At 72.6% G+C, this 57671-nt stretch carries 46 protein-coding genes and 1 tRNA gene (1 of these 47 running past the window's edge); 18 read left to right on the forward strand and 29 right to left on the reverse strand.

Translation table 11 applies throughout. From position 1 onward, the window contains the following. Positions 1 to 95: 95 nt before the first annotated feature. From ACFVYF_RS14940 to ACFVYF_RS14980, 9 genes are all read right to left on the reverse strand, one after another. On the reverse strand, positions 96 to 1196 hold the full coding sequence (locus ACFVYF_RS14940) for a GNAT family N-acetyltransferase (RefSeq protein ID WP_389455812.1): 1101 nt from the start codon (positions 1194 to 1196) through the stop codon (positions 96 to 98). 182 nt (positions 1197 to 1378) lie between these two features. Beyond that, a complete protein-coding gene (locus tag ACFVYF_RS14945; RefSeq protein ID WP_389455617.1) occupies positions 1379 to 2047 on the reverse strand; it encodes a lipopolysaccharide biosynthesis protein in 669 nt (222 codons plus the stop codon). After that, positions 2047 to 3177: a glycosyltransferase gene (locus ACFVYF_RS14950; protein ID WP_389455618.1), complete on the reverse strand. Its 1131-nt coding sequence runs from the start codon at positions 3175 to 3177 to the stop codon at positions 2047 to 2049. Before ACFVYF_RS14950 ends, ACFVYF_RS14945 begins: the two co-directional genes overlap by 1 nt. Then, positions 3177 to 3869 carry a polysaccharide deacetylase family protein gene (locus tag ACFVYF_RS14955; RefSeq protein ID WP_389455813.1) on the reverse strand — a complete coding sequence of 231 codons (693 nt, stop codon included), beginning with the start codon at positions 3867 to 3869 and terminating at the stop codon, positions 3177 to 3179. The genes ACFVYF_RS14950 and ACFVYF_RS14955 overlap by 1 nt, the downstream gene beginning before the upstream one ends. An 82-nt stretch (positions 3870 to 3951) precedes the next feature. After that, positions 3952 to 5931: a murein biosynthesis integral membrane protein MurJ gene (gene murJ / locus ACFVYF_RS14960; protein ID WP_389455619.1), complete on the reverse strand. Its 1980-nt coding sequence runs from the start codon at positions 5929 to 5931 to the stop codon at positions 3952 to 3954. A 110-nt stretch (positions 5932 to 6041) separates the two neighbouring features. Then, positions 6042 to 7607, reverse strand: a complete 1566-nt coding sequence (locus ACFVYF_RS14965) for an O-antigen ligase family protein (RefSeq protein WP_389455620.1) — start codon at positions 7605 to 7607, stop codon at positions 6042 to 6044. A 4-nt stretch (positions 7608 to 7611) separates the two neighbouring features. Next, positions 7612 to 9045: a sugar transferase gene (locus tag ACFVYF_RS14970; protein ID WP_389455621.1), complete on the reverse strand. Its 1434-nt coding sequence runs from the start codon at positions 9043 to 9045 to the stop codon at positions 7612 to 7614. After that, on the reverse strand, positions 9042 to 10253 hold the full coding sequence (locus tag ACFVYF_RS14975; protein ID WP_389455622.1) for a glycosyltransferase family 4 protein: 1212 nt from the start codon (positions 10251 to 10253) through the stop codon (positions 9042 to 9044). Before ACFVYF_RS14975 ends, ACFVYF_RS14970 begins: the two co-directional genes overlap by 4 nt. A gap of 40 nt (positions 10254 to 10293) precedes the next feature. Beyond that, a complete protein-coding gene (locus ACFVYF_RS14980; RefSeq protein WP_389455623.1) occupies positions 10294 to 11394 on the reverse strand; it encodes a DUF3344 domain-containing protein in 1101 nt (366 codons plus the stop codon). Between the two features lie 308 nt (positions 11395 to 11702). Between ACFVYF_RS14980 and chpG the strand changes: the two genes are divergently transcribed. The 9 genes from chpG (at position 11703) to ACFVYF_RS15025 (ending at position 17224) form a co-directional block, all read left to right on the forward strand. Then, entirely contained in the window at positions 11703 to 11942 is a 240-nt protein-coding gene (gene chpG / locus ACFVYF_RS14985; RefSeq protein ID WP_389455624.1) for a chaplin ChpG, read from the forward strand. 230 nt (positions 11943 to 12172) lie between these two features. Next, complete coding sequence (locus tag ACFVYF_RS14990) at positions 12173 to 12838, forward strand: hypothetical protein (RefSeq protein WP_389455625.1); 666 nt, start codon at positions 12173 to 12175, stop codon at positions 12836 to 12838. A 253-nt stretch (positions 12839 to 13091) separates the two neighbouring features. Further along, entirely contained in the window at positions 13092 to 13394 is a 303-nt protein-coding gene (locus ACFVYF_RS14995; protein WP_389455626.1) for a hypothetical protein, read from the forward strand. A gap of 94 nt (positions 13395 to 13488) precedes the next feature. After that, positions 13489 to 13728, forward strand: coding sequence for a chaplin (locus ACFVYF_RS15000; RefSeq protein WP_389455627.1), 240 nt, complete (start codon positions 13489 to 13491; stop codon positions 13726 to 13728). Positions 13729 to 13903: 175 nt separating this feature from the next. Beyond that, positions 13904 to 14401 carry a DUF5949 family protein gene (locus ACFVYF_RS15005; protein WP_389455628.1) on the forward strand — a complete coding sequence of 166 codons (498 nt, stop codon included), beginning with the start codon at positions 13904 to 13906 and terminating at the stop codon, positions 14399 to 14401. Continuing rightward, positions 14401 to 14997 carry a vitamin K epoxide reductase family protein gene (locus ACFVYF_RS15010; protein ID WP_389455629.1) on the forward strand — a complete coding sequence of 199 codons (597 nt, stop codon included), beginning with the start codon at positions 14401 to 14403 and terminating at the stop codon, positions 14995 to 14997. Before ACFVYF_RS15005 ends, ACFVYF_RS15010 begins: the two co-directional genes overlap by 1 nt. Positions 14998 to 15169: 172 nt before the next feature. Continuing rightward, the gene (locus ACFVYF_RS15015; RefSeq protein ID WP_389455630.1) at positions 15170 to 15673 is read left to right on the forward strand and encodes a hypothetical protein; all 504 of its coding nucleotides are present in this window, start codon (positions 15170 to 15172) and stop codon (positions 15671 to 15673) included. Positions 15674 to 15770: 97 nt separating this feature from the next. Then, positions 15771 to 16271, forward strand: a complete 501-nt coding sequence (locus ACFVYF_RS15020; protein WP_389455631.1) for a tyrosinase cofactor — start codon at positions 15771 to 15773, stop codon at positions 16269 to 16271. An 86-nt stretch (positions 16272 to 16357) separates the two neighbouring features. Then, complete coding sequence (locus ACFVYF_RS15025; RefSeq protein ID WP_389455632.1) at positions 16358 to 17224, forward strand: tyrosinase family protein; 867 nt, start codon at positions 16358 to 16360, stop codon at positions 17222 to 17224. A gap of 172 nt (positions 17225 to 17396) precedes the next feature. Here the strand turns inward: ACFVYF_RS15025 and ACFVYF_RS15030 are convergent, their stop codons facing one another. Both ACFVYF_RS15030 and ACFVYF_RS15035 read right to left on the reverse strand, forming a co-directional pair. Continuing rightward, positions 17397 to 17666: a chaplin gene (locus ACFVYF_RS15030; RefSeq protein WP_389455633.1), complete on the reverse strand. Its 270-nt coding sequence runs from the start codon at positions 17664 to 17666 to the stop codon at positions 17397 to 17399. Between the two features lie 523 nt (positions 17667 to 18189). Then, positions 18190 to 18265, reverse strand: a tRNA-Arg gene (locus tag ACFVYF_RS15035). Positions 18266 to 18575: 310 nt separating this feature from the next. Here ACFVYF_RS15035 and ACFVYF_RS15040 point away from each other — a divergent pair. From ACFVYF_RS15040 to ACFVYF_RS15075, 8 genes are all read left to right on the forward strand, one after another. After that, a complete protein-coding gene (locus ACFVYF_RS15040) occupies positions 18576 to 20183 on the forward strand; it encodes a dynamin family protein (protein ID WP_389455634.1) in 1608 nt (535 codons plus the stop codon). Positions 20184 to 20467: 284 nt separating this feature from the next. After that, positions 20468 to 22396 carry a GTPase gene (locus ACFVYF_RS15045; RefSeq protein WP_389455635.1) on the forward strand — a complete coding sequence of 643 codons (1929 nt, stop codon included), beginning with the start codon at positions 20468 to 20470 and terminating at the stop codon, positions 22394 to 22396. A 368-nt stretch (positions 22397 to 22764) separates the two neighbouring features. Beyond that, a complete protein-coding gene (locus tag ACFVYF_RS15050; protein WP_389455636.1) occupies positions 22765 to 23235 on the forward strand; it encodes a single-stranded DNA-binding protein in 471 nt (156 codons plus the stop codon). 330 nt (positions 23236 to 23565) lie between these two features. Further along, a complete protein-coding gene (locus ACFVYF_RS15055) occupies positions 23566 to 24906 on the forward strand; it encodes a Cys-Gln thioester bond-forming surface protein (RefSeq protein WP_389455637.1) in 1341 nt (446 codons plus the stop codon). 384 nt (positions 24907 to 25290) lie between these two features. After that, on the forward strand, positions 25291 to 25611 hold the full coding sequence (locus ACFVYF_RS15060; protein ID WP_389455638.1) for a hypothetical protein: 321 nt from the start codon (positions 25291 to 25293) through the stop codon (positions 25609 to 25611). A gap of 237 nt (positions 25612 to 25848) precedes the next feature. Next, positions 25849 to 27513, forward strand: a complete 1665-nt coding sequence (gene ettA, locus ACFVYF_RS15065; protein ID WP_389455639.1) for an energy-dependent translational throttle protein EttA — start codon at positions 25849 to 25851, stop codon at positions 27511 to 27513. 2 nt (positions 27514 to 27515) lie between these two features. Then, positions 27516 to 27926, forward strand: coding sequence for an acyl-CoA thioesterase (locus ACFVYF_RS15070; protein WP_389455640.1), 411 nt, complete (start codon positions 27516 to 27518; stop codon positions 27924 to 27926). After that, complete coding sequence (locus ACFVYF_RS15075) at positions 27923 to 28612, forward strand: hypothetical protein (protein WP_389455641.1); 690 nt, start codon at positions 27923 to 27925, stop codon at positions 28610 to 28612. Before ACFVYF_RS15070 ends, ACFVYF_RS15075 begins: the two co-directional genes overlap by 4 nt. Before the next feature lie 243 nt (positions 28613 to 28855). Here ACFVYF_RS15075 and ACFVYF_RS15080 read toward each other — a convergent pair whose 3' ends face one another. From ACFVYF_RS15080 to ACFVYF_RS15095, 4 genes are all read right to left on the reverse strand, one after another. Continuing rightward, positions 28856 to 29815, reverse strand: a complete 960-nt coding sequence (locus tag ACFVYF_RS15080) for an ABC transporter ATP-binding protein (RefSeq protein WP_389455642.1) — start codon at positions 29813 to 29815, stop codon at positions 28856 to 28858. Positions 29816 to 29858: 43 nt separating this feature from the next. After that, complete coding sequence (locus ACFVYF_RS15085; protein ID WP_389455643.1) at positions 29859 to 32651, reverse strand: FtsX-like permease family protein; 2793 nt, start codon at positions 32649 to 32651, stop codon at positions 29859 to 29861. Between the two features lies 1 nt (position 32652). After that, positions 32653 to 35982 (reverse strand): FtsX-like permease family protein, encoded by a 3330-nt coding sequence (locus tag ACFVYF_RS15090; protein WP_389455644.1) that lies wholly within the window; start codon positions 35980 to 35982, stop codon positions 32653 to 32655. 195 nt (positions 35983 to 36177) lie between these two features. After that, positions 36178 to 36591 (reverse strand): globin, encoded by a 414-nt coding sequence (locus tag ACFVYF_RS15095; RefSeq protein ID WP_389455645.1) that lies wholly within the window; start codon positions 36589 to 36591, stop codon positions 36178 to 36180. Positions 36592 to 36876: 285 nt separating this feature from the next. On the opposite strand from ACFVYF_RS15095, the gene ACFVYF_RS15100 reads away from it, so the two are divergent. Continuing rightward, positions 36877 to 37857, forward strand: a complete 981-nt coding sequence (locus ACFVYF_RS15100; RefSeq protein WP_389455646.1) for a methyltransferase domain-containing protein — start codon at positions 36877 to 36879, stop codon at positions 37855 to 37857. Between the two features lie 189 nt (positions 37858 to 38046). On the opposite strand, the gene ACFVYF_RS15105 is transcribed toward ACFVYF_RS15100, so the two are convergent. The 14 genes from ACFVYF_RS15105 to ACFVYF_RS15170 form a co-directional block, all read right to left on the reverse strand. Continuing rightward, positions 38047 to 39435: an FHA domain-containing protein gene (locus ACFVYF_RS15105; protein WP_389455647.1), complete on the reverse strand. Its 1389-nt coding sequence runs from the start codon at positions 39433 to 39435 to the stop codon at positions 38047 to 38049. Positions 39436 to 39508: 73 nt separating this feature from the next. Then, a complete protein-coding gene (locus ACFVYF_RS15110) occupies positions 39509 to 40852 on the reverse strand; it encodes a VWA domain-containing protein (protein WP_389455648.1) in 1344 nt (447 codons plus the stop codon). A 114-nt stretch (positions 40853 to 40966) separates the two neighbouring features. Next, positions 40967 to 42445: a PP2C family serine/threonine-protein phosphatase gene (locus tag ACFVYF_RS15115; protein ID WP_389455649.1), complete on the reverse strand. Its 1479-nt coding sequence runs from the start codon at positions 42443 to 42445 to the stop codon at positions 40967 to 40969. Then, complete coding sequence (locus ACFVYF_RS15120; RefSeq protein ID WP_389455814.1) at positions 42446 to 44929, reverse strand: tetratricopeptide repeat protein; 2484 nt, start codon at positions 44927 to 44929, stop codon at positions 42446 to 42448. 65 nt (positions 44930 to 44994) lie between these two features. Further along, positions 44995 to 46344: a hypothetical protein gene (locus ACFVYF_RS15125; protein ID WP_389455650.1), complete on the reverse strand. Its 1350-nt coding sequence runs from the start codon at positions 46342 to 46344 to the stop codon at positions 44995 to 44997. Positions 46345 to 46373: 29 nt separating this feature from the next. Further along, the gene (locus ACFVYF_RS15130) at positions 46374 to 47387 is read right to left on the reverse strand and encodes a glutamate ABC transporter substrate-binding protein (RefSeq protein ID WP_389455651.1); all 1014 of its coding nucleotides are present in this window, start codon (positions 47385 to 47387) and stop codon (positions 46374 to 46376) included. 14 nt (positions 47388 to 47401) lie between these two features. Next, the gene (locus tag ACFVYF_RS15135) at positions 47402 to 48865 is read right to left on the reverse strand and encodes a hypothetical protein (RefSeq protein ID WP_389455652.1); all 1464 of its coding nucleotides are present in this window, start codon (positions 48863 to 48865) and stop codon (positions 47402 to 47404) included. A gap of 528 nt (positions 48866 to 49393) precedes the next feature. Beyond that, positions 49394 to 50350 (reverse strand): N-acetylglucosamine kinase, encoded by a 957-nt coding sequence (locus ACFVYF_RS15140; RefSeq protein ID WP_389455653.1) that lies wholly within the window; start codon positions 50348 to 50350, stop codon positions 49394 to 49396. 227 nt (positions 50351 to 50577) lie between these two features. Then, positions 50578 to 51843, reverse strand: coding sequence for a 6-phospho-beta-glucosidase (locus ACFVYF_RS15145; RefSeq protein WP_389455654.1), 1266 nt, complete (start codon positions 51841 to 51843; stop codon positions 50578 to 50580). A gap of 2 nt (positions 51844 to 51845) precedes the next feature. Further along, positions 51846 to 52742 carry a carbohydrate ABC transporter permease gene (locus ACFVYF_RS15150; RefSeq protein ID WP_389455655.1) on the reverse strand — a complete coding sequence of 299 codons (897 nt, stop codon included), beginning with the start codon at positions 52740 to 52742 and terminating at the stop codon, positions 51846 to 51848. Positions 52743 to 52745: 3 nt separating this feature from the next. Then, complete coding sequence (locus ACFVYF_RS15155; protein ID WP_389455656.1) at positions 52746 to 53687, reverse strand: carbohydrate ABC transporter permease; 942 nt, start codon at positions 53685 to 53687, stop codon at positions 52746 to 52748. A gap of 10 nt (positions 53688 to 53697) precedes the next feature. Beyond that, positions 53698 to 55035, reverse strand: coding sequence for an ABC transporter substrate-binding protein (locus ACFVYF_RS15160; protein ID WP_389455657.1), 1338 nt, complete (start codon positions 55033 to 55035; stop codon positions 53698 to 53700). A 68-nt stretch (positions 55036 to 55103) separates the two neighbouring features. Beyond that, complete coding sequence (locus tag ACFVYF_RS15165; protein ID WP_389455658.1) at positions 55104 to 56315, reverse strand: ROK family protein; 1212 nt, start codon at positions 56313 to 56315, stop codon at positions 55104 to 55106. A 266-nt stretch (positions 56316 to 56581) separates the two neighbouring features. After that, positions 56582 to 57671, reverse strand: partial view of a mechanosensitive ion channel family protein gene (locus ACFVYF_RS15170; protein WP_389455659.1) — the 3' portion only. Its footprint extends 2 nt past the window's final position; the window shows 1090 of its 1092 coding nt (coding positions 3-1092); its start codon straddles the right edge of the window (only 1 of its three bases is visible, at position 57671); it ends in the stop codon at positions 56582 to 56584.

Genomic DNA, 57671 nt, shown 5'->3' on the forward strand with positions numbered 1-57671 from the left:
GGTCTTTGTGGGGGGGGGGGGGGGGCCCGCCGGGGGTTTTGAGGGGGGCCCCCCCCCCGGCCCCCCCGGGGGGGGCCCCGGGGGGGGGGGGGGTCTTACCCCCCCCCCCCCCCACCGCGCTCCCTCTCCCGCCACCGGAGCACCAGATCCTTGGCCCGGCCGCGGGCGGCGACACCGAGGGCGACCGCCGCCATCAGCGGGGCCGTCCGCCGCCGGGCGAGCAGCAGCCGCTGGTTGACGACCTCCTCCGGCCGCCAGCGGGACTTGTACGGTTCGTCGCCGCGCAGCAGGCTCAGTACCTGCCGTTCACCGCTGACCGCCTCCTCGGCGCAGGCACTCAGCAGCATCGTGGCGACATCCGCCTTCAGCTCCCGCAGCCGGGGGTCCGCGCCGTACAGATAGCCGCCCGTCAACCGTGGTGACATCAGCGTCAGATCGACCGCCATCACCGTGCCGTCGATACGGAACTCGGTCACCATGGCGTCGCCGGAGCGGACCATCCGGCTCACCGACCGCACCAGGTGCTCGGCGAACCGCGGCCGGACATGCTCGGTGGTCACCTTGCGGCCCCGCCACTGCAGTTGGTGCAGCTCCAGCAGCCTGCGCAGCGCGGTGTCCACCTCGTCGTGCGGGACCACGCGGTGCTCGATGCCGAGTGCGGTGAGCTTGCGCAGCTTGGCGCGCGCACGCTGGGCGCGGGACGGGGGCAGCCGCTCCAGCAGCTCGTCCATCGGGCGGGCGGGCAGCTCCAGACAGACCGAGTCCCGCACGCGCCGCCGCGGGCCGCTCCACCGCGCGTGGATCCGTTCGACCGCGGCGCCGGGCCGCACCTCCCGGAAGTCGATCAGGGCACCGCGCGCCGCGCGCGTCAGCGCCTCAGCCAGCGCGGACGCGGCCGGCTCGGCGTACTCGTCGTCCAGCAGCACGTCCCCGTAGTCGGAGATCGCCCCGCCCAGCGGCACCAGGGCGGGCAGCGGAGCGCGTACGCGCATCAGGGGCGCGGCGGCCCGCAGTTCACCGCCGTCCCTGACCACGACGAGGGCCAGCCTGCCGCGGGTGCCGTACGAGAGCCACCAGGAGTGCAGCCAGGCGTGGCTCTGGAACGGGGTGGCGGCGGAGCACCGGCGGTACAGCCGGCCCCAGGCGGGCGCCAGGTCCGCGAACTCGCGCTCGTCGGTGACGAGTTCGGTGACCAGTTCGCTGCCGCGAGCCACGCCGGCGGTGGCGTCGGAGGTGGTGTCGGAGGCCGGGCCGGGAGCCGGGATCGGCCGTGCTCCGGCGGCGGGCTCGGGGCCGGGATCCGCCGCCGCCCCCGCTACGGTCTCCGCGGCCGAGGCGCTGCCGGGCCCGGTGTTCACCCCCGCGGCCTGCCCGGCCTTCACAGCGTGCCGTGGGCGTCGGCGGCGACGGCCGGGCTCGGCACGGACGCGGCGCGCGTGGCGTCGTCCGTCGCCCGCCGGGGCCGTACGAGCAGGGCGAGGCCGCCGAGCAGCCCGCCCGCGCAGACACCCACCAGTCCGGTCACCGACGTGGACGCCGACGACGCCGCGGCCGGCTTCACGGCGCGCGAGAACTGCAGGAGCTCGACGTTGGTGCTGCTCTTGGTGTCGTTCGCGTGCTGGGTCAGTGAGCGCGAGACGGCGTTGGCCATGTCGGCGGCCAGATCGGGGCGCGAGGAGGTGGCCGAGACGGCGATCATCGGGGCATCCGGCGAGGTCGCGGTCTGCACGCTCTGCTGCAGCGTTGTCATCGGCACCCCCGCCCAGACCTGCGCGTCCCCGAGCACCGCGAGCTGCGTGGCCACCCGGCCGTACGCCTGCGCGAAACCGAGCGCCGACGCCGGGTCCGACTTCGCGGTCGGTACGGCGATGACGTAACTGGTGGCGGTGTACGTCGGAGGCGTCAGCACGCCGTACGCGCCGCCGGCCAGGCCGCCGAGCAGGGCGCCGGCCGCGAGCAGGGACCACGGCGGCAGGGTCCGCACGCGGGACAGGGCCCCGGCCGCCCGGCCGGTCGGGCGGTGGGGTCCGGTGTGGTTGTCGGTCATCAGGAACTCACTCCCAGAGGGGTGCAGGAGACGGCGGCCGCGTACACGTCCATGAGCTGGGCGGCGCTGCGGGTGATGCAGTAGTGGTGAGCGGCTTCGGGGGCGGTGCGGGGCCGGGGGCCCTCGGCGCGGACGCGCGCCAGGGCCCGGGCGAACGACTCCGCACCGCCCTGGACGCGCCGCGCGCCGAGCGCGGCGCCCGGGGGCAGGTCCTCGATCGCCGGGCAGGAGACGTAGAGCACGGGCAGCCCGGCGGCCAGGGCCTCGACGACGGCGAGGCCGAACGCCTCCTCCGCACAGGGCGAGGCCAGCGCGTCCATGGCCGCGGTCAGCGACGGCAGATCGGCCCCGGGGAAGCCGCCCGTCGGACGCTCGCCGGTGAACAGGACACGGTCCGCGACGCCCGCCTGCTGCGCGGTCCGCCGCAGGACGCTCTCCTCAGCGCCGCCGCCCACCAGCAACAGCCAGTAGTCGGCGGGGAGTTCGGCGAGCGCGCGGATCAGGACGTCGAACCGCTTGCCCGCGGTCAGCCGGCCGACGCCTCCGACGACGTACGCCCCGTCCGGCAGCCCGAGCCGCCGGCGGGTGCGCTCGCGCAGGACCGGGTCGAAGCGGAAGCGGTCCAGGTCGATGCCGTTCGGCACGACCTCGATGCGCGGCGCAGGGACGCCCCAGCGCCGCAGCCGGTCGGCGACGGTGGGGGAGACGGCGACCGTGGCGCTGCCGAGCCGTTCGCTGGCGAGATACAGCGCGCGGACGCCCGCGCTGAGCGCGCGCCCCTCCATCTGCGAGTCGCCGAGGGAGTGTTCGGTGGCGACGACCGCCTTCACACCGGCCAGCCGCGCGGCGATCCTGCCGTACACGCAGGCCCGGTAGAGATGGGTGTGGACGAGGTCGTAGCCGCCCGCGCGGATGATCTTCACCAGCCGGGGGAGGGCGGACAGATCGCGGTTGCCGGTCATGCCCAGGTGGATCACCTGGACGCCGTCGTCGGCGAGGCCGTCCGCGACACTGCCCGGGTTGGTGAGGGTCACCACGTCGCAGTCGACCGGCAAGTGCCGCAGCATCAACCGCAGTTGCTGCTCGGCACCGCCCACACCGAGGCCGGTGATGACGTGCAGGGCCTTCATCAGACCCCCTCGACGGGGCGTCGGCGCAGCCGGTGGAGCCGGTGCTTGAGCAGCAGGCGTACGGCGGTGTCGTTCTGGCCGATGTGCACGCGGGGGAGGGCGAAGGGGCCGGTCAGGGGGCCGGGGTCGATCGCGCAGGCGTAGCGGTAACCGGCCGCCCGTACGGCGTCGACGGCCCGCTGGTCGAGGGTGCCGTACGGATAGCAGAAGCCGTCGATGTGAGCACCGATCAACTCGGAGAGCAGTGCTCTGCTTTCGCTGACCTCGGCGTGCAGGACCGCGTCGTCGGCCCGGGTGAGGTCGACGTGGGTGAGTCCGTGCGAGCCGATCTCGATGCCTTCCGAGGCGGCGGCGACGCGGATGCCCTGCTTGTCGAGGAGGGGCTTGCGCGGGCCGAGCGGGTCCCACGCGTTCTCGCCGCCCAGCCGGCCCGGCAGCACGAAGAGGGTGGCGCCGCAGTCGTGCCGGAGCAGGACCGGGAGGGCGCCGGTGACGAAGTCGGCGTACCCGTCGTCGAAGGTGAGACCGACCAGGCCCTGTCCCTCGCCCCGGGCGCGGGCGGCCAGCAGCTCGGACATGCCGACGCCCCGCAGGCCCCAGCCGCGCAGTCGGCCCAGCTGCTCGTCGAGGCGCTCGGGCGAGACGGTGATGCGGTACGGGTCGTCCGAACAGTCGCCCACGGAGTGGTACATCGCCACCCACGGGGGTGCCTCGCGGCGTCCGGTGGCCGGTCTCGCGCGGTGCGTGACGGGTCTTGGGGCGTGGCTGGTGCGGTCAGCGGAAACGGACATGCGGAAGCCTTCGGGTCGCGGAACGGAGGGCGGGTGCGACGGCCTGTGCCTTCAGGGCCCAGGCCAGCAGGACGAAGACGACGGTGACGGTGGTGCCGCCGACGACGAGACCGAGGGCGGGGGAGTCCACGCGGCTCGCGCAGAACGTCCCCACGGCCGCGGCCGCCGCCGCGGCGCGCACCGGTTTGCCGATCTCGGCGACGACTTCCCGGGTGCGGATCGGCACCCCGTGCCGTCCCATGCCGGCCAGCAGGAGCAGCGCGGAGAGGGTGATGCCGAGGGCGTTCGCGGCGGCGATCCCGCACACGCCCCAGGGCCCCACGGCCCACGCGCCGATCCAGGAGGTCGTGACGATCCCCGCGGCCATCGCACCCAGCGGATACCAGGTGGGCCGCCCCGCCGAGAAGTACGAGCGGACGAGCGCGCCGACGAGGGTGTGACCGAGCAGACCGAGGGCGTACACGCGTATCACGGCGGCGGTGGCCGCGGTGTCCTGCGCGGTGAACGCCCCTCGCTGGAACAGCAGTTGGATCAACTGCGGCGCACAGGCGACGACCGCCGCGGCGCCGAGCAGCACCGTGCAGGACACCAGCGCCAGATCGCGCTCCACCCGGGCCCGGGCCCGCTCGGTGTCGCCCTCCGCGATCGCCTGCGCCACCACCGGGAAGGTGACGGTGCACAGCATCAGCGACAGCACCATCGGCATCTGGGCCACTTTCTGGGCGTAGTTCAGATGCGAGATGGCCCCGGCGGGCAGGGACGAGGCGAGAAAGCGCTCGATGAGGACCTGCGACTGCCGGCACAGCGCGAAGAGGAGAACGGTGGCGACGAGCGCGAGGTCCATGGGACGGGCGGCGGGGTCGGCGCCGGTTCCAGCGCGGGTTCCGGTGGTGGCTACGGGCTGGTCGTGGGTGGCGTGTTCGGGAGGCGGGAGTTGGTCGTGGGGGGCGTCCTGGGTGGTCGTCCGCTCGGCCCGCGGGTCGTCCGGCGTTGCGGTCGGCTCGACTCGAAGGCCGTCCGGCGTGCGGGGCTGCAGGGTTCGGGAGTCCTCCCGGGCGGCGGTCGGTTCGGCCCGGTGCGCGTCCGGGGTTCCAGCCCCCGGCGTCCTCCGCAGCTGCCGCCACAGCGCCGGCAACTGTGCCGCCACCATCAGCGCGCCGCCCACCGCGACACCGACGGCCGCCGACCGCACGCCCCAGCGCCCGCCGAGGACGAACATCGCCGCGATGATGCCGGTGTTGTAGGCGACGTAGATCGCCGCGGGCGCGACGAACCGGCGGTGTGCGCGCAGGGCCGCGCTGCAGTACCCGGCGAGCCCGAAGCTCAGTACGCAGGTCGCCGTCAGCCGCGTGCAGTCCACGGCGAGCCCCGGATCGGGCAGCCCCGGAGCCAGCGCCTTCACCAGATACGGCGCCCCGGCGATCATCAGCGCCGACACGGCCGCGAACGCCAGCGACAGCCGCGGCAGCGTGGTGGTGACCATCGCGCGGACGGGATCGCCGGCGGCCCCCCGCGCCCGGCGCGCCACGGCCCGGCTGAACATCGGTACGAGGACGAAGGCCAGCCCGTCCTCGATCAGCAGCGTCGCCGCGAACTCCGGCACCGTCCAGGCGACCAGGAAGGCGTCGGTGTCACTCCCGGCCCCGAACAACCGCGCGAGTGCCTGGTCCCGGCCGAGTCCGAGCAGGGCACCGGCGATCGACAGCCCCACGGTGACGAGTGCTGCCTTGGCGAGAAATCCGCGGGGGGCGGAGGTACCGGCCTCGGCGCGCTCCCCGGCGCCGGCGCCGGACCCACCCGGACTCCGGGGCGGACCGGCGGGCCCTTGCGCACCCGAACTCCCGGGCGGATCGGCCACACCATGCGTGCCCGTACTCCGGGGTGTGTCGACGGCGCCGGGCGTGCCCGTACTTCGGGGTGTATCGACGGCGCCGGGCGAACCCGCACTCCGAGGCGTATCCACGGCCCCGGGCGAATCCGCCCCCGCTCCCGCCCCCGCTCCCGCCCCCGCTCCCGCCCCGCTCCGCGTCCCAGGTACCGCGGCCGTGCCGTCGGCCTGGGGAGGTGTCGCCGTCATCGCGCCGCGGCCTCTCCCGAACAGTCCACGGCCGCACCGGAACGCGCGGCCTCCTCGCCCGGCCCGTCCGCGGCTCCGACCGGCGCCGCGGACGCGGGATCAGCCAGCGCCCACCAGGCCACGAGCCCGAAGCACACGGCGGTCAGCGCGGTCGAGGGCCCGCCGATGTCGCCGTACACGAAGTCCACCAACTGCCAGATGAGCAGCCCGCACGCGACGAGCGCACAGTCGAGACCGCGCGCCCCGCCGCTCCCCGGGCCGTTGGCGGCCGCCACGTCGAGACCGCCGCTCCCAGGGCGCGCGGCCGCCGCGTCTGACCCGCGGCTGAACCCCGGAATCCCGACGGCCCCCCGCTCAAGTCCGCGGAGCCCGCCGAGCCCGCCGAACGCACCGTCAGCACGGCCCGCTCCGCCAGGCGCCGACTCGGGCTCCGGCCCCGGTGCCGCCGCGTCGGACCGCCGTACCCGTACGAGCCCCCGCACCCCGCACAGCAGCAGCGCCAGCCAGCTGCCTCCCAGTGCCAGCAGCCCTGCCAGCCCCTGTTCGCTCAGTACGAGCAGATACATGTTGTGCGGGGAGAGCAGCGGCTGCTTGCGGAAGGCGGCGCCCGCGCCCTCGGTGTCGCTGCCCGACGACAGCGCCAACGAGGCGTGTCCGTCCCGGTGTTCGGGGAAACCCTTCAGCCCGACCCCGGCCACCGGGTGCTGCCGCCACATGCCGACGGCGGCCGCCCACATCGTGTAGCGGTCGGTCACCGACTGGTCGGGCGCGTCCGTGACCTGCGTGATGCTGCTGATCCGCTCCTGGAGCATGGCCGTACCGATGCCGAATCCGCCCACGAGGACGACGCACGCGGCGGCGACCACCGCGAGCACCCGCACGGCGCGCCGCATCCCGGCCAGCGCCAGCTGCGCCACCACCGCCACGGCCGTGGCGATCCACGCGCCCCGGCTGAACGACAGCGCGAGGGGTGCGAGGAGCAGCAGCGCGCATCCCACCGCGGCGGCCCGCTGCCGCGCGGGACCGGCACCGAGCGCCAGCCCGACCGCGCACACCAGCCCGAACGCCACCACGGTCGCCATCCCCATGACGTCCGCGGCCCCGAACGTGCCGACGGCGCGGATCTCCTCGCCCATGTACGAGGCACCGGTCCCGGTCGCGTACTGGTGCACGCCGATGGCCCCCTGCCACAGCGCCAGACCGACGAACGACCAGGCGAGCAGCCGGAAGTCGCGCCGGTCCCGGACCAGCAGCACCACCGCCGCCGGGACCAGCACGAAGATCTGCAGATAGCGGACGAGACCGGTGAGCCCGGCCCCCGGCGAGGCCGCCCCGACCGCCGCGACCGCGAAGCCGACGACAGGCAGGCCCAGCACCACGGCGGCGGCAGGGGACAGCGGGCGCCGCCGCAGCCGTACGAGACGCAGCGCGCACCACACCACGACGAGTCCGGAGACGGCGTCCGCGGGCGTCGCACCGCCCTCCCCGCCGGGCGCGACCGGCAGCGCGAGCGTCGCGATCACCGCCACCAGGGGCAGTACGGGCGTCCACCTGAGGGTCACCGGCTCAGCTCCCCGTCGGACGGACGAGCGCCGCGGCCGTGCGCAGCAGGATGCAGATGTCCTGCCACAGCGACCAGTTGTCGATGTACGCGTTGTCGAAGCGGCACCGGTCCTCGATCGAGGTGTCGCCGCGCAGCCCGTGGATCTGGGCGAGCCCGGTGATGCCGGTCCGCATCCGGTGCCGGGCCGCGTAACCCGGGTACGCCTGGCTGAACTTGCCGACGAAGTAAGGCCGTTCAGGTCGCGGCCCGACCAGGCTCATGTCGCCCCAGAAGACGTTCCACAGCTGGAGCAGCTCGTCCAGCGAGGTCCGGCGCAGGAAGCGGCAGAACGGGCTCATCTCATGCTCGTTCGCCACGCTCCACCGAGTCGCCGCCTCGTGTGCGTCGACCGGGCGGTGCGTACGGAACTTCAGCAGGGTGAAGGGCCGCCCGTCCTTGCCGATGCGCTCCTGCCGGAAGACCACTCCGGGCCCGTCCGTCAGCCGCAGCACCACCGCGCAGACCAGCAGTACGGGGCCGGCCGCCAGCAGCAGCGACCCGGAGACCAGCACATCGAGCAGCCGCTTGCCGACACTGCCCCGGGGCCCGGCCACGCTGAGGCGCCGGCAGGCGAACCCGGCGAGCCGCTCACCGCGCATGTCGTACGACGGCGAGTCCGCGTCGACGTCCCACAGCACGCAGCCCGACTCGCCCAACGCGCGCAGCAGCGGGGCGTGGTCGGCGCGGCGTCCGACGACGAGGACGGCCTGGACGCCGTTCTGGATGAGCGCCCGCTGCACCTCCTCGCCCGTGGTCAGCACCGGCAGCCCCTCGCCGCCGCCCGGCTGCCGGTCCACGATGCCGACCGGCCGTACCCCGGACCACGGATGCCGCAGGAAGGCCGCGGCCACCCGCTGAGCCGTACCGGCGGGACCGATCACCAGGGCCGCGACGGGACGGCGGACCAGCGCTCTGCGCCGCCGCCAGTGCACGGCACCGCGGCCCAGGCAGCTCGCCGCCGACTGCAGGACGCAGCCCAGCGCGAGGGTCCGCGCGGACAGCGCGTGACCCGGGGAGTGCGCCGCCACCAGGGCCGCCAGCAGGCACCAGGCGACCGCGATCCGCGCGCAGACGGCGGGCAGTTCGTCCAGGACGGCGGGCACGGCGGCGGTCCGGTACAGCGACGCGCGCGCGTTCAGCCCGAGTACGGCGGCCAGCAGCAGACCGGCGAGGAGCGGCCGTCCCTGCGTCTCGGCGAGCGCCAGACACGCCAGCAGCCCGGCGCCGGCGTCGACCAGGGGCAGCGGCAGCCGCGAGGCCCGCCGCACGGAGGTCCGCCGTCCGGCGGGAAATCTGAAGCCGTCGGCGGCCTCGCGCGGAGGGATGACCGAGACGGGCGAGAATCCGTGCTCCCGTGGCTGTCCGCCGGGGGAGGGAACGGTGCTTTCCGCAGTCACGAGTGGATGGACTCCCTGCACTCGGTGGGTTCCCCGCTCGGGGCGTGCTCCGCGCGCTCGGCGTGCCCGGCGGGCCGCGCGGCGAGCAGTTCGCGGTACACGTCCGCGACCGCTTCGGCCGTGTGCCGCACGTCGTGCGTGGTCAGTACGTGGCGTCGCCCCCGCCGGCCGAGCGACTCGCGCAGCGGGGGATCGGACAGCAGGCCGCAGAGTGCGTCGGCCAGCGGCCCCGCGGCTCCGGGGGGCACCAGACACCGGGCCTGGACGTCCGGCGGCAGGCTCTCCCGGGCGCCGTCCACATCCGTGACGACGACCGGCCGCCCGCATGCCATCGCCTCCAGCGGCGCCAGCGCCATGCCCTCCCAACGGGACGGCAGCACCACCAGATCGGCGGCCCGGTACCAGGGCACGGCATCGGGGGCGGCCCCGGCGAACAGCACCGAGTCCGGCGCGAGAGCCCGCAGCCCCTCGGCATCCGGCCCGTCGCCCACCAGCACCAGCCGGGCGCCGGGCACCCGCCGGGCCACCGAACCCCAGGCCTCCAGCAGGACGTCCTGCCCCTTCTGCCGGCACAGCCGCCCCACGCAGACCACCAGGGGCGCCGCCGGATCGACCGCCGCGAGCAGCGGAATCCCGGCCCGTACGGCCCCTGCCGCCGCGGGGCAGAAGCGTGCCGGGTCGACGCCGTTCGGGATCACCCGCCACGGGGCGGCCACTCCGGCCCGCTCCCCGGTCGTCCGCTCCGCCTCGCTGACGCACACCACCCGTGAGGCCCAACGCGCCCCCCGCCGCTCCCACTTCAGCGCGAGCGCGGCGGTGACCCCGCCGACCGCCTCGAACGACCAGGCGTGCGGCTGGAACACCGTCGGTACCCGGCCGCGTACGGCCAGCCGGGCGGCCAGCCCCGCCTTCGCGCTGTGCGCGTGCACCACGTCCGGCCGTGTCTCCCGGACGATCCGGCCGATCCGCCGCACCTCCCGCGCCAGCGACGGCCCCGGCGAACGCGTCGCCCGCCACGGCCGTACGTCGCCACCGAGCGCCCGGACCGCGTCGGCGAGCCCTCCGCCGTCCGGACACGCGACGGTGACGTGCAGTCCGCCGGCGAGCTGAGCCCGCGCCAGGTCCAGGACCACACGGGCCACCCCGCCGTCCTCCGGCTGGGTGACGTGCAGGATCCGCGTCGCAACGGCGGTCGATGACAGTGGCATACGCGGTTCCTCGCTCACGGACGGCGCCGGCGGGCGCGCGTCACTGCTTGGCGTCGACGGCGACGAAGAGTGCCCCGACCCAGGCCGCGTCCCGCTGCGCAACGAGCCGGAAGACCAACTGGTCACCACCGCGCCGCAGCGCTCTGCTCAGGTCGAGGACGTCGGAGTCGTAGCCGAGCGTGTTCGGGTACGCGGGAATCCGCCCCGCGGACGCCGTCCCCGGCTCACTGATCGTCGAATTCAGTACGTCGTCACGAGGGTTGGCCGCGTCGCTCAGCACGGTCGCCCCGCCGCGCCCGGTCGACACCGTCAGCGAGTCGCCCCTGCTCCCCGCGTCGCCGTTGTAGGCCACCAGCCCGGCGCTGCCGCGACCGCGCTCGGCGATCCGCAGCCCGCGCAGCCGCACCACCTGCTCCGCGCCCGGCGCGAGCGCGTCGAAGCCGTCCCACACCGCCAGCTGCCGCAGCGGCTCCGACTCGTGGTCGTACGCCACCACCAGCGTCCAGCCGCCCCAGGCGCCGGCGGCCGAGCGGCCCATCGCCACATTGACCTGGGCCACCGTGTACAGCCCCGAACCACTCGCCCGTACCAGCCCGGTGACGTCCGCCGAGGCCTGGAAGGCGTCCGCGCCACGGGCCACTCGGTGCCCGACGACGGTGTCCGCGAGCACCGGCTTGTAGTCCCCGCCGGGCTCGGCGACCAGCACCCGCCCGTTGTCCTTCGCCGGCTTCTGCTCACCCACCCGCAGATTGCCGCCCCAGTACAGCCGTGCGTACGAGACCCGCGCCCCCTCGGGCAGACGGACCTCCGCGCGGCTGGAGTTGTAGGTGTTCGGGTCCTTGTCGACATCGATGTAGAACATGTCGAAGTCGCCGTTCGCCGCCGCCCTGCCCTCGCGCGCCGTGGCACACGAGGGCGCCGGCGCACGCGTAAGGACTGCCGTACGGCAGGTGATGGAAGAGTTGGCCGCCCGGACGATTCCACCGTGCCGCAGCGCCTGATACCGCTGGGTGAACGTGAGGCTCTCCGCCTCCGCGGCGGACGGCGCTGCCCTCGCGGGACCGCCCGGCACCCAGAGCGCGGTCAGGGCCAAGCAACCCACCATCGCACGGCGCAGCAGACGTCCCGGGGAAATACGCATGACCGGCGTTGCCCTTTCGGGGTGAAAAGGATCTGGATCAGCAGACGGACAAAAATGTGCAGATCACATGGGTGCCGCCTCGACTCCCCCGACTGTTTCCCGTGGATCCCAGCGGCCTCAGGAGGAGCGCAACTCTAGCCCGCTATCCGTATTTATCGGTGAAACCTGACAAGTGTGTCGGAATGGTGAAGCAAGGGACTTTGCGACATCACCCCTTTGGAGGCACAACCCGCGCGTGCGCCGCGCGTTGACACAACGCCGGGCATCCCCGCCCGGATGTTGTGTCGACCTCCAAGGAGCACCTCTCCATGTCGCGTATCGCGAAGGGCCTGGCCCTGACCTCCGTTGCCGCCGCCGCTGTGGCGGGCACCGCCGGCATCGCCGCCGCCGACAGCGACGCGCACGGCGCCGCCGCCCACTCCCCGGGCGTGCTGTCGGGCAACGTCCTGCAGGTTCCGATCCACATCCCGGTCAACGTCTGCGGGAACACCGTCAACGTGATTGGTCTGCTGAACCCCGCGTTCGGCAACCAGTGCGTCAACGACTGACGCAAGCTCGGACCCTTCTGCCGGCCGTCCTCCCCAACGGGAGGGCGGCCGGTCCGCGTTTGCCCCGAATGGGCGGAGGGGGTATCCGCGCCCCCGCACGGCTTCTCACCAGGGACGACGTCCGCGGCAACGGCGCCAGGCGGCCCTTGGGCGCGCTCGCTCGGTTGCAGGTGGCGATCACCGCTTCCACGGTGATCACAAGCTTCACGCCACCATCGAAAGGAATCTCCATGCGTGCACTGTCCGCACGGCGCCTCGCGTCCTCCGCGCTCTGCGCCACGCTCCTCGTCGGGATCGCCGCTCCGGCCGCCATGGCGGCCGACAGCGACTCCGCGCGTGGCCGCACAGCTTCGGCGGCGCCCGTTCCCGGCGCCGACGGGCTCCTGTCGCAGGTCACGGCACTCGCGGGCGTCGGCAGTGTGCTGACCCCGGTCACCGACCTGCTCAGTGCCGTACTCAAGGCCGACAAGGGCCAGCTCTCGGCCGACGAGGTGACCAAGCTCGGCGACGCCGCGAAGGCCGCGATCGCCAAGGCAGCCACGGCTGCGCCGGCGACGCCGCCGGCCGCCCAGACGCCCGCCAAGCCCGCGACGCCCACCACCCCGACGCTGCCCGGTCTGCCGGCGCTGGGTGCCCAAGGCCCGCAGGGCAAGGCCGTGCTGGACAGCAAGGCCGACGCGGTCACCGACCTCCAGACCACGCTGGAGAACCTGCTCCAGGCCATCACCTCGGGCGACGTCAGCAAGGTCGTCCCGGCGGTCACCGGCGTACTGACCGGTCTCGTCAACGTCGTTGTCTCCACGGTGGTCGGCAGCGGGCTGCCCGCCCCGAGCCTGCCCGGTCTGCCGGCGCTGCCGAGCACGTCCGGTGTCCCGGCGACCGGTCTGCCGTCCTGATCACGGCGACCGCTGTCTGAGGCGAAGCAGTCGCCATCCAGCCGCCGGGCCGGCCTCTTCAAAAGGCCGGCCCGACGGCTGTTTTATATGAGAATGAGACGCGCCGTTCATTCGGGTGGGTTCCGGGAATTTTTCGCGGCCGTGGTTTCCGGTGCGTACAGGCATCGTTAACAGGACGCAGTGAGACCAGGCATGCGCAATGCCTGCGTGAAAATTCCCTCTGGCGACGTGAGTTGCCGAAGAAAGGAACACGATGAAGTCCCTGAAGGCCGCCGCTGTCGTCGCCGGGTCCCTGGTCGCCGCGGGCGCCGCCGCCCCCGCTTTCGCGTACGACTCCTCCGCGTTCACGCCCACCAGCCTGAACGGCGCACTGGAGACCATCACCAGCCAGCGCACGCTCAGCCTGGACAACCTGCAGCCCCTGCAGCACCAGTCGGACGCGCTCAACACCGAGAACAAGGACTCCGTGCTCAGCAGTGTGAACGGCGCGACGGACGCCCTGAACTCGGCCGGCGGTCCCACCGCCCTCCTCGGCGGACTTCCCCTTCAGGGTTAATTACTTCATTCATTTCATTTCACCGCGTGTCCTTACGGAACGACTTGAGGGTGCGTCCATAGTCTGGGGCAAATCCTCAAGGAAAGGACCGACGATGAACACTGCCAAGAAGGCCGCTCTGCTTTTCGCCGCTGCCGGAATGGCCGCGGGTGCTGCCGCGGGCAGCGCGCACGCGGACGCCGGTGCCCAGGGTGCCGCGGTCAAGTCCCCGGGTGTGCTCTCCGGAAATGTCGTTCAGATCCCCGTGCACGTTCCGGTCAACGTCTGCGGCAACACCGTCAACGTGATCGGTGCCCTGAACCCGGCGTTCGGCAACGCCTGCGTCAACAAGTGACGTCGTACCGACGTTGACAGGGCCGATTCCGCATCCCGCGGAATCGGCCCTTCGCGTTGTGGCCGTTCGCGTTGTTCGAAAAGGGTCCCTCGTTCGTGTGATCGCCCTGCCCGGCATCACCCGGACGGGTGAGAACGCGGGCGGGCCAATTCGGGCCCGTCGATAGGGTTCCGCGGTGACCTCAACCTCAAGCGAAACGCGTCCTTTCCGCGCCGCCGATCTCGGCACGCTCGTCCTCATGGCCTTCAGCGGTGAGGCCCCCGACGGCGACATGCCCTACCTCCTCGCCTACACGCTGGGCGACGGCGAGGGCGGCCCGGAGGGCTCCACGGCCGCCGTCGTGGAACTGCTGCGCAACAACGGCCTGTCCGTGGGGGAGCAGATCGTCGACGGCGCCCGGCACCCGAGCCTGCCGCTGACCCTGCTCGTCGAGGCGGGCCAGGCCGTCGTCAACATGCCGTACTTCAACGCCCAGTGCACCGTCCCGCCGGAGTGGCTCGCCGCGATCGGCGAGCGCGGATACGCCTACTTCCTGTTCGCCACCCGCCCTTGGCCGGAGGCCGAGCCGGGCAAGCCCGTCGCGCCGGAGAGCCTGACCGCCTTCGCGGGTGACGAGGAGGTCCTGAACAGCGCGGCCCACGCACTCCTGCCCGCACGCAGCCTGCGCGGCTGATGGCGTCCGTCGCGGGGCGGACGGTGGGCGGCAGCCGCGCGTTCGCCCTGCTGCTGGTGATCACGGGTGCGGCCGGTCTGCTCGCCGCATGGGTCATCACCATCGACAAGTTCAAGCTGCTGGAGAACCCCGACTTCGTGCCGGGATGCAGCCTGAACCCGGTCGTCTCCTGCGGCAACATCATGAAGAGCGACCAGGCCTCCGCCTTCGGGTTCCCCAACCCGATGCTGGGGCTCGTCGCGTACGGCATCGTCATCTGCGTCGGCATGAGCCTGCTCGCGCGGGCCACCTTCCCGCGCTGGTACTGGCTGACCTTCAACGCCGGCACCCTCTTCGGCGTCGGCTTCTGCACCTGGCTCCAGTTCCAGTCCCTGTACCGGATCAACTCGCTGTGCCTGTGGTGCTGTCTGGCCTGGGCCGCCACGATCCTCATGTTCTGGTACGTGACCTCGTTCAACGTACGGAATCAGTTCCTGCCCGCTCCGGGCCGGCTGAGGGCGTTCCTCGGGGAATTCACCTGGGTCCTGCCCGTGCTGCACCTCGGCGTCATCGGGATGCTGATCCTCACTCGATGGTGGGACTTCTGGACCAGCTGATCATCGTATCCATGTGACAGCCGTACAAAGGATTTCCGTAGCGTCGTATATCCGCATGGCCGTCGGTCCGACTACTGCGTCCGTCGGGGGAATCTTGCGCTGATGCCGTTCTCAGGATCGTTACCCGGTACGGACGCAGAGCACCCAAATTCCGAAAGGGACCGTACCTGAGATGAAGTCGACCACTCGTGGAACTCTTGCCGCCGTCATGACCGGGGTGGCGGCCGCGGTCGGCGCCGCCGCGGCGACGCCCGCCGCCGCGGTTCCCATCCCCGTACCGCTGGGCGGTGCGGAGCGTGCCCTCGGCATGGAACTGCCCCGGGCCGGCGGCGAGCTGCCGTTGCCCGTGCCAGGCAGCCCGGAGGGACCGCGGTTCGTCACGGGCCGGCTGGTGCCCGACCGGACCCTGCCCCAGCTGCCGATCAGCGGCGGCCTGCCGGGGGCGGACCTGCAGGCACCCCTCCCGCAACTCCTCGGGGACGACTTCGAGAACCTCGGGGTCCGCGCGCCCGCGGCCGACCTGCGGACCCTGACCCCGGGACTGTCCGTGGACACCCCGCTGACCCCGCCGAACCCCGACAACCTGGGTCTGCCCGACACGAAGCTCCCTCAGCTCGCCGTGCTCACCCCGCTGTTGCAGACCGTGCCCGCGGCGAACCTCGGCCTCGGCGGCTGAGACGACGCGCGGGATGGGGTCCGGGCGTTCGTTCGCCCGGGCCCGGCGCCCGTACACCGGGCGGTCATCGCCGCCGGATCCGACAAAGGAGAGAACATTGTTCGTCAACAGAGTGTCGGTGACGTCGGCGAGCCCGGAGGAACCCGGGAGCAGAACCCGGCGCAACGCGCTGCGCGCACTGTTCGCCTCGGTGGTCGTCGCGGCCGCGGTGCCGGTCGTCGCGGCCTCGCGGCCACCGGGTGACCACGAGGTGGTGTCGGATCCGGACGACGTCGCGGACCGGTTCGACGAGACCTACCGCGGCCGCCGGATCCGCGGCACCTGGACGGGCTCGGCGGGCCGGGCCGCCTACGGCGGTGGCCAGTGGAGCGTCACCGTCGACGGACAGCCGCTGCATCTGATGCGGCGCGCGGACGGCACGTATCTGAGCATGGTGGACCACTACGAGTCGTACCCCACCCCCCTCGCCGCGGCGCGCGCGGCCGTCGACGAACTGGGCCCCTCCCAGCAGTTGCGCGGCACGGCCGCGCACGGAAGCGGGAGCGGGCACGGCGCGTCGGGTGACCCGGCGGGGAGCCATCATGGCGCCCACGCGTAGGCCGGAGGGGGCCACCGGTATGGCGTACCCGCGCGGGGCGGAGGGGGCCGGGATGGGGCACACGGGCCGGGCGGAGGGGGGCCGGGATGGCGTACACGCGTAAGGACGTCAGCACGCTGACCCGCGCGGAGCGGCGGCGGTTCGTGGCCGCGATGCTGGAGATCAAACGCCGCGGTGAGTACGACGAGTTCGTGCGGATGCACATCGAGTACTACGTCTCCGACGGCGAGGGCGGCCTGCGGGCGGCCCATATGGCGCCCTCCTTCCTGCCCTGGCACCGGCAGTTCCTGCTGCAGCTGGAGCGGGCGCTGCGGCGGGTGGACTCCGGGGTGAGCGTGCCGTACTGGGACTGGACGCGCAGCCGCGGGAGGTCCTCGGCGCCCTGGACCGCGGACCTGCTCGGCGGCAACGGGCGACGCTCCGACCACCAGGTCATGACCGGCCCCTTCGCCTACACCCATCGCAAGTGGACGATCAAGGAGGGGGTGACCGACGTCAAGTACCTCACCCGTGACTTCGGCCGACCCCAGGACCCGATCGAACTGCCGACCAGCAGCGAACTGGGCCGCGCCCTGGCCGACCCCGTGTACGACACCTCGCCGTGGAACTCGACGTCCACGCAAGGCTTCCGGAACAAGCTCGAAGGGTGGGGGGCCGGCACCGGCAACAGTGCCTGGCGCAACCACAACCGCGTCCACCGGTGGGTCGGCGGGCACATGCTCGGCGGTGCCTCGGTCAACGACCCCGTCTTCTGGCTGCACCACGCCTTCGTGGACCTCCTCTGGTACCGCTGGCAGCGGCGGCACGGGGGTGCGCGCTATCTGCCCGCACGGGCGCCGTCCCTGGGCAGTTCGCAGCACGGACGGATCGTCGCGCGGCACGAGGCGATGCCGCCATGGAACGTGACGCCGGATCAGATGGAGGACGTGGGGCGGATCTACCGGTACGCGTAGTCGGTCGGGCGGTACGTGTGGTCGGTCGGGCGGTACGTGTGGTCGGTCGTCCCGGGGCTCCGAGGCTGCGGGGGTGCCGGGTTACGGGGTTACGGGGCTCCCGGGTTACAGGGGTACGGCAGAGGCTCCCGGCGGTGGGACCGCCGGGAGCCTCTCTGCGTGGGGCGTCGGCTCAGCCGCCGTAGCCACCGTGCTTGTCGTCGCTCTTGTTGATGCAGGTGTTGCCGAAGGCCGGGTTCAGCAGACCGATGACGTTGACGGTGTTACCGCACACGTTGACCGGCACGTGGACGGGGACCTGGACGACGTTGCCCGAGAGGACGCCGGGCGAGCCGACCGCCGTAGCGCCGGCGCCCGCGTCGGCCGTGGCAAGACCGGCCCCGCTGAGGGCCACGACGCCCGTGCCCAGGGCGACAGCGGCTGCCTTCGCGATGCGAGACATCACGTTCTCCTTTGACTTGGTGAGTGCGGCTGCACGAGCGCGACCGCACTTCCCCTTCAACGCGCCGGTGCACGGCTGGTAACGGCGACCGCCACCGCGTCACCCTTTTTGAACAGGGCTTTCCACTGCTTCCGGGAGGGGCGTACGGGAATGCGTGGGGGGCGCGAGAGGCGTGGGGGCGTGCGGCGGAGGGAGGTCGGGCAGCGCACACACCGCGTCGGCGCGCTCCCGTGTGAGGTGCCGGCTACAGGCACTTCCTGCACATCGAGGGCTCAGCCGCCCGGGGCTACCTTGCTGCCGGTCTCGCCGAGGCCCAGCAGCCTGAGCAGGCGGCCGCGCGGGTCCGCGCCTACGGCCGCGCAGGGCCGCGGCTCGGTGGGCGAGGGGCCGGCTGGACGGTGGGCGACGGGCCGGCTGGACGGTGGCCGTGTCTGTTCGCGGCCACTCGGGGCGATCCCCCATCTCTGGCCGGGCGGACAGCCCCGACCAGCAAAAAGGCCCTCCCGGAGGGGAGGGCGGAGACTGGCGCCCCCGGCAGGACTCGAACCTGCGGCCAAGCGCTTAGAAGGCGCCTGCTCTATCCACTGAGCTACGGGGGCCGGGTGTGGTGGCCTGTGTCCTGGTGCCCGGGTGTGGGCTGATCCGTGACCTTGCCGGGGACAAGGATAGGGCTCCCGCGTCCTTGTCCTTGGTGCTTCCCCTCCGTGGCTCGATGTGGAGGTTCGGTGAAGCGGTCCTGATAATCGCAGGCAGGTGCGAATCGTGCATCGCTTTTGGCGTCTGTCGCCCCGGGTGTTGTGCACTCGTTATGCCTGCGCCCCAGTCGTCCCTTCTGCCCCGTGTGCCCTCTCGGCGCGCAGGCATGCCCATATGCTTCAGAAAGCCTCCAAAATTGGGCATTCTTCGCATGTGGTGACCTTGGACGTACGGCCTCAGCTGCTCGACGCACTTTCCGCCCTGCGCGACCGTGTCGCCGCCGCACGCTTCCCGCTGCCCCTGGCTGGGGCTCCACGCGCGCGTGCCAACCGCGACGAACTCCTCGCGCAGCTCGACGACTATCTGGTGCCCCGATTGCGGGAGCCCGAAGCGCCGTTGCTCGCCGTGGTGGGAGGATCCACCGGGGCCGGGAAGTCGACCCTGGTCAACTCCCTTGTGGGGAGCCGGGTCAGCGAGGCGGGGGTGCTGCGCCCGACGACGCGCACCCCGGTGCTCGTCTGCCATCCGGAGGACCATCACTGGTTCAGCGGAATGCGGGTGCTGCCCGACCTCACGCGCGTGTGGGTGCCCCATCAGGAACCCGGGGACGATATTCACGCCTTGGTCGAGCGGGGTGAACGGGTGCTCCGCATCGAGACCGCCGACACCCTCCCGCCGGGGCTCGCCCTTCTCGACGCGCCCGACATCGACTCACTGGTGGCCGACAATCGCGTACTCGCCGCCGAACTGATCTGCGCCGCCGACATCTGGATCATGGTCACTACGGCCGCCCGGTACGCCGACGCCGTGCCGTGGCATCTGCTGCGTACGGCCAAGGAGCACCGGGCCACCCTGGTCACCGTGCTCGACCGGGTGCCCCACCAGGTCGTGTCCGAGGTCTCCCGCCAGTACGGCGCCCTGCTGGCGAAGGCCGGCCTCGGTGACGTGCCGCGCTTCACGGTGCCCGAGCTGCCCGAGTCGGCGTGGGGCGGAGGGCTTCTTCCGGCCACCGCCGTCGCACCGCTGCGCACCTGGCTCCTGCACCACGTGCAGGACCCCGGAGCCCGCCACCAGGCGATGGCCAGGACCGCCCACGGAGTCCTCGACTCGCTGAAGTCCCGGATGCCCGAGCTGGCCAGCGCGGCCGCCGCGCAGTACGCCGCCGCGCTGCGGCTCACCGCCGCCGTGGACGGGGCGTACGACAGCGAGTACGCGCGCGTGCGGGGCCGTTTGCAGGCCGGGGCCGTGCTCTCCGGGGACGCGCTGAAGCGCTGGCGCGCCTATCCGCTCGACTGCAGCGCCGGGGAACTGCTCGACGCGCTCGTCGAGAGCCTCGGCGCGCTGCTGTTGTGCGCCGTCACGGCCGCCGACGAGCGCATCGACGAGGCCTGGCGGCGGGAACCGGCCGCGGGCGCCCCGGGGCTGACGGACCGTGATCCCACGCTGGAGAGTGCCGAACACCGCATCGGGATGGCGGTACGGCGCTGGCGGCGGGTCCTGGAGGAGTACGCCGAGGAGGAGGTGCGCGACCTCGACAAGAGCGTCGCGCCGGACGCCGAGGTGGTGGCCGCGCTGGTCGCCACCACGCTCCTGGGCGGCCGCCGGGCGCGGTCCGCAGGGGAGGGACTCGCCGAGCGGATCGGCGCGCACGGTGCCCTGCGGCTGCGGGACCGGGGCGGACGGTTGCTCACCGACTACCTCGACAAGGCGCTGCACACCGAGCGCGAGCGCCGTCTCGCCCCCCTCGACGCCCTCGACGTACACCCCGAGCCGCAAGCCGAACTCATCGCCGCGCTGTCCGTACTGCAGAAGGAGAGGTGACCGCGGTGACTGCCGTCACTGATCACAGGGACCACGCCGACGCCGACCGCCCCGGAGACGAACTCTCCGACGACGGCGCTTCCGGAAACGGCACTTCCGAAAACGTCCTCCCCGTAGAGCCGCGTTCCGAGAACGTGCCCTCCAGGGAGGGCGGCGACGGTGGGCTCGCCGGGAGGGAGCGCGAGGGCTCCTCCGAGGGCGAACTGTCTGAGGATGCGCCTGCGTCCGCTCCTGCGCCCGCTGGTGTAATTTCTGGCGCCGTCCCGCTGGGCGTCCGCGTGCGCGTGGAGCGCGATGAGGGGCCCGCGCGCGAGGAGTCGGGGCACGCACGCGTGCAGGACGTCAGGGCTCGTGCTTCCAGTGCCGCAGGCAGGACCGACAGGGACGACCAGAGCGGCCGGGACGACGGCGAAGGCCAAAGGGGCCGGGCCGTCGCCGCCGACAGCGGGGACAAGGGAAGCGGCAGGGCCGCCAAGGAGCGCGAAGATCACGAAGAAGCGGCCGCCCGTACGGAGTCCGACGCGGCCTGGGACGACGGCCTGATCGCACGGCGCGTGTCCGAGACGGCGGCCGGGCAGGAGGCGCCCGTCGTGGAGCCCAGGCCCGTGGTGCAGGCGCAGCCGGCCCCGCTCGCGTACGACGGGCCCCTGCGGTCACGGCTCGACGCACTGCGCGAGCTGGTGGGCCTCTCCCGTACCCGGCTCGACAGTAGGACGCTCTCCGAGGCGGGCCGGGTCCTCGACGAGGCGGCGGCCCGGCGCAGGCTCTCCGGGCAGCACACCGTGGTCGCCATCGCCGGGGCCACCGGCAGCGGCAAGTCCCAGCTCTTCAACGCGCTCGCCGGGGTGGCCATTTCGGAGACGGGAGTGCGCCGGCCGACCACCGCGGCCCCGATCGCGTGCAGTTGGAGCGACGGCGCCGCCACGCTCATCGACCGGCTCGGCATCCCGGGGCGGCTGCGCCGTCGTCCGCTGCAGAGCCCGGAGGCGGAGTCGCAGCTGCGCGGGCTGGTCCTGGTCGACCTGCCCGACCACGACTCGGCGGCCGTCCAGCACCGCGAACAGGTCGACCGCATCCTGGCGCTCGTCGACGCGGTCATCTGGGTCGTCGACCCCGAGAAGTACGCCGACGCCGTCATCCACGAGCGCTATCTGCGGCCGATGGCAGGGCACGCGGAGGTCACCTTCGTAGTCCTCAATCAGGTGGACCGTCTCCCCGGAGAGGCCGCCGACCAGGTGCTCGACGATCTGCGCCGGCTGCTCGACGAGGACGGGATGGCCCTGGGCGAGTACGGCGAGCCGGGCGCCACCGTGATGGCACTGTCCGCGCTCACCGGCGACGGCGTGAGCGATCTGCGGGAGGCGCTCGGACAGTTCGTGGCCGAGCGCGGCGCCGCGGCACGCCGGATCTCAGCCGACCTCGACGCGGCGGCGGCCCGGCTGTGGCCCGTCTACGCGACCGGGCGGCGCGCCGGGCTGAGCGAGGACGCGCGCGACGAGTTCGCCGACCGGCTCGCGGACGCGGTCGGTGCCACCGCGGCGGGCGACGCGGCCGAACGCGCCTGGCTGCGCAACGCGAACCGCGCGTGCGGCACGCCCTGGCTGCGGCTGTGGCGGTGGTACCAGGACCGGCGCGAACCCCCGACCGGACGGCTTTCCGTACGGGCGCCGGCGGACGAGGAGGCCACCGCACGGCAGCGCGTCGAGCAGGCGGTGCGTACGGTCGCCGACCGCGCGGCCTATGGGCTGCCCGCGCCCTGGGCACAGGCCGTGCGCGAGGCGGCCGCACGCGGTTCGCAGGGGCTGCCGGAGGCGCTCGACGAGTTGGCAGTACGTGCCGGAGGGCCTCCGGGGAGGCCGCCCCGGCCCGGCTGGTGGCCCGTCGCCGTGCTCGCGCAGGCCTCCATGACGGTCCTGCAAGTGCTCGGCGGACTGTGGCTGTTGGCACAGATCATCGGGTTCATGGCGCCCAACCTGGGGGTGCCGGTGCTGCTGATGGTGGCGGGCATCGTGGGCGGTCCGGTCGTCGAGTGGAGCAGCAAACTGGCGGCCCGCGGGCCGGCCCGCCGATTCGGCCTCGAAGCGGAACGTCGACTGCGGGAGGCGGCCGCCGGGTGCGGCCGGGCCCGGGTGCTCGATCCGGTGGCGGCGGAGCTGCTGCGGTACCGCGAGGTGCGGGAGCAGTACGGGAGGGTTGTGGGGACTCGGGCTTAGGCGTGGGCGGTCGGCGGTCGGCGGTCGGCGGACGGCGGAGGGCGGTCGGCGGTCGGCGGGACCGGCAGACGGGCAGACGGGCAGACGGGCAGACGGGCAGACGGTGCCGGCGGGGCCGCGAGGGCGGTGCCGGCGGGGGCACCGGGGCGGTGAGGGAGACCCCCGGAACGCGGAGCCCCTCGTTCGGGTGACGGTGTTGTCCACAATCTGTTGGCGGTCCACAGCGCTCAGCGGGCTCGGCCCGGCGGAGGCAGTCTGATCACGCGGCGATCGCAGGAACGCGACCGCCGTGACAGACGCAGCCGTACGGGACGGGCCCGTACGCGTATCCGCCCGGCGCGGAAGCCGGGGTGAGGGAGGGGTCGGGGATGAACGAGACCATGGTCTGCGCGGTGGGGAACGTGGCGACACAGCCGGTCTACCGCGAGTTGGCCTCGGGGCCGTCGGCGCGGTTCCGGCTCGCGGTGACGTCGCGGTACTGGGACCGCGAGAAGAACACATGGACGGACGGGCACACCAACTTCTTCACGGTGTGGGCGAACCGGTCGCTCGCGACGAACGTGGGCGCGTCCCTGTCGGTGGGCGATCCGGTCATCGTGCAGGGCAGGTTGAAGGTGCGCAGCGAGACGCGCGAGGGACAGAGCTGGACGTCGGCGGACATCGACGCGGTGGCGGTCGGCCACGATCTGTCGCGGGGTACGTCGGCGTTCCGGCGGCCCTCCAAGGAGGGGGAGCCGGTGGCCGTCGAAGGACGGCCCGAGCCCACCTGGGAGACGGATCCGCAGAGTCGGGCCGGGGCCGCGGCGGCACAGCATCCGGAGCCCGCCGCGGTGGCGTGATGTCAGCTCCTGTGGCGAGCTGACCGAAGTACGGCTTATCGGCGAATGCGTTCCGAACGGTCCCCATGGATTTGTCGATAAGCCCAGCTCACAGGCTGTTCTCAGGCATAACGATTCCGATTCGGATCGGTTATCGGATGACATGACCGGGGAGTGAGGTGCGCCGTCTCCCTAGGATGCCGGGCATAGCTCACGGGGCTGCTGATTCTGCTGGTGGGACCGTACCCCCACGTCAACGGGTCCTGCTCGAAGGGGAATTCTGTGTTTTCTTCGTTCTCTGCGTCGACTGCGCGCACGCGAGGGGCCGCCCGCCTCGCCGCCGCGACGTTGATGTCCGGGCTCGTCGTCGCCGGTGCGATCGCCGTCGCGGGCCCGGCCGTCGCCGACGAGACGCCGCAGAGCCAGGGCGGTGCGACCGCGACCATAGGCGGCCTGAAGACGTACGGCGCCGCGGTGATACACGACGACGGCGGTGACCAGCAGGTGTCCGCGGGGCTGTTCGAGATGTCCGTCGACGACGGCGGCATGCTGCAGACCTACTGCATCGACATCCACAACCCGACGCAGAAGGACGCCAAGTACCAGGAGACCCCCTGGAGCGGCACGTCGTTGAACGGCAATGCCGACGCGGGCAAGATCCGCTGGATCCTGCAGAACTCGTATCCGCAGGTGAACGATCTCGCGGCGCTGGCCCAGAAGGCGGGGGTGAGCGGTCTCACCGAGCAGGACGCGGCGGCCGGCACGCAGGTGGCCATCTGGCGTTACTCGGACGGTGTCGACGTGGACGCCGTGAATCCGCAGGCGGAGAAGCTCGCGGACTATCTGCAGAGGAGCGCGCGGAACCTGCCCGAGCCACGGGCCTCGCTGACCCTCGACCCGCCTGCGGTCTCCGGTCACGCCGGCGAAAAGCTGGGTCCGGTGACGGTGCACACGAATGCGGACAGCGTCACGGTGACGCCGCCGACGGACGTCGCCGCGGACGGGGTGAAGGTCGTCGACAAGAACGGCGAGCCGGTCACCTCCGCTGCCGACGGCAGCCGGGTGTACTTCGACGTCCCGGAGGGTGCGGAGGACGGATCTGCCGCGCTGACGGTGCAGGCGTCCACCACGGTCCCGGTCGGCCGTGCCTTCGCCTCCGAGACCCGGAGCCAGACGCAGATACTCGCCGGGTCCAGTGAATCCACGGTCTCCGCCTCGGCGACCGCGAACTGGGCGAAGCAGGGTGCGATACCCGCCCTGTCCGCCGTGAAGAACTGCGCCAAGACCGGTGTGGACATCACGGCGGCCAACCAGGGCGACGAGGCGTTCACCTTCCACCTGATGGGGGCCGAGTACACCATCGAGGCCGGCACCTCGCGGACGGTGACGATCCCGCTCCAGGAGGATCAGGCGTACGACTTCACGATCAAGGGGCCGAACGGCTTCGAGAAGCGGTTCAAGGGAGTGCTCGACTGCGAGACCAAGGGCAGCGCCGGCGGCGACGCGACCCAGACGCTCAGCGAGCCGAGCCCGGCGACGGTCGGCGGTACGACCACCAATGGCACCGACCTCGCCGAGACCGGCGGTTCCAGTGCCACGCCCATGATCGCGGGGATGGCCATCGCCCTGGTCCTGATCGGTGGCGCCGTGATCACCCTCCTCGGCCGCAAGAAGGCCCCGACGCAGGACTGAGAAACACGGCACCTTGACAACTCAACAGTGAGTGACCGCGAGGTGGCTCCCTGAGCACAGCGGCCCCGGCCCGCCCCTACGGCGACCGGGGCCGCGGGCTTTCCCCGGGCTCTCGCCTCCTTGGCCCGGATTCCTCACTCCAGCTACGGGGACAGGCCGCCCGGGCTCCACCGGGACAGACCGCCCCGGGGCGGAACAGGTGACGCCCAAGGAGTTGAACGCGTTCAAAACAAGTGGGAGCATGGTGGCCGGACGGTTTCGGGAGGGGCGATGGAGAGCGGGTCAGTGGTGTCGGAGGCGATGTCAAGGGGGAGAGCTCCGGTCGGGCTCATCGGGGCGACCGTGTTGTGGGCGACGGTGATCGCCGTCAGTCCGTGGCTCCCAGTGGCCCTGGGCATCGCCGATCTGGCCGGCGTGGCCCTCATGCTGAGCATGCTGGCCTGCGGCTTTGTGCCCTCTTTGGTGCTGGGGGCGGCCCTCGGGCGCGCTCGCTTCTGCTGGGCGCTGGCGGTGTGCGCGGCGCTGGGCCCGGCCATCTGGATCTTCGACATCACCGTTCTCGGAGACCCAACCGTCCACGACGATCCCGCGACCGGCATCGTCTTCATGGGGCTGCTTGCCTTCTGGATCGTCGACGCCCCTCTACTGATGGGTGCGATGGCCGGCCGAGGCTGCCCGTCGGCCACTCGCGGGCCGGCTGGGTAGTCGGCGAGTTCAGGTCATCGGCTCGGCCTCTCGGTCCGCCCCTGGGCCGTGCGGGACCGGCAACCGGCGATCCATCGCCCTCGACCGCGACAGTCAGTGACGGTTCAACTACGAGGCCGGGCAGGGAACGTCCAGGTCACGGACCCCCAACCGAACTGGTTTCCCCCGAGGGGTGGCCGTCAGGCAAGATGGGGTGTATCTGCCCACTGCCGATTTCAAGCGTCCGGACGGTTTCTCTTGGCTGAGTTCATTTACACCATGCGCAAGACGCGCAAGGCGCACGGCGACAAGGTGATTCTCGACGACGTCACCCTGAGCTTCCTGCCCGGAGCGAAGATCGGTGTGGTCGGGCCGAACGGTGCCGGTAAGTCCACCGTTCTCAAGATCATGGCGGGCCTCGAGCAGCCGTCCAACGGTGACGCGTTCCTCTCGCCCGGCTACTCCGTCGGCATGCTCCTCCAGGAGCCGCCGCTGGACGAGTCCAAGACCGTCCTGGAGAACGTGCAGGACGGCGCCGCCGAGATCATGGGCAAGCTCAAGCGCTTCAACGAGGTCGCCGAGCTGATGGGGACCGACTACTCGGAAGCGCTCATGGAGGAGATGGGCAAGCTCCAGGACGACCTGGACCACGCCAACGCGTGGGACCTCGACGCCCAGTTGGAGCAGGCCATGGACGCGCTGGGCTGCCCGCCCGGCGACTGGGCCGTCACCAACCTCTCCGGTGGTGAGCGCCGCCGCGTCGCGCTGTGCAAGCTGCTCCTCGAGGCGCCCGACCTGCTGCTCCTCGACGAGCCCACCAACCACCTGGACGCCGAGTCCGTGCAGTGGCTGGAGCAGCACCTCGCGAAGTACCCCGGCACCGTCGTCGCCGTGACCCACGACCGGTACTTCCTCGACAACGTCGCCGGCTGGATCCTGGAGCTCGACCGTGGCCGCGCCATCGGCTACGAGGGCAACTACTCCACGTACCTGGAGGCCAAGCAGAGCCGCCTCAAGGTCGAGGGCCAGAAGGACGCCAAGCGCGCCAAGCGGCTCAAGGAAGAGCTCGAGTGGGTCCGCTCCAACGCCAAGGGCCGGCAGGCCAAGTCCAAGGCGCGGCTGTCCCGCTACGAGGAGATGGCCGCCGAGGCCGACAAGATGCGGAAGCTGGACTTCGAGGAGATCCAGATCCCGCCGGGCCCGCGTCTGGGCTCCATCGTGGTGGAGATCAACAACCTCTCCAAGGCCTTCGGTGACAAGGTCCTCATCGACGATCTGTCGTTCACGCTGCCGCGGAACGGGATCGTCGGAGTCATCGGACCCAACGGCGCCGGCAAGACGACCCTGTTCAAGATGATCCAGGGTCTGGAGACGCCGGACTCCGGCACGATCAAGGTCGGCGACACGGTCAAGATCTCCTACGTCGACCAGAGCCGCGAGAACATCGACCCGAAGAAGTCGCTGTGGGCCGTGGTGTCGGACGAGCTGGACTACATCAATGTGGGCCAGGTCGAGATGCCGTCGCGTGCCTATGTCTCCGCCTTCGGCTTCAAGGGCCCCGACCAGCAGAAGGCGGCCGGCGTCCTCTCCGGCGGTGAGCGCAACCGGCTGAACCTGGCGCTGACCCTCAAGCAGGGCGGCAACCTGCTGCTCCTCGACGAGCCGACCAACGACCTCGACGTGGAGACGCTCTCCTCCCTGGAGAACGCGCTGCTCGAGTTCCCCGGTGCGGCCGTGGTCGTCTCCCACGACCGGTGGTTCCTGGACCGAGTGGCGACGCACATCCTCGCGTACGAGGGCGACTCCAAGTGGTTCTGGTTCGAGGGCAACTTCGAGTCGTACGAGAAGAACAAGGTCGAGCGGCTCGGAGCGGACGCGGCGCGCCCGCACCGTGCCACCTACAAGAAGCTGACCCGGGGCTGATCTTGCGGCACATCTACCGCTGCCCGCTGCGCTGGGCGGACATGGACGCGTACGGCCACGTCAACAACGCGATCTTCCTCCGTTACCTGGAGGAAGCCCGTATCGACTTCCTGACCCGCCCGGACAAGGATTTCAAGCAGGGGTCAGTGGTGGCGCGCCACGAGATCGACTACAAGCAGCAGCTGGTCCACCGGCGCGAGCCGGTGGACATCGAGCTGTGGGTCACGGAGATAAAGGCGGCGTCCTTCACGATCACCTACGAGGTCAAGGACGCGGACGTGCTCTATGTCCGGGCCGCGACGGTGGTCGTGCCGTTCGACTTCGAGGCGCAGCGGCCGCGTCGTATCACCGCTGAGGAGCGGGAGTTCCTCATGGAGTACCGGGACGACAAGGGTGGGGCCGTCGCCGCATGACGGTCCTGCACCTCGCGGACGAGGGAGAGGCGGCGGACCTCGCCGCCTTTCTCGGCCGGCTGATCCACTACGACCGCGCGGCCGCCGTGCGCCTCCAGGCGTCCGGGTCCACGCTCGCGGTCTTCGGGCGGCCGCCGTCGTTCGAGGTTCTCGCGATCCGTACGGCACGGCTCGTGAAGCCCTACGAGGACGGGCTCGAAGCCACGCTCGACGTGACGGTGTCCGCCGGTGAGCTCCTGGAGTCGCTGGACGAGGCGGCGGCCACGGCCTCCGTTCCCGCCGCGGTCACCGGGCCGCCGTGGGCCGGGTTGCTTCCGCCCCGCAGTGGCTGGCAGCGCGAGCCGGGTCTGCCGCCGCTGGACGCCGTACGGACGATGGTTGCCACGGCGGTGAACGAATTCCGGTCGCGTACGCAGGAGTTGCCGGCCGAGCGGCGTACGCGTGCCGAACTCGACCGGATCGGGCGGGAGATCTGGTCCCGGCCCGTCGGGGACAGCGGTCTGCCGGTGCGGGCCGCGCATGCCGCGCAGGCGCTCGGTTTCCTGCGTCCCGCGCGCGCGGCGACGCCGGACGAAGAGGCGCTGGGCCTGTACTCGTCGGGTGCATGGCTCAGGCTGCGGACGCCCTACGGGTCGACAGCCGTGCGCAGGACGGGACTTGGGGCACTGGACGTCAGCGTGCGCTGACCCTGTGAGGGGCGCTTTCGCGACGTCAGCCTGCGCTCACCTCGGGCGAGTGAGGGGCGCTTTCGCGAGGTCCGCCTGCGCTCACCCCGGCGAGCGGGCGTGTCACGAGGTCCGCCTGCGCTCACCCGGATGAGCGGGGTGCCGCGAGGTGAGCGTGCCCGGCCTCACGGGGGGTGACTGTCGTGTGCGCCGGCCCCGAGGGCGGGGCTGTCGCGGGGCAGGGGAGTGCCGACCGCGCGAGGGCTATCGCGGCCGTTCGCTGTCGTCCGGCCAGACGCCGATGTGGTCGCTCTCCAGTTCCAGGGCGACGCGGTCGCGCATGCCGAGGGCCTCGGTGTACTCGGCGGGGAGCTGGAGGCGGCCGGCCCGGTCGAGCATGGCGTACTCGCGGGCGACCACCGCTTCCTGTCCGGTGGCCGCGTCGATCTCGGTGCGGCGCAGGACCTCCGTGGAGGTACGGCCGTCGCGGATGGCGACCGTGCGACGGACCTCGCCGGCGACGGCCTGGTCGTGGGTGACGATGACGATGGTGGTGCCGAGCCGTTCGTTCGCGGTGCGGAAAGCGGCGAAGATCTGCTCGGCGGTGTGGGAGTCGAGTTCGCCGGTGGGTTCGTCGGCGAGGAGGACGGCGGGGTCGTTGGCGAGGGCCACGGCGATCGCGACGCGCTGCTGCTGACCGCCGGACATCTGGTGCGGACGGCGGTCGCGGCAGCCGGCGACGTCGAGCAACGTGAGCAGTTCCAGGGCCCGTTCGGCCTGGAGGCGGCGTTTGCGGCGGCCGGTGAGCTGCATCGGCAGGGCGACGTTCTGGGCGGCTGTCAGATAGGGGAGGAGATTGCGGGAGGTCTGCTGCCAGACGAAGCCGACGACGTCGCGGCGGTAGCGCAGGCGGTCCTTCGCGTTCATCGCCAGCAGATCGTGGTCCGCGACCCGGGCGGCACCCGCGGTGGGGACGTCCAGGCCCGCCAGGATGTTCATCAGCGTCGACTTGCCGCTGCCGGACGCGCCCACGAGAGCCATCAACTCGCCCTCGCGCACCAGGAGATCGAGCCCCTGGAGGGCCTGCACCTCCACCCCGTCCGCGGAGAAGATGCGGACCAGCCGGTCGCAGGTGATCAGGGCGTCGTGGCCGTAGGCGGGCCGGTCCCGGCGGGCGGCGGCGCGGTCGGCCAGGTCGGCGAAAGTGGGGCCGGTCGTCGTCATCGGCTGTCTCCTGCGGTCGTCGTGGGGCCGCCTGCCATGGTGCTCATCGTGCGTCTCCCGCCCTCAGTTCGGTGATCGACCCGCGCCTGCCCGACCACCACGCCTGCCCCGCCGCGACGCCCGTCGCGAGGAGGAGGACGGACACCGCGGGAAGCAGCAGGGAGAGGGCGTCCGTGCGCAAGGGGGCGCTGCCCCCCGCGGAGTCGGCGGATGCGGCGAGTGCGAGGGTCGTCAGGTCGATGCCGGGGGACAGCAGCCGGATCGCGGCCCAGCCCGTGAGCACACCGCCGGCCGCGGCGAGCAGTGCCTGGGGCAGCGCCTCCAGGACGAGCAGACGGCGGCCCTGGCTCCGGGTGAGGCCCATGGTGCGCAACCGGGCGAGGAGCGCGGCGCGTTCGGGGGCGGCGCGGACGAGGGCCAGCAGCAGGGCGAGTACGGCGTATCCGGCGCCGGCCGCCACCGCCGCCGCGTAGATGCGTTCGGCACCGGACTGGAGCGGTGAGTCGACGTACCGCGCGCGTGCCTCCGCCCGCAGTTGTACGTCGACGGTGGCGCCGGCGGCCTTGCGCAGGGCGGGCCCGTCCAGGTGGTCGCCAGTCACCAGCAGCGCGGTGGGCCGGCCGGCCGCGGCGCCGAGGCCGGCCCGGTCGACGACGAGGAAGTCGGTCCCGGAGACGGCCGGGGTCAGCTCCCGGACCAGGTCGATGCGGACGGTGACGTGACTGCCGTCCTCCAGGAGTACGGGGAAGGGACGGGTGCCGTAGCGCTCGGCGACGGCGGGGGAGGCGACGGCGGGGAGGGCGTCGCCGGTGGCCCGCGCCCCGCTCGGTCGCAGCAACTCCCGTGCGGGGAAGGCGCCGATCCCAGTTCGTCGCGCGAGCCTCGCGTAGGCCTCCGGGCTCACCCCGGCCACGGGGACGGTCTCCGCGCCGTCCTGCGGTTTCGCCAGGTACGCGATGCTCACCGACGTCACCTCCTGGACGCCGGACGACCGGCGGACCTGCTCCGTCAGCCCGCCGGGCAGGGGACGGGTCGCTTCGAGGCGGGCGTCCGCGCCCGTGGCGAGGACGGCGGCGTGGTCGCGCGCGGCCCCCACACCGGCGAGGACGGAACCGCCGAAGGCGGCCGTGGTCAGGGCGGTGAGCAGGGCGAGCAGCGGAAGCGCCGTGGAGGCGGAGGTGCGGCCCGCGCGGGCCAGGGACAGATGGCCGACCGCACCGCGCAGCCGCCCGGCCGGGCGTGCCAGCCGGCGCAGCGGCAGCGGGTAGAGCCGCACCAGTACGAGGGCGGCGATGACACCCAGCAACACAGGTGCCAGTGCGATGAGTTGGTCACCCGACGGGCCGGAGGACGCGGAGGTTCCCGAGGCGTCCGCCACGCCCGCGCCTCCCGACGTGCCCCGCCGCCGCAGCGCGATCACGGCGCCCGACGCCAGGACCAGCAAGGTGAGTTCGGCCACCGTCCGGCGTCGAGACGGGCGGCCGGAGGCCAGGTCGGCACGGGCCGCGTGGACGCGTACGGCTCGGTGTTCGATCACGGCCCGCACCGGCAGTACGGCGCAGGCGAGGAGGGTGACCGCGACGGCGGCTGTCACCGCGTACGACCGTCTGCCCTCCGGGACGGCCAGCAGCGCGCCCGCGAGGCCCAGCGCGCCGGCGGGGACCGCGACGATCGCCGTCTCGGCGAGCAGGCGTCCCGCGACGCCGGGCAGCGAGCCGCCACGGGCGCGCAGCAGGGTGAGTTCGGTGCGGCGGCGGTCGGCCGCGAGGCCGCCGGCCATCAGCAGGACGACGACGGCGACGCTGCCCGTGCCGAACGCGGCGACGGCCACGAGCGGCCCGACGCCGTCGCGGAGCCGGGTGTACGCAGACAGGACGTCGTCGAGGTCGGTGCTCACGTCCAGCTCCGGGTCGGTGAGCTGCCGTGCCTTGCGCAGCCCAGGGCCGGACTCCAGCGCGGCGATCGAGGACTCCAGGGCGGGCAGGGAGTGCGCGGCGAGGGAGCCGGACTGGGGGGCGAGCAGCCAGTAGCGCCAAGGGTTTCCGGCCGTGCCGAGCATGGCCGGGGCCGCGTCCGGGGCCAGCAGCAGGGCACCCAGCCAGTACTTGTCGCCGTCGCCGCCCTGGGAGGGCAGGCTGATCAGGGAGGGCTCGCGCAGCAGCGGCTGGGCCGACCAGTACGCGCCCCCGGGGTCCTTCGGAGTGACGATGCCGGTGATGCGCACGGCCAGGGGAGCGCGCTCCACACCCGGTACGTGGATCACCGAACCCACCTTGATCCGCAGGCTTTCGGCCGTCTCGGCGGTGACGGCGGCCTCCACCGACGAGGTCGCCGCGGTCACGGTGCCGTGGGTGCGGGGGAGGCGTCCCGTGCGGAGGCGTGCATGGTCGGCGAGACCGTTCTGGGCGGCGAGCGAGACACGGGCGGGCAGTCCGCTCGGCCTCGGCAGCCAGCGGTCCGGCACCGGCTGCGCGGTGGAGGTGCGGACGCCGTACGAGGACTGCCCGGGGTCGGCGGCCAGGGGCCGCTCGACGACGGTCAGCAGCCGGGCGTACTGCTCCCGCAGGGTGGCCGCGCGCAGGGACTGCTCCCGCTGCTTCTGCGGGACGGTGATGCCGGGCTGCGGTGCGAAGAGCTGCACCGCGGTGCGCCGGGCGGTGGCTTCGTCGACGGCCCGGCGCAGACCCGCGTCCTCGTAGCGGTCGACCGCACGCGGGAAGGCGGCCGCCAGACAGGCGGTCAGCGCCACCAGCAGGGCGAGGGCGCAGGCGGCTCCGGGGGCGGCGCGCAGGCGGGTGCGGGTCCAGGGGGCGACAGGAGGGACGCGTACGGCCATGTCAGTCTCCTCCTTGCCGGCGGAGCGAGGCTGCCGGGTCCGGGCGGTGCAGGGCCAGGAACACCGTGACGGCCAGCGGGGTGACGGCCACGGCGGCCAGCAGGACGGCGATGTGCGGGAGGGGGAGTTCGACCAGGACGTCCGGGACCGGCCGAGTGGCCTGTGAGGTCAGCACGATCAGGGGGATCACGGCGCGCGCGAGGAGCGCTCCCAGGGCTACGCCCACCAGCAGGGCGAGGGTCACCAGTACGCCCTGTTCGGCGGCGATCAGCCGGGCCAGCTGGCGGCGCGGCGCACCCAGCGCCCGCAGCAGCGCGAACTCGTCGCCGCGCTCCCGCAGCGAGCCCGCCGTGCTCACCGCGAAGCCGACGGCGGCCAGCCCCGCCGCGACGACGGCCGCCGCGGCGAACGCCGCCTGCGGGCCCACCCCGAACGGGTCGTCGCGCAGCCGGTTCGCGATCTCGTCACGGACGACGACCTGGGACGGCTCGGTGTCGGGGCGTTCCCGCAGCGCGGCGGCGACCCGCGCGGTGTCGCCCGGCGCGGTCCGCAGCCACCATTCCGTGGGCGGGGCGCTCGCGCCGTACCGCGCCTGGAGCACGCGGTTCACTGCGGGCAGATCGACCAGGAGCGCGCCGCCGTCGCCCGACGCGTTCCCGGCGGCGGGCGGGGCCGTGGTCGGCAGCGCCCGCACGCTGTCCACGATCCGCACCGACACGGCCGAGCCGTCGAACGGGACGTCCACCCGGTCCCCGGTGTGCGCGCCCGCCGACTTCAGGAAGCGGTCGGTGGCCACGCCGGTCACCTCGGTCGCCGTGGGTGCGGAGGCGTCGGAGGCGGCCTGGAGCCGGACCGTCAACGAGGCGGCCAGCCAGGGCTGTTCGTGCGGGACGTAACCGGTGCCGTAGCGGACGGTGAGGGACTGGCCGGACGCCTTGGTCACGCGTGGGGTCGTGGGGCGGGACGAGGTGTCGGGGGACGCGGACGTGCTGTTGGTGGTGGACCGCACCTTCCAGGCGGTGGGCAGACGGACCGTGCGGTCCGTCCCGTCGGCGCCGGTGGCGGTCAACTCCTCGATGGTGAACCGATGTTGCTCGGCCCGGTCGACGGGCTGCGCCAGGTCGAGCTGCAGTCCGCTGAAGGTCAGCGGTTCGGCCGCGCGGCCGGTCGGGGCGTCGGCGGCCCGGGCGAGGTCCAGCGTGAGGGTGTGCGGGCGTCCGTCGGCGGGGAGTTGGCCGGCGGGGATCTGATACGGAATTCCGTAGGCGTCCAGCAGGGTGACCGCCACCTCCGGCGCCGTGTCCTGGCCGCCGCCGCGGATCCGGAGGGTGAGGCGCAGGCGCGTGGTGTTCTTCGGGAGCGGTGCGCCCGCGGCCGGCCCCTTCGGCGCCAGCCCCGCGAGCAGCGGCCCGACCGGTCTGTCGGCCAAGTCCGCCCGCAGCAGCACCCCGTCGGCCGCCTGAGCCGTGTCCAGGGCGAGCACCGTCGCCGTCCTGTCCCCGGACAGCGGCAGGGTCGTACGGGCGGCAGGGGCCACCTCGCGGACGTGCGGGACGGTCGCGTAGACGCCGGAGCGGCCGAGGCCGCCCTCGCCGTTCGCGAGGACCCGGATCGGCGCACCCGCCTGGAAGTCCGCCTGGTCGTCCTGCGAGCGGTCCCAGGACGCGCCCTGGCCGATCGCCAGCATGCCCAGGGCGACGGCGAGCACCAGGAGGAGTACGGGACCGGCGCCGCGCATCGGGCGGCGGCTGAACTGCCAGCCCGCGAGGGCGGCGGGCAGACCACGGCCGCGCGCCGCACGGCGTTCGGCGAGCCGGGCCACCGGCGGCAGGAGCCGCAGCGTCAGCACGGTCCCCGCGAGCAGGGCCAGCGCCGGCGCCGAGACGAGCAGCGGATCGATGCCAAGGGTGCCGGAGCGGTCGCCGCTGACGGCACCCGAGGTCTGCCGGTTCAACTGCCAGTACGCGACGGCGGCGACGACCAGCAGGCCGACGTCGGCGCCCGCGCGCACGGGAGCGGGCAGGGCACGGGCCCGCGCCGTCTCGAAGGAGGGGGGCGCCAGAGCCGGGATCGTCACCGCCAGCGCGCACCCCAGCGCCACCGCCGACGCGACCAGCCACACGCCCGCGCCTCCGCCGGAGGTGTCCGGGTGCAGCCCGATCCGGGACAGCGCGCCCTGCCCGGCCAGCAGCCGGGTCAGCGGGCCGGCGAGCAGCGGTGCGCCGGCTGCGGCGGGCACCGCGAGGAGCAGCGCCTCCAGGGCCGCCAGTCCGGCCACCTGCCGGCGCGAGCCGCCGCGTGCTCGCAACAGCCGGTTCTCGCCGGCCCGTTCGGCGCTGAGCAGCCGCGCGACGAGCAGCAGCGCGTACCCCGCGAGCAGGGCGAGCTGGAGCGCGACGATGAGCAGCGTCGAACGGGAGACCAGGAGTGAGCGTTCGACGCGGTCCAGGACGTCGGGGAGTGCTGTCGTCACGGCCGTGGTCCCGCGCAGCGCCGGGTCCTCGCGCAGCGCGGCGGTGCCCCCGCGCGCCGAGTCCCGCAGCGCCCCGATGCGTCCGGTCGTCACCGTCGAGAAGTCGGCGGACGCCAGCCAGCCGGACTCGCCCGCGCTGACCCGGCCGCCGCCGTCGGAGCCGCTCAGGACCGCGGGGTCGGTGAGCAGCGGACCGTACGTCGTGAAGTCGACCTTGCTGATGCCGCGGCCGCGCAGGTCGTCCAACTGCCAGTAGGCGGCGGTGACTTGAGCGGGACGGTACAGGCCGGTGATCCGGATTTGCACCTGCGGGCCGCCGAGCCGGTCGACGAGGGTGAGACGGGCGCCGGGCTTCAGGCCCAGCAGGCCCGCGGCGGTCTCGGGCAGGGCAACCTCGACGACCGGCCCGGCCGGCCGCCTCGGGAGCCGCCCGTCGGTGACCCGTACCTGCGAGGGTTCCAGGGCCGCGAAGTGCGTCAGATCCGGGTCGCCGGAGCGCGCGGCGGGCGCCTGGAGGGAGCGGGGGAGTGCGTACGGGCCCGAGCGGACGAGGGTCCGCAGGGTCACCGGCAGTCCGTCGAAGGTCTCCCGGGCCCCGTCGCGTACGGCGTCGTCGGCGGCCGCGCGCTGGGCCGGGGGTACGTCGGCCTTGACCACCAGGGTCGTCGCCGCGGCGTTCTCGCCCCCGCGGAGCGAGTGGCGCAGCGCCGCGTCGCCGATCGCGCCCGAGTACGCGGTGAGGGTCGCCAGGACCGCCGTGGTCAACAGGATCGTGAGCAGCGCGGCGGCGAGCAGCAGGCGGTGTGCTCGCGCCCGCAGTAGGACGAACCCCGTCACCCGGCCCCCAACGATCCCCATGTCCGGATGATGTTGTCAGAGGCCATGGACCCGGGGTAAGCGCTTGTGGACCGAGCTTGACTGGATCGTGACCGGATTCCGGCACAGCGTGCCCGGAATGCGCGCGTCAGGCGTCGTAAACGGACAGATCCCCAGGGTCGGCGACCGGCAGTGACGTAGAGCTGCCGGCTCTCCGGAGACCGGCGCCGGCCGGCGTCAGCCCTCCGTGTTCACCATCGAAGCCGCGGCGTACGTCAGGTAGTTCCACAGCGTGTGCTCGTGCTCCTCGGAGAGGCCGAGCTCCTCGACGGCGACGCGCATGTGCTTCAGCCAGGCGTCGTGCGCGGCCCGGTCCACCGCGAAGGGGGCGTGGCGCATCCGCAGCCGGGGGTGGCCGCGGTTGTCGCTGTACGTCGTCGGGCCGCCCCAGTACTGGATCAGGAACAGCGTGAAGCGCTCCTCGGCGGGCCCCAGGTCCTCCTCGGGATACATCGGCCGCAGCAGGGGGTCCTCAGCGACACCCTCGTAGAAACGGTGCACCAGACGGCGGAAGGTCTCCTCGCCACCGACCTGCTCGTAGAAGGTCTGCTCCTGAAGCGTGCCGCGCCGGATCTCATTCACGTGGTCCATGGTCTCAGACCCGGTGGCGGAGGACTCAAGGCTTAGGACCACTCACTTTTGGTCAGGACCACTCGCCGCGGAGGGGCGGGGTCCGGCCGGTCCCGTGGGCACTGGCTGAGGGGCGGGGTCCGCCCGGTCCCGTGGGCACTGGCTGAGGGGCGGGGGCCGGCCGGTCCCGTGGGCACTGGCTGAGGGGGGGTAGGGCCGGTTCCGTAGGCGCTGACTGAGGGACGGATTCCGGATCGGCCGGGTCCGGCGCTCGCCTCCCGGCCCGGCGCGCAGCACAGTGGAGGCATGGGTGCGCACGCTCTCGACCACGACCTGGACGACCTCGCCGCCTCGGCGCGGGCGGCGCTGGTGCGCGAGATCGACGCGAGCGGGGCCTGGGACGCCGACCCGCTGTGGCGGTCGGCGTTCGAGACGGTCCCGCGTCACCTCTTCGTGCCGTACTACTACGTGGGCGTCATGGCCGGCCACGAGCGGAGGTGGGGAGAGGATCCCGACCCGCACCGGCGGGAGGCCTGGCTGCGCGGTGCGTACGCCGACGTCCCGCTGGCCACCCGGATGCGGGACGGGGAGCTGGTCTCCTCAAGCAGCCAGCCCTCGCTGATGGCGAAGATGCTGACCGAACTGGAGGTACGGGACGGGGACGCGGTCCTGGAGATCGGCGCCGGCACCGGATACAACGCGGCCCTGCTCGGCCACCGCCTCGGCGACGACCGGGTCACCACCGTCGATCTCGACCCGGAGATCACCGAGTCCGCCCGTCGCCATCTGGCCACGGCCGGCCACCGCCCCGTCGTCGTCACCGGCGACGGCGCCCGCGGAGTCCCCGAGCGCGCGCCCTTCGACCGGATCATCGCGACCTGCACGCTGACCTCGATCCCGCGCCCCTGGCTCGCGCAGTGCAGCCCGGGCGCCCGGATCCTCGCCCCGCTGGCCACCGGCCTGATCGTCCTGCGGGTGCGCGACACCGGGTACGCCGAAGGGCACTTCCTGCACACACCGGCCTTCTTCGTGCCGCTGCGTGGCAACACCCCGTCCGAACCGGAGCCGCCGCGGCTGGGCGGGCTGCCGCACTGGGCCAGGACCGACGACCTGTTCCGGTTCCTGACGATCCTGACGGCGGGCAGCCTCGACCCGTACGACGCGTACGCCCTGTGGGAGCGCGAGCACCAGCCGGTGCGCGAGCGGTACGGAGTAACGGTCAGCGGCGCGGACGCCTGGGCGTGGCTGGACGACCCCCAGGGGCCGTACGCCTGGCCGCTGCCGTGATCCCCGTATCCGTACGGGGCTCAGTCCCGGCGATGGTGATCCCCGTATCCGTACGGGGACCAGTCCCCGGCGGACGGTGACCCCCGCATCGGTACGGGGGCTCAGTCCCCGGCGGACGGCGAGCCCCGCATCGGTACGGGGGCTCAGTCCCCGGCGAATGGTGATCCCCCGTACGCGTACGGGAGGAGCTCAGCCCCGGCGGATGGTGATCGTCGTCCAGGCTCCGACGTGCACCCGGTCCCCGTCCTGAAGCGGTACGGGCACGAACGGCTGGATGGGCTCCTCGCCGCCGTTGACCGTGGTCCCGTTGGTGGAGTTCTGGTCGACGACTGCCCAGCTGCCGTCGGGCTGCTGGACCAGGACCGCGTGCTGGTGCGAGACGCCCGGGTCCTCCGGCGGCACCGACAGATCGATGTCGGGGGTGTCGCCGGTGGAGTGGCGGCGCCGGCCGATGGTCATCTGGTTGCCGGTGAGCGGGCGCTGCTGCTCGGGCGAGTACGCGGGCAGGTTCAGACCCGCGGCCTCCGGTCCCGAGCGCTGCATCATCGCCATGAAGTACGCGCGGTCGGGGCCGATCGTCGCGGTCCAGGTCAGCGGCTGCTGCTGATAGCCGGGGCCCGGGCCGGGCGGGGCCTGGGTGGCGGCGGCCTGCGGATAGCCGTAGCCACCCTGCTGTGCCTGTGCCTGTGCCTGTGCCTGTGGCTGGCCCTGACCCTGGTGCCGGCCCTGCTGACCGGGACCGCCGGGACCGCCGGGGCCACCGCTCGACGGCGGGGGGATCACCCAGTCGTCCTCGCCGAAGGCCGGACCGCCCCGCTGCGGCGCCTGCGGTTCCTGCCGCTCGCCGGGGAACACGGGCGGAGCCGGCGGCCCCGCCTGCTGGAACGCCTGCGGAACACCGGGACCACCCGGGCCACCGGGACCACCCGCATGACCGGGCGTCGGCCCGGGCGGCGGCGGGACCGGCCGCGAGGGGTCGCCGCCGAAGGCTGATGGACCGGGGCGCGACGGATCGCCGCCGAAGCCGGCGGGACCGGGCGGGCCGGAGGGGCCCGAGGGGTCCTGGCCGTACGGCGGGATCGGCTCGGCGGGCCGGTTCACCTGCGAGGGCCGGGAGCTCTGGTAGTCGTACGAGTCACCGCCGCCGAAGGACGGCCCGGGCGCCTGCGGGAACCGCTGTGCCTGGCCCGGACCGCCGGGACCCGGACCGCCGGGACCGGGTGCTCCTGGGCCGGGGGCTCCCGGACCGGGCGCCGGCGGACGCGGGGCCGCCGGGGTGTACGAGGTCGCGGTGTTGGTCAGGAAGTTCCACCGGCACTCCTCGCAGAACGGCGCGCCGCCCTCGCGGGGGGTGCGGCACTGCGGGCAGAGCTGCGGCTCGGGGCCGGGCCCGGCCGAGAGGTGCTGCTGGCGGCCGCCCGCACCGGGCGGCGGCGGGGGCGAGCCCGGCGGCGGGTAGCCGTAACCGGCGGGGGGCGGCGGTGGAGGGGGCGGGGGCACGGCACCGGCCATGCGGTGACCGCAGACCTCGCACCAGTCGTCGGAACCCGACTGGTGTCCGTTCGGGCAGGTCGGCATGTCGGCGCTTCCCCCTCTCCTTTTCCGGCCGTTGTGACCGGGTTTCTCCGGAATCCCTGGGGACCCGGGCTCGCTACTTCTTTACACGAACAGTCTTTGTGGACCGTGTCTCGAGGGTCATTTCGTCGGCTTCCTCGACCCTTGCCTTCAATCGCACAGTACCTGCCGCGGCATCGACCACGTCCACCACCTTCGCAAGCAGTTTCGCCGTATCGGCATTCCCCGACGCGCTGGCGAGCTGAACGGCACGGCCCAGTTTGGCTGTTGCCCCGTCGACATCTCCCACTTTGCGTGCATCGAGACCCTGTTGGATGACTTGTGCCAGTTCCGCCTGACCCGTGTAGTGCGCGACCTGAGGGTTGATCGACGTCGACGCCACCATGTCCTCGGTCCACACGGCCCGTACGAGACCCTGCGCGCCGAGGTTCTGCACGCTTCCGTCGCTCTGCGGGATCACCAGGGAGACCCGGGCGGCGAGCATCTCCTGGCCGACGTCGGCCGAGGGGACCTCCACGCACACGTGGTAGTCACGGGACTCGTCGCCCCAGGAACCGGTGGGATAGTCGCCGGCGCGCGGGCCCGCCTCGGTGCGGCGCCCGGTCAACTCCTCGACCGTGGGGGCCACTTGCTTGACGAACTTGATCTCCGTGCCGACCGGCGTCCACAGCCGCAGCGCGACGTCCGCGACCTCCTTGCCCATCGCCGTCTCCATCATCTGCGTGAAGTCGGCGGACAGAGCGGCCGGGTCGGCGACGATGTCGGCGGTGCCGAGCAGCGCGGAGGCGATCCCCGTGACCTCCTTGACCTCCCAGTCCGTACCGACACCGCGCGCGTCACAGGTGAAGCGGCCCGCGCAGGAGTCCAGGGCGGACTTCAGGTCCTCCGGTGACTCGTGCTCGTTGCGGCCGTCGGTGAGCAGGATGCCGTGCCGTATCGAGACGTCGGCCGAGGACAGCAGGCGGTCGGCGAGCCGCAGCCAGGTACCGATCGCGGTGCCGCCGCCGGCGCTCAGCCTGCGCAGGGCCTGCTTGGCCTGCTCGCGGGTCTCCGGCCCGGCCACCGCGAGCCGCCCGCCCGCCGGGTAGATCTCCTTGGCGACATGCGTGCCGCCGATCACCGCGAAGTGCACACCGTCCCGGACGGCGTCGATCGCGGCGGCCGTCGCCTCCCGCGCGCCGCGCATCTTGGCCGACGGATAGTCCATCGAGCCCGAACAGTCGACCATGATGGCCACGGCCGCGTCCGGGGCCTGGCCCGCGGTGTACAGCGGGGCGGCGACGGCGCTTCCGACGGTGCCGCCACCGGTCGCGCTCACCGTGACGATCGCGTTCACCTCGCGGCCGCCCTCGGGCAGGTACTCGTTCTGGTACACATCCACCGAGAACTGCGGCACATTCGACTTCGAGAAATTGGCCATGCCTTCTCTGCTCCCCCTAGCGTCCCGCGCCGCCCGGGTGTCCCACGGCGGGCGGAATGACGACGATGTGCGGACCGGTCCCCTCCGGTCCGCGGCCGTTCCCGTACTGCGGCCTCAGGCCGATCCTGCCCCCTGCGGCGGGGCGGGGAACGGCAGGACGGCCACTGTTACGTTGTCGTGGCCCCCGCCGTCCAGCGCGTGGCCGACCAGCACCTGGGCGCTGTGCAGCGGCCGTTCGGCGGCGTCGAGGGGTACGACCTCGGCCATGTCCTCGGCCGCCTCCGCGTAGTTCCACAGCCCGTCGGTGCACACCACCACCACACCCGGCCGGTCCGGCTTGAAGGAAGCGGTGTGCGGCTCCAGTTCGTAGGCGTCCGCGCCGAGCCAGCCGGTGATCGCGTGGGCGCGCTCGTCGGCGTACGCCTCCGCCTCGTTCATCAGGCCCGCAGCGACCATCTGCGCGGCCCACGAGTCGTCCTCGGTCAGCCGGGCCGGGGGCGAACTCCGGTCGACCGGGATCCAGTAGGCCCGGCTGTCGCCGACCCAGCCGACGACCAGCAGGCTGGTGGTGATGACGGCGCCGACGAAGGTGCAGGCGGGCGCGTTCTGGTGCGGGCTGTGCTCGCGGGCCGAACCGGGCTCCTCGGCGAGGGCGTTGACCGCGTTCGACGCCGCGACGATCGCCTCGTGCATGGCCTGCTGCGGGTGGGTGCCGAGCGGGAGGGTCTCCAGCAGGGCCTCACCACCGGCGCGGGACGCGGCGAGGGACGCCTCGTCGGGGCGGGTCGCCGAGGACACGCCGTCGCAGACGATCGCGACGACAGCGGGCGAGCCGTCGGGCAGTGCGGTCGAGGAGACGGCGAACGCGTCCTCGTTGCGATGGTGGCGCAGACCCCGGTCGCTGACCGCGGCGACCGCGGCGAGCTCCTGCTCCATGTGGTCCCGCTCGCGCGGCTGGGCATGGCCGCAGTTCTCGCAGTAGCCGTCCCGGTCGACCTGGCCCGCGCGGCAGGCCACGCAGAGCTTGGTGCCGGTGGGCGGTGTCGGGAGATCGGCGGTACGCGGATCGGCGGGCGCATCGTCCGGCGGAGCCAGCGGGTACTCCTCCGGCTCCGAGGGCCTGTCGAACCGGACGCCGGAGGACTCGTTGGGGGACTGGCCGGGGGCCTCCGGGGCGGGGGCGGAGGTGGCAGTGGCCGCGGGTCCCCCTGGGGCGGCCGGTGCGCCCGGGGCAGCTGGTACGCCGGGGGCAGCCGGGGCAGCCGGGGCAGCTGGTACGCCCGGGGCACCCGGAGCGTGCGGCAGTGCCGACCCGCCCGAGTCCGTGCCCGGGAGGTCCGTCGGCAGATGCAGCGGCGCGGGCTGGTAGGAGCTGTCCCGCTCGGGGGCGACGGGCCAGTCCACCGAGGCGGCATCCCCGGGGGGCCGCGGCGCCGCGCCGTTCATGGTGATCGTCGGGGTGTCCTGCGGCGGCGCGGGCACCACCGACAGGTCGAACCCGCAGGCACCGCAGAAACGGTCGCCCGACTCCAGTGGCTCCGCGCAACTGGGGCACTTCGAAAGAGCCGTCGGCTGGGGCATCTGGGACATCACTTACACCCACGTCCGGGGGCGGTAACGATTGGCACGTTCCACCAGGTCGATCCTCTCCTCGCCGCCCCGCGCGAGCCGGGCCAGCGTGCGGTACGAACGCTCCAGGCCGAAGCGGAGGCCGCGCTCGTCCAGCTCGCTGCCGAGCAGCGCACGTCCACCGCCCACGACCGGAGCGGAACCCTGGCTACCGGAGAGTACCCAGTCCAGCGCGCAGCCAAGGACCTCTGTGGACAACTGCTCGCGTCGGACCGCGTCGAGGCCGTATCCGTCGAGCGCCTCGACCTGTCCCGCCGCGGCGGTCAGGTCGTCCAGGAAGGGCGGCGCCGCGGCCTCCTCGGCCATGCGGTGCCGCAGCCGCGCCCGGACGGCCGCGACCCGCGCCGCGGTGTAGTGGATCGACGACTCGGGCACCGACTCCAGCGTCCGTACGGCGCCGCGCCGGTCGCCCGCGGCCAGCTGCACCCGGGCCAGGCCGAACGCCGCACTGACATAGCTGGGGTCGGTCGTCCACACCAGGCGGTAGTACTCGGCCGCGTTGTCCAGCTGTCCCAGCACCTCCGCGCACACGCCGAGCGCCAGCTTGGGCGCGGGCTCACCGGGGAACGCGTCGTAGATCGCGTCGAAGGACAGCGCCGCGGCCTCGTGGTCGCCGGTGACCAGCGCGGCCGTGCCCCGGTACCAGACCACCCGCCAGTCGTCCGGCCGCTGTTCCTCCAGCCTGCTCAGGGCGTCGAGCGCGGTGTACGCGTCGCCGTTCTCCAGCCAGGCCCGGATCTGCCGCAGTCTGGTCTCCACCGACTCGCTGGGCGCGGCCGCCAGCGCGGTCACCAACTCGGCGGGCGCGGACGCCAACAGCCCGGCAAGGAAGCCGGCGTTCGGGTCGCTCGGGTCGACCCTGGGCACGGGCAGCGCCAGGGCGGTGGCCGCGGTGTTCAGCGGCTTGACCAGGGTGGCCGCCGGGGCCGGCGGCCGAGGCAGCGGGCCGCCGTTCGTCCCGGCCGGCAGCCGGGGGGCGCCCCTGCCGGAGCGTACGGGCACAGCCCGCGCCCCGAGCCGCGACACGTCCCCGTCCAGCCGGCCGAACAACTCCGTGTCCGTGACCTTCAGTTCGGGCCCGAAGAGGGTGGACAGGGACGGGCGGGCGCGGCCCGTCTGCAGCGAGACCACCTCGCGCAGCACGCCGGTCAGCTGCTCGGCCATCTCCTGTGCGGAGGCGAACCGGCGGGCCGGGTCCGGGTCGGTGGCCCGCACCAGCAGCCGGTAGAAGGACTCGTACTGGCGGAAGACCTCGATGGTGCCGGGGTCGGGCAGGGAGTCCACGAAGACGTTCGTATAGCCCTGGAAGTCGAAGGCGAGGACGGCGAGGGTGCGCGCGACCGTGTACAGGTCGGAGGCGACCGACGGGCCGACCTCGGCGACCTCCGGCGCCTGATAGCCCACCGTGCCGTAGATGGCCGACTCGTCGTCGTCCATCCTGCGCACCGCGCCCATGTCGATCAGCTTGAGCTGGTCCTCGGTCTGGATCGCGTTGTCGACCTTGAAGTCGCAGTACAGGAGGTTGCGGCTGTGCAGATGGCCGAGGGCCTCAAGGGCCTCGATGCCGTACGCGCACGCCTGCTCGACCGGCAGCGGATCCCGCTTCCCGGCTGCCGTACGACGCCCGTTGGCGATCTCCTTGAGGGACTTGCCGCCGACGTACTCCATGACGATGTAACCGTCGAGGGAGCCGGTGCGCTGGTCGAGGTGCTCGACGAAGTTGTAGATGCGGACGATGTTCGCGTGCTCGATCTCGGCGAGGAACCGCCGCTCGGAGATCGCCGCCTCCATCGCGTCCTGGTCGCCCGTGTCGAGGAGGCCCTTGAGGACCACCCAGCGGTCGGAGACCGCGCGGTCGACGGCGAGATAGACCCAGCCGAGGCCGCCGTGCGCGAGACAGCCCACGACCTCGTACTGGCCGTGCACGACGTCGGCCGTGTGCAGCTTCGGCACGAACGAGTACGGGTGGCCGCACTTGGTGCAGAAGCCCTCCGTGCGCCCCGGCCGCTCACCGCGCGAACGGCCCACCGGAGCACCGCAGTCGGAGCGCGAGCAGAACCGCTTGCGCTCGGGCACCTCCGGGTTCTCCAGCACCATCCGCCGCGGGTCCGGGCGCGGCACACCCGGCACCTGCACCAGGCCGACGCCGAGACGGCCGCGGCTGGAGGAGCTCGCCGCCGTGCCCGAGCTGCGCACGGACACCGACCGCGAGGACGAGCCGCCCGAGAGCGAGCGCGACAGCCGGCCCGACACCGAACGCCGGGACTGCGAGGACCGTGACGAGGCCCGGGAGCTCGCGCGTGAACTGCCGCGCACACTGCTGCTGCTGGAGCCGCGCGAGCCCCTGCCGCCGGCCGTGATCCCGGTCGGCGGCGACCCCACCATGCCGTTCGACGAGACGACCGGGGCCAGACCGCAGGTGTCGCAGTACAGCTCGCCGCCGCCCATGTCCTCGTACGACCCCGTGCAACCGGGCCGCTGGCACTTCCGCTGTTCCTGTACGGGCTGCTGACTCACGATTCCCCCCTCCCGTCGGCCTCGCCGACCCGGTCGGCCCGGTCATGGGGCGCGCCCTGTTCCGGAATCCGCGGACTGAGCACGTCGGCGGCCGCGTGCTGATAGCGCAGCACCGCGTCCTCCGCGACCCGCAGATCGCAGGGCGCGCTCCACAGCATCCGCCGCGCCGCGTCGTAGCGCTCGACAAGGAACGGGTCCTCCGCGAAGCCGTGCCGGGCGACCTTCGCCTTGTACGCGTCGAGGCGGCCGCGCAGCTCGGCGCGGACCGCGAGCGGCGCGGTGACCGCCGTCAACGACTCGCGGGCACGCAGCAGTTCGTCCTCCGCCTTCTCCTCCAGCGACTCCAGGAGCGGCGAGAGACGGTGCCACTGCGCGTGCCGCCGGTACTCGGCGGCCGTCGCCAGCTGCTCCTGCAACGCGGTCGGCGGACCGCTGACGGCCGGCACCTCGGAGGCGGCGATCTTCGCCAGCACCTCGCCCCGCGCGCTGCGGGCCTCGGCGAGGGTGCGGTCCGCGCGGCTCAGCGTGTCCCGCAGCCTGAGCAGCCGGGCCTCCGCGTCCTGCCGGACGGTGAGCACCGCGTCGATCTCCCGGCGCACGTCCTCCAGGGCGCGCGCCTCACGGTCGTACGTCGTGGTGTCCGGGCGGCCGCCACCCGGCGCCGAACTCCCCTGCGCGGGGCGCCAGAAGGCCAGCGGGTCGGAGATCACGCGCTCGCGCAGCGAGGTCAGCGTGCGCGTGATCCGCTCCAGGTCGTCGCCCGAGGGGTGCTCGCCGGGGCGCACCCCGACGGAGTGCGCGAGCCGGCGGGTGCGCTGGAGCTCCGCGGCCAGTAAATCGATCCGGGCGGGCAGGGCCGACCAGACGGCGTCCGCCGCGACGACCATGTCCAGCGAGGTCGCGTACAGCTCGTTCATCCGCTCCACGAGGGCGGCCAGCGAGAACCGTTCGCTGAGCTTGCCGGTGCCGGCGAGTGTCGGCGCGTTCGCCGTGGCCGTGGCGCTGCCGGCGACCGTGACGCTCTCGCCGCGCAGCAGCTCGGTCAGTTCGACCAGGTCCTCACGGCTCGACCAGCGCCGGCGCGAGCGGATGGTGCGGGCGTCGCGCAGCGCGTCCGAGTACGCGTCGAAGTACGCCCACAGCAGGGTGATCGATGCCTCGGCGGCCGTCCAGCGCTCCTTGGTCGTGCCCGTGAGCTCGGCGCCTTCGAGGAGTCTGCGGCCCGCGTGGTCCTGCAGGGCGAGGAGCGAGGTCTCGATGGCCTCGTGCTCCGCGCCGAGCCGCGCCAGCGCACGGTCCACCTCGTCCCGGTCCATCACCGGCCCGGGGGGTCCCGTGACGCCCATCGATCACCTCTCGCTCTCGGTCGTTGCTTCTAGTGGGCGGCGGGCGGCTTCGACGACGGCGAGTCGGACTTCAGCGTGGCGGAGAGCCACTTGTCGTACGACGTCTGCCAGCCGCTCTTGCGGTAGTCCACCAGGACTTGGTTGACCCGGCGGACCAGATCCTCGGCGTCCTTGTTCATCGCCACACCGTAGTACTCGGTGGTGAAGGTGGTGCCCTTGAGTTCGACCGTCGGGTCCTGGGCGGCCTGGCTCGCGGCGAGCGCGCCGTCGGTCACCACGGCGTCGACCTCACCGAGCTGCAGCCGCACCAGGCAGTCGAGTTGGTTCGGGACCGTGGTGGAGATGTCGGCGGAGCCGGCCAGCTCCCCCGCCTTCTTGTCGGCGTCCAGCTTGTCGTACGCCGTCGAACCCGTCGCCGTGCAGATCTTCTTGTCCGCGAGGGACTTGTCGTATCCGGTGACGGTCGAGTTCTTGGGGGCGAGCACCTGCTGGCCGGTCACGAAGTACGGGTCGGAGAAGGCCACTTCGTCGAGCCGGGCGCAGGTGATCGTCATGGTGCGGACCACCATGTCGACCCGGCCCTTCTGGATGGCCTCGATGCGCTGGTTGGTGGGGATGGCGCGGAAGCGGACCTTGGCCGGGTCGCCGAGGATCTCGTCGGCGATCCGGTGCGCGAGGTCGATGTCGAAGCCCTCCAGCTCGACGTCCTTGTCGGTGTTGTTCGGGTCCCGGTAGCCCCAGCGGTAGCTGTTCTGGTCGACACCGACCGAGAGATAGCCGCGGTCCTTGATGGCCGTGATCGTCTTGCCGCTCTCACTGCCGGACGGGGCGGGGCTCAGATCCTCGGGGTGGTCACCGCATTTCTCCGCCCGCGCCTGGGTGCCCCGGGCGACGCCCTGGCCGCCGACGCCCGTGCTGCCGTCCCCGCGCGCGTGGGCCAGCGGGAGCAGCAGCGCGAAGACCGCGGTCAGGGCGCAGGCGATCGCCATCGCACCGACACCGCCCCAGCCCTTCAGGCTCGCCCTGAGCCGTCGTGCGGCCATGGCCGCTCCTCCTCTCACCGGTACTCCGACAGCCTGCGTCCGATGCCCAGGACCGCGCCCGCCGCGCCCAGCACCGCGAGGACCGCCGCACCCACCGGGAGCCCGGTCATCGCGTCCCGTCCGTCGCCGGCCGAACGCTTGAACTCGAGCTGCTCGTGGGTGAGGGCCGTCGCCAGGTTCGTGTCGACGCCGTCGAAGCACTCACCGGTCGCCCCCTTGGCGCCGATGATCTTGTCCAGGGCGCCTTGGTAGTCACCCGAGTCGTCGGCCTTGCGGGCCTCGGTGTGACGGGACTTCCACACCTTCATGTTGCCGGTGGCCGTCTTCACGGGCTGCGCGCCCGCCTGGTCGTCGGCGAGGCTCGCGGCCTTGGCCAGACCGGCGGTGAGGTCCTGCATCGAGGCATTGAAGGCGACGTCGAACTTGTCCTCGACCACGCCCTTGACCTCGACGGTCTCCGCGCCCCGGCTGACCAGGGTCAGATTCTCGTTGCCCCGGGCCTTGAGCGAGGCGATCTGCGCGTCGTGCAGCACGTTCAGCGAGCGGACGCCGTGGTCGTACGACGCGTCGAGCCCCGCGCGGGCGACGCTGTGTCCGACGACGAGCCAGAGCAGCACCACCGTGGCGGTGGCGGTGGCGGCGACCAGGCCTTGGTTCAGCACCCGGTTCGTCCGCCGGTAGTGGCGCCGCTGGGCCCAGACGAGGGCGGCGAGCACGAGGACGCCGAGGCCGATGGCCGCCCAGGGGTACGGCGTCGCGTCGGAGTAGTCCGAGCGGAGCCGTTGGTTCTCCTTGGTGTAGAGGTCCTCGGCCGCCGGGAGCATCTCCTGCTGCATCTTCTCGTTCGCGTACCGCAGATAGGCGCCGCCAAGCGGGAAGCCCTGCCGGTTGTTGGCGCGGGCCCGCTCGACGAGGCCCTTGTACTCCGGCAGCAGCGTGTTGAGCCGGGAGATGGTGGCCGCGGAGGGGGAACCGGGCTCCGAGTTCGCGGCGGCGGTGACGAGCTTCTCGGCGGCCGTCTTGATGTCGGCCTCGTAGCGCTTGCGGTCCGCGGCCGGTTCCTGGCCGCCCGCGAGGAAGCCGCTGGAGGCAGCCGTGTTGGCGTCGGCGAGCGAGCGGTAGATGTCGGCGGCGTCGGAACTCAGCGGCTGGCTGTTGTGCAGGACGTCGTCGGCGGCGGCCGAACGGTCCGTCATCTGCCAGGCGGTGACCGCGCCGAACGCGACGACCAGCAGGGCGAGCAGCGCGCCGATGATCCGCAGCCGGCCGGGCTCGGTCGTCGCGCCGGCCCGCAGCCGGTCGACGCCCTCGGCCCACGCCGTACGGCGCGGCGGTGCGGCGTCGGGCAGCGGCCGCGGTGCCTGCGCCCCCGGCTGTCCGGGCGGCGGCTGTACGGCACCGGCCTGCGGCGGCACGGCCGGCATCGTGGGTCTGGCCTGCGCCGGTGGTGCCGCGCCGCCCTTCGGCGGGTATGTCACTCGACCTCCCCCATGGTCATCCGTCGGTCACCTCGCCCGGTGCGCTCAGGGCGCGGACGGAGGTGGCACGGCCGCAAGTATCGCCGCCGGGACTGACATCCGCACAGGCCTTGACTCGATCTTGTGCGGATCGCGGCGCACTTGCCGGACTTCCGCGCAGCGCACGACTCCCCGCACCTCCCCCTGCCCAATGAATACGCGTGCCGGATGAGTTCGGTTCCCTTGCGGCCGCGAGGGGTTCGCGCCGCTTCGTGAGCGGGGGCTCACGCCGTCTCGTACGCGGGGGAACGGGCGCCGGCGCGCGGGGGCACCCAGCGCTGGCCCGGCGCCGGTGCGAGGAGGCCTGCCGTCGTCCCGTACGCGTCGCATCGGGCTCTCGCCGAGCGGGGTCGCGCCCCGCCACCTCCGGACACCCGCGCTGCCGCCCGGGCCGGGGTCACGCCCCCACGCCCGGGCGGGGGCCAGGCCGGTGGCGGCCGGTCTTCACGGGCGCCCCCGCCCGGAGCGCGGTCACACTTCGGAGCGCGGTCACGCTTTTTCGTAGTGCGCCCGCACGCGCGCGTGCACGTCGTCCGGGGCCCGGACGTGGTCCAGGCCCAGCAGCGCGGCCCCCAGGACGGGGCTCGCGGTGACCACCTGGGGGAACGCCTTGGGGGCGCGGTCGGCCAGCAGTGCGCCGATACGGTCGTCGAGTTGCGGGTGCCGGGCGGCGAGAATGCTGCCGCCGAGGAGGACCGGCGTCTCCTCGTCCAGCAGCTCCAGGCGGGTCAGGGCCACCGTGGCCATGGCGACCACCTCGTCCGCGAGCCGGTCGACGAGACCGCGGGCCACCGGGTCGCCGTCCACCGCCGTGGCGAACAGCACCGGAGTGAGTTCATGGCGCCGGGCGTTGCCGATGTGCCCGAGGTGCAGCGCCTCGATCAGCGCGTACATGGAGCCGAGCCCGAAGTGGGCGGGCAGGGTGCGGGCGAGGGCCGTCGGGCCGCCCCGGCCGTCCTCCGCGCGCGCCGCGTGCCACAGCGCCTCCTCCGCCATGCCCCAACCGCCGCCCCAGTCACCGGAGATACGCCCGATCGCCGGAAAGCGGGCGGTACGGCCGTCGGGCCGCATCCCCACGCAGTTGATACCGGCGCCGCACACCACGGCGACCCCGCGCGGCTCGGCGATCCCGGCGCGCAGGATCGCGAACGTGTCGTTGCGCACCTCCACACTCGTGCCCCACGCGCGCGCGTGCAGGGCGGCCGCCAACTGCTCCTCCTCGACGGGGAGATCGGCGTTGGCGAGACAGGCCGAGACGTGCTCCACCGAGGTGAGGCCCGCCGCGGCGAAGGCGCGGCCGACGGCGTCGGCGACCGCGTCCACGGCGGTCTCGACGCCCACCGTGGGCGGCCGGAAGCCGCCGCCGCGCACGGCGGCGGCCACCCGCCCGTCCGCCGTCACGACGGCGACATCGGTCTTGCTGTTGCCCGCGTCGATGGCGAGCACGGATCCGGCACCTCCGGGGCGGCCGGCAACACGCCCTGCACCCCCCGGAGCCGGCACAGCCCCGGCGACCGGAGCGGACGCGGGGACCGTGGCCCCGGCGGCCGGCCCGGACGCGGAGCCCGTGGCCCCGGCGGCCCCTGGAACCGGTACGGCCCCGGTGACCGGAGCGGACGCGGAGCCCCTGGGGCCGGCCCCGGCGGCCGTCCCGGCGCCGGATTCCGATGACGTCATGCCCACGCGAGGTGCTCCCGGTTGTGCGCGATCAGCTGGTCGGTGAGGGCGTCGGCATAGGCGTGCTGGCCGACGAGGGGGTGGGCCAGCAGCGCCCGGAAGACCCGGTCGCGCCCGCCGCGCAGCGCGGCCTCCAGGGCCAGGTCCTCGTACGCCGTCACGCTGGCCATCAGCCCCGCGTACAGCGGGTCGACGGCCGGCACCGGCAGCGGAACCGGACCCTGGGACCCGACCGCCGCCTGCACCTCGATCACCGCGTCGTCCGGCAGGAACGGCAGCGTCCCCCTGTTGTACGTGTTCACCACCTGGTAGGGGCTGCCGCCCCCGCCGAGCAGCGAGGCGGCCAGGTCCACGGCCGCCTCCGAGTAGTAGGCGCCGCCCCGCTTGGCCAGCAGCTCCGGCTTCTCGTCGAGCGTCGGGTCGCCGTACATCGCGAGCAACTGCCGTTCCATCTCGGCGACTTCAGCGGCCCGCGACGGCTTGGTCCGCAGCTCGCGGACGACCTCGTCGTGCGCGTAGTAGTAGCGCAGGTAGTACGAGGGGACGACGCCCAGCCGGTCGACGATGCTGCGCGGCAGATGCAGATCGTCGGCGATGGCGTCACCGTGCTCGGCGATCAGCTTCGGCAGGACGTTTTCGCCCTCGGGCCCACCCAGACGCACACCGGTTTCCCAGGTGAGGTGGTTGAGGCCCACATGGTCCAGATGCACATCGGCGGGCGCGACCCCCAGCAGTCCGGCGAACTTCCGCTGGAATCCGATCGCCACGTTGCACAGCCCGACCGTCTTGTGACCGGCCTGGAGCAGGGCGCGGGTCACGATCCCGACAGGGTTGGTGAAGTCGATGATCCAGGCGTCCGGGTTGGCACGGCGGACGCGCTCGGCGATGTCCAGCACCACAGGCACCGTGCGCAGCGCCTTGGCGAGGCCGCCCGCGCCCGTCGTCTCCTGCCCGACACAGCCGCACTCCAGCGGCCAGGTCTCGTCCTCGTTGCGCGCGGCCTGACCGCCGACGCGCAGTTGCAGCAGCACGGCGTCGGCGCCCTCGACCCCCGCGTCCAGGTCGGAGGTGGTGACGATCCGGCCGGGGTGGCCCTGCTTGGCGAAGATGCGCCGGGCCAGGCCTCCCACCAGCTCCAGACGGTCGGCCGCCGGGTCGACGAGCACCAGCTCCTCGATCGGCAGGGTGTCCCGCAACCGCGCGAATCCGTCGATGAGTTCAGGGGTGTAGGTGGAGCCCCCGCCCACTACGGCCAGTTTCATGATCAGCCCTTCACTCCGGTGAGCGTGACACCCTCGACGAACGCCTTCTGCGCGAAGAAGAACACGAGGATCACGGGGGCCATGACCAGTACGGTCGCGGCCATGGTGAGATTCCAGTCGGTGTGGTGCGCGCCCTTGAACGACTCCAGGCCGTAACTCAGCGTCCAGGCACCCGGGTTCTCGGACGCGTAGATCTGCGGTCCGAAGTAGTCGTTCCAGGCGTAGAAGAACTGGAAGAGCGCGACCGCCGCGATGCCCGGCTTCGCCATCGGCAGCACGACTTTGAGCAGTGTCCTGAGGTCCCCGCAGCCGTCCACCTTGGCCGCGTCGAGGTACTCGTTCGGGATCGTCATCAGGAACTGGCGGAGCAGGAAGATGGTGAACGCGTCCCCGAACGCCATCGGGATGATCAGCGGCCACAGCGTGCCCGACAGATCCAGCTGCTTCGCCCAGAAGAGGTACATCGGGATGATCACGACCTGCGGCGGCAGCATCATCATCGAGATGACCAGCATCAGCGACAGATTCCGGCCCCGGAAGCGGAACTTGGCGAGTGCGTACGCCACCGGGATCGACGACACGACCGTGAGCACGGTGCCGGCACCGGCGTACAGGAGCGTGTTCTTCCACCAGGTCAGGAAGCCCGGCGTGTCGAAGACCTTCTTGTAGTTGCCCCACTCCCAGGTGTGCGGGATCAGATCCCGGCTGAGCGCCTGGGTGTCGCTCATCAGCGAGGTCAGGAACACGAACACGAAGGGGAGGACGAAGAAGAGGGCGGCCGCGACGCCGAGCGCGTGCACGGCGATCCACTCCAGGAACGCCTTGCGGCGCGCGGTGCGTTCGGCGGGGGACACCGGCTGCGGCCGCAACTCCACCGGCTTGTCCAGTACTTGGGTCATACGTCAGTCACCTGCCTGGATGAGACCGCCCCGGCGCCGCATCAGGAACGCGGTGAACACCATGGACAGGGCGAACAGCACGAGCGCGACCACACAGGCGGAGCCGTAGTCGAAGCGCTGGAAGCCGAGGTTGTAGACGAGCTGCGGCAGGGTGAGCGTCGACTTGTCGGGGTAGCCGGGCTCGAACTGCGTGCCGGCGCCCTGGATGACGCCCGAGGCGACCTTCCCGGCGATGAGTGGCTGCGTGTAGTACTGCATCGTCTGGATCACGCCGGTGACCACGGCGAACATCACGATCGGCGAGATGTTCGGCAGGGTCACGTACCGGAACCGCTGCCAGGCGGACGCGCCGTCCAGCTCGGCCGCCTCGTACTGCTCCTGCGGTACGTCGAGCAGCGCGGCCATGAAGATGACCATGAGGTCGCCGATGCCCCACAGGGCGAGCAGGGTGAGCGCGGGCTTCGACCAGCTGGGGTCGTTGAACCAGCCCGGCGCCGGGATGCCGATCTTCTCCAGGATCGAGTTGACCGGTCCCGTACCGGGGTTGAGGAGGAAGGCGAAGGCCATCGTGGCGGCGACGGGCGGCGCGAGGTAGGGCAGGTAGAAGAGGGTGCGGAAGACACCCGTACCCGACTTGATCTTCGTGATCAGCAGGCCGACGCCGAGTCCGAAGAGGACGCGCAGGCTGACCATGATGACCACGAGCCACAGGGTGTTGCGCAGGGCGGGCCAGAACAGCGGGTAGTTCTCGAAGACGTACGTCCAGTTCTTCGTCCCCACCCACGTCGGCGGCTTGAAGCCGTCGTAGTGCATGAAGGAGAAGTAGACGGTCGAGATCAGCGGGTAGGCGAAGAAGACCGCGAAGCCGATCAGCCAGGGCGACATGAAGGCGAGGGTCCGCAGCGCCGACCGGCGGCGCTTCGAGGCCAGCGTGACAGTACTCATGGGCGTGCGGCTACTTCGCCTGCGCGATGTCCGTGTCGATCTGCTTGGCGGTGGATTCCAGCCCCGCCTTCAGATCCTTGGTCTTGCCGCTCTCGTAGTCGTAGCCGAACTGCTGGATCGACACGAGGTAGGTACCGCCGTTGATGGACGCCGGGGTCGTCGTCGAGTGCGGGTTCGAGGCGATGTCCAGGAACGTCTTGAAGCGCGGGTCGTACTTCAGCTTCGGCGACTTCAGGGCGGCCAGCGTGGAGGGCACGTTGTGGATGGCGTTGGCGAAGCCGACCACGGCGTCCGTGTCCGTCGTCATGTACTTCACCAGCTCCCAGGCCGCGTTCTGCTTTTTGCTGGTGGAGGCGATGCCGGTGATGGTGCCGGTGATGTAGCCCTTGCCGTACTGGTCCGCCTGGTCGTCCGGCACGGGCAGCGGGGCGACACCGATCTCGAAGCCGGGCTTGGCCTCCTCGGCCATGCCGAGCCGCCACTCGCCGTCCAGCTGCATCGCGACCTGGCCGGTGTGGAAGGGGTGCTTGGGGCCCCACTCGTCACCCAGCTTGGAGCGGTACTTCTCCAGCTTCTGGTAGCCGCCGAGCGAGTCGACGAGCTTCTTCTGAAGGGTGAACCCGGCCTCGAATGCGGGGTCCTTGGCGATGTTCGACTTGCCGGCCTTGTCGAAGTACGTCGGGGAGAACTGCCCGAAGTAGTGCTCGGTCGTCGACTCCCAGCCGTGGTAGTCCGGCATGAAGCCGAGCTGGGAGTACGAGTCGCCCTTGGTGACGGTCAGCTTCTTGGCGTCCTTCTCGAACTCCGACCAGGTCTTCGGCGGGCTCTTGATGCCGGCCTTCTCGAAGGCGGTCTTGTTGTAGTAGAGCCCGTACGCGTCACCGAGCAGCGGCGCCGTGCAGCGGTTGCCGTCGAACTGCGTGTACTCGTTCATCGCCTTCGGGAACGTCGTCTCCGGGTCGATGGCCGCCTTCTTGAAGAGGGGGTTCAGATCGACGAAGGCGCCGGACGAGCAGAACTTGCCCACGTTGTTGGTGGTGAAGGAGGAGACGACGTCGGGGGCCTTGCTGCCGCCCGCGCGCAGCGCCTGGTTGATCTTGTCGTCCGTCATGTTGCCGACGACGTTCACGTGAATGTTGGGGTGCGCCTTCTCGAAGCCCGCCACCAGGGCCTTCACGCCCTTGACCTCGTTCGGCGCGCTCCACGCGTGCCAGAAGTTGATCGTTTGCTCCTTGGAGGCGTCGTCGCTCCCGCCGGAGTCGGACTGGCCGGTACAGGCGGTGGCGAGAAGGGCTATCGAGGCGGAGGCGGCGAACGCGGCGACCGCTTTCCTGGACATTCCGGGCATGGCGGGATCTCCCTAGGGCAGGGCGGGGCGATAGAGGATGCGGGGGGCGGACAGTGCGGGGGGCGGAGTCAGCGCGAGGTGTCGAAGACCTCGTCGCGGGTGGCTGCCAGCGCGCTCTCCAACGCGCCGCGCAGCACGGGGTGTTCGTGTACGTCGCCGACCACGAGGCGTGGCCGGGACGGGGCCAGCTCCTCCAACTCGGCCTGGACCAGGGCGCGCAGCGGTTCGCCGCCCGCGGTGAGCGAGGCGCCGCTGAGGACGACCAGCTCGGGATCGAGCACGGAGACGAGTGAGGCGAGACCGGTCGCGAGCCCGGTCGCGTACGTCTCCAGGAGCCGCAGGTGCGGCCCCTCGTTCACAGCCGCGGCCTGCGCGACCAGGGCGGCCGCGACCTCCGCGTACGGTCCGCTCGGCACCGGCCGGACCCCCAGCTCGCGGGCCAGCCGGGGAAGGGCCTGCGAACCGGCCAGCTCCTGGTAGCCACCGCTGTTGGCCTTGGTCACCTGCCGCACCAGGGGCGCGCCCGGCACCGGCAGGAAGCCGACCTCGCCGGCGCCCCCGGTCCAGCCGCGGTGCAGACGGCCGCCGAGGACGAGCGCGGCGCCGAGACCGCCCTCGTTCCACAGCAGTACGAAGTCCTCGTGTCCGCGGGCCGCGCCGAGCCGCTGCTCCGCGATGGCCACCAGGTTCACGTCGTTCTCGTACTCGACCGGCATCGGCAGCGCGGCGGCCAGCTCGTCGAGGAGGCTCGGCGCGTGCCAGCCGGGCAGGTGCGAGGCGTAGCGCAGCCGGCCGGTGTTGGGGTCGAAGGCGCCGGGCGTGCCGATGACCAGGCGGTGGATGTCGGCGCGCGCCAGCCCGGCCTCCTTCACCGCTCCGTCGAGGGCGTCGGTGACCTGTCGTACGACGGGCTGGGCGGGGCGCCGGCCGGGCGTGGCCAGCTCGTACTCGCCGACGGTCCGGCCGGTGACGTCCGCGACGGCGGCACGGATGCGTTCGGGGGTGACGTCGAGCCCGGCCGCGTGGGCCGCGCCCGGATTGACCACGTACAACTGGGCGTTGGGGCCGGGGCGCCCCTCGCTGGTTCCGGTGGCGAGCACCAGGCCGGCCGCCTCCAGCCGGGCCAGGAGCTGCGAGGCGGTGGGCTTGGACAGCCCGGTGAGCTTGCCGATCCGGGTGCGGGACAGCGGGCCGTGCTCCAGGAGGAGGTCCAGGGCGGCGCGGTCGTTCATGGCGCGCAGGACGCGCGGCGTGCCCGGCGTACCGGCGGATCCTGCCATGCGTGTCGCCCCCTGCCTCTCGGATGCCCCAGCTTCGCAGTGTCCCGGTGGCGGAGTCCACCGCCAAGATCATTGTTAGGAAAGTTTCCTATTGGGTGAGAGGAAAGTAGGCCGGTGTTGGTGGGGGCGTCAATACCGGCCAGGGCGGGCAACCAAGTCGTTACCTCGGGAGGAACGGCAGAGGCCGCCGCGGTGTGTGCACCACGGCGGCCTCTGACCGTCTTCGTTCGGGTGGCCGCAGCCACCGCCCGCACTCGTGCCGGACGCTACTTCGCGGCTCCCGGCGGAGTGAGGGGCGAGGCGTTCTGGGACTGCGGGGACGAGCTGGAGGCGTAGGCCGAGGGGGCCGCCATGGCCGCCGTCGGGTCCGCGGCCGGGGTCTCCTCCGGCTGGACCGTCGAACCGCCCACGATGCGGATGTCGGCGTCGTCGAAGGCGCGCTTGATGCGCCAGCGCAGCTCGCGCTCGACGGTCAGCGCCTTGCCGGGCATCGTCTTGGCCGAGACCCGGACGACCATCGAGTCCAGCAGGACGCTGTCCAGGCCCAGGACCTCGATCGGGCCCCACAGCAGCTCGTTCCAGGGCTCGGCCTTGCTCATGGTCTCGCCGACGTCGGCGAGGACGGACCGGACGTGGTCCAGCTCCTCGTTCGCCCGGACGGTGACGTCGACGCCGGCCGTCGCCCAGCCCTGGGAGAGGTTGCCGATGCGCTTGACCTCGCCGTTGCGGACGTACCAGATCTCGCCGTTGTCGCCGCGCAGCTTGGTGACCCGCAGGCCGACCTCTATGACCTCGCCCGAGGCGACCCCCGCGTCGATCGAGTCACCGACGCCGTACTGGTCCTCGAGGATCATGAAGACGCCGGAGAGGAAGTCGGTGACCAGGTTCCGGGCGCCGAAACCGATGGCCACACCGGCCACTCCGGCCGAGGCCAGCAGCGGGGCCAGATTGATCTCGAACGTGCCGAGGACCATCAGCCCGGCCGTGCCCATGATCAGGAAGGACGCGACCGAACGGAGGACCGAGCCGATGGCATGCGAGCGCTGGCGACGGCGCTCCACGTTCACCAGCAGACCGCCGAGCGCGGTGCCGTCGACCGCCTGCGCCGTGCGGTTCATCCGCTCTATCAGCTTGGTGATGGCCCGGCGTACCGCGACTCTGAGCACCGCCGCGATCACCAGGATCAGCAGCACCCGCAGGCCGATGCTCAGCCAGGTGGACCAGTTCTGCTCGACCCAGCTCGCGGCGTTGGTGGCACTCTCCTGGGCGTCCTGAAGCGTGGGGGCCGGCGGAGCCGTCGTCGTCGAGGGGGACGGTGACGGGGTGACGGCGGCGGCCGGCAGGACGGACAAGGAC

The organism is Streptomyces sp. NPDC058274 (assembly GCF_042881375.1).
Lineage (GTDB): Bacteria > Actinomycetota > Actinomycetes > Streptomycetales > Streptomycetaceae > Streptomyces.

What these genes read in the sequence shown, in the direction of transcription:
- ACFVYF_RS14945 (WP_389455617.1), bottom strand. Translation starts at nt 2,047, where the DNA reads ATGACCGACAACCACACCGGACCCCACCGCCCGACCGGCCGGGCGGCC.
- ACFVYF_RS14950 (WP_389455618.1), bottom strand. Translation starts at nt 3,177, where the DNA reads ATGAAGGCCCTGCACGTCATCACCGGCCTCGGTGTGGGCGGTGCCGAG.
- ACFVYF_RS14955 (WP_389455813.1), bottom strand. Translation starts at nt 3,869, where the DNA reads ATGTACCACTCCGTGGGCGACTGTTCGGACGACCCGTACCGCATCACC.
- ACFVYF_RS14975 (WP_389455622.1), bottom strand. Translation starts at nt 10,253, where the DNA reads ATGCCACTGTCATCGACCGCCGTTGCGACGCGGATCCTGCACGTCACC.
- ACFVYF_RS14980 (WP_389455623.1), bottom strand. Translation starts at nt 11,394, where the DNA reads ATGCGTATTTCCCCGGGACGTCTGCTGCGCCGTGCGATGGTGGGTTGC.
- chpG (WP_389455624.1), top strand. Translation starts at nt 11,703, where the DNA reads ATGTCGCGTATCGCGAAGGGCCTGGCCCTGACCTCCGTTGCCGCCGCC.
- ACFVYF_RS14990 (WP_389455625.1), top strand. Translation starts at nt 12,173, where the DNA reads ATGCGTGCACTGTCCGCACGGCGCCTCGCGTCCTCCGCGCTCTGCGCC.
- ACFVYF_RS14995 (WP_389455626.1), top strand. Translation starts at nt 13,092, where the DNA reads ATGAAGTCCCTGAAGGCCGCCGCTGTCGTCGCCGGGTCCCTGGTCGCC.
- ACFVYF_RS15000 (WP_389455627.1), top strand. Translation starts at nt 13,489, where the DNA reads ATGAACACTGCCAAGAAGGCCGCTCTGCTTTTCGCCGCTGCCGGAATG.
- ACFVYF_RS15010 (WP_389455629.1), top strand. Translation starts at nt 14,401, where the DNA reads ATGGCGTCCGTCGCGGGGCGGACGGTGGGCGGCAGCCGCGCGTTCGCC.
- ACFVYF_RS15015 (WP_389455630.1), top strand. Translation starts at nt 15,170, where the DNA reads ATGAAGTCGACCACTCGTGGAACTCTTGCCGCCGTCATGACCGGGGTG.
- ACFVYF_RS15025 (WP_389455632.1), top strand. Translation starts at nt 16,358, where the DNA reads ATGGCGTACACGCGTAAGGACGTCAGCACGCTGACCCGCGCGGAGCGG.
- ACFVYF_RS15030 (WP_389455633.1), bottom strand. Translation starts at nt 17,666, where the DNA reads ATGTCTCGCATCGCGAAGGCAGCCGCTGTCGCCCTGGGCACGGGCGTC.
- ACFVYF_RS15050 (WP_389455636.1), top strand. Translation starts at nt 22,765, where the DNA reads ATGAACGAGACCATGGTCTGCGCGGTGGGGAACGTGGCGACACAGCCG.
- ACFVYF_RS15055 (WP_389455637.1), top strand. Translation starts at nt 23,566, where the DNA reads ATGTCCGGGCTCGTCGTCGCCGGTGCGATCGCCGTCGCGGGCCCGGCC.
- ACFVYF_RS15075 (WP_389455641.1), top strand. Translation starts at nt 27,923, where the DNA reads ATGACGGTCCTGCACCTCGCGGACGAGGGAGAGGCGGCGGACCTCGCC.
- ACFVYF_RS15080 (WP_389455642.1), bottom strand. Translation starts at nt 29,815, where the DNA reads ATGACGACGACCGGCCCCACTTTCGCCGACCTGGCCGACCGCGCCGCC.
- ACFVYF_RS15085 (WP_389455643.1), bottom strand. Translation starts at nt 32,651, where the DNA reads ATGGCCGTACGCGTCCCTCCTGTCGCCCCCTGGACCCGCACCCGCCTG.
- ACFVYF_RS15090 (WP_389455644.1), bottom strand. Translation starts at nt 35,982, where the DNA reads ATGGGGATCGTTGGGGGCCGGGTGACGGGGTTCGTCCTACTGCGGGCG.
- ACFVYF_RS15095 (WP_389455645.1), bottom strand. Translation starts at nt 36,591, where the DNA reads ATGGACCACGTGAATGAGATCCGGCGCGGCACGCTTCAGGAGCAGACC.
- ACFVYF_RS15100 (WP_389455646.1), top strand. Translation starts at nt 36,877, where the DNA reads ATGGGTGCGCACGCTCTCGACCACGACCTGGACGACCTCGCCGCCTCG.
- ACFVYF_RS15105 (WP_389455647.1), bottom strand. Translation starts at nt 39,435, where the DNA reads ATGCCGACCTGCCCGAACGGACACCAGTCGGGTTCCGACGACTGGTGC.
- ACFVYF_RS15110 (WP_389455648.1), bottom strand. Translation starts at nt 40,852, where the DNA reads ATGGCCAATTTCTCGAAGTCGAATGTGCCGCAGTTCTCGGTGGATGTG.
- ACFVYF_RS15120 (WP_389455814.1), bottom strand. Translation starts at nt 44,929, where the DNA reads ATGGGCGGCGGCGAGCTGTACTGCGACACCTGCGGTCTGGCCCCGGTC.
- ACFVYF_RS15125 (WP_389455650.1), bottom strand. Translation starts at nt 46,344, where the DNA reads ATGGGCGTCACGGGACCCCCCGGGCCGGTGATGGACCGGGACGAGGTG.
- ACFVYF_RS15130 (WP_389455651.1), bottom strand. Translation starts at nt 47,387, where the DNA reads ATGGCCGCACGACGGCTCAGGGCGAGCCTGAAGGGCTGGGGCGGTGTC.
- ACFVYF_RS15145 (WP_389455654.1), bottom strand. Translation starts at nt 51,843, where the DNA reads ATGAAACTGGCCGTAGTGGGCGGGGGCTCCACCTACACCCCTGAACTC.
- ACFVYF_RS15150 (WP_389455655.1), bottom strand. Translation starts at nt 52,742, where the DNA reads ATGACCCAAGTACTGGACAAGCCGGTGGAGTTGCGGCCGCAGCCGGTG.
- ACFVYF_RS15155 (WP_389455656.1), bottom strand. Translation starts at nt 53,687, where the DNA reads ATGAGTACTGTCACGCTGGCCTCGAAGCGCCGCCGGTCGGCGCTGCGG.
- ACFVYF_RS15160 (WP_389455657.1), bottom strand. Translation starts at nt 55,035, where the DNA reads ATGCCCGGAATGTCCAGGAAAGCGGTCGCCGCGTTCGCCGCCTCCGCC.
- ACFVYF_RS15165 (WP_389455658.1), bottom strand. Translation starts at nt 56,315, where the DNA reads ATGGCAGGATCCGCCGGTACGCCGGGCACGCCGCGCGTCCTGCGCGCC.